Genomic DNA, 56,379 nt, shown 5'->3' with positions numbered 1-56,379 from the left:
AGAGCGAATACAGGCCCCAGGCCACGCCCGCAGCGATCATCCACAGCGCGGCGCCGAGCGGCGGCGCGGCGGCGCCGGGCAGCAGCAGCGCCAGCAGGCCGAGCGCGGCCAAGGCGAAGCCGGCCCATTGCGCGGCGGCCAGCCGTTCGCCCTGCCACAGGCCGATGAGGAGCATCGTGGCCTGCACGGCGCCGAAGAGCAGCAGCGCGCCGGTGGCCGCGCCGACATCGACATAGGCCAGCGAGAAGCCCGCGGCATAGGCGAACAGCGCGAACGCGCTGCGCCAGCCGCCACATCCTGCGGTGCCGGCATCACGGTTTGGCGCTTCTCGGCTTCGGCGGCGTGCCGCCATCAGGCCGGCCAGCACCAAGGCCCCCGCGCCGAGCCGGATCGCGGTGAAGCTCGCCGCATCGGTGCCGCCCTCGGCCAGCGCGAAACGGCACAGCAGGGAGTTCGCCGCGAAAGCCAGCAGCGCCAGCGCCGTCGTCGCGGCGAGCGCCGTGCGCGGCATCATCCCGCGCGGCCGAAGATGGCTTCCGCGCGGTTGAACAGGATCCAGCTCGTGGCGATGTACTTGTCGCCGCCCACCGGGCGGTTGCCGCGGTGCGTGTGCGTGAACGCGGTCGGCGCGATCAGCACGCTGCCGGTCTTCGGCACCACCTTGCGGCGCTGGTACAGGAACTCCGTCTCGCCCTCGTCGAACGCATCGTTGAGGTAGATCGTCCACAGCAGGGTGCGGTGCAGCGTTTCGCTGTTGGCGTCGCGCGGGTAGAGCTCGCAGTGCCAGTAGGGGTAACCGCCCTCGCCGGCGGTGTAGCGCTGCAGGTTGATGCTGCCCGGGCGCAACAGCTGCTGCACCAGGCCGAGCAGGCTGTTGTCGTCCATGGCGGCGAGATCCTCGGCGCCGAGCCGGCGCGCCGGGCCGCCATCGGCGGGCCGGTGCTCGAGCATCAGCGGCGCGACGATCGTGTGCGGGTAGGTGCGCAGGTACGCCATCAGCGCTTTCAGCACCGCGCCCATCAGCGTCGCGCTCACGTCGTTCCAATCGGCGCGGCCGGTGATCTCGAGATCGCGGCTCTTCTTCATGTCCGGGAAGACGCCGCCGCCCACGCGGCCGTCGACGTGGTTGGCCGCGTCGAAGCGACGGCAGAGCGCCGCGCACCAGGCCGGGTCGATCAGCCCCTCGTAGACCTCGATGAAATCGGGGTGCGCGCTTTCCATCGCTCAGCCCTCGCGCACGTAGCGCTCGTACTCCGCCACCTCGTTCTTCGAGCCGAGGATCACCGGCACCCGCTGGTGCAGGCCGGTGGGCGTCACGTCGAGCATGCGTTGCGTGCCGGTGGTGGCCGCGCCGCCGGCCTGCTCGACGAGGAAGGCCATGGGGTTCGCTTCGTACATCAGGCGCAGGCGGCCGCCCTTGTCGCGGCACTTGGCGTCTACCGGATACATAAAGGTGCCGCCGCGGGTCATGATGCGGTGCACGTCGGCCACCATCGACGCGATCCAGCGCGTGTTGAAGTCTTTGCCGCGCGGGCCGGTTTTTCCTGCGAGAAGATCATCGACGTAGCGCTTCACCGGCGCATCCCAGTGGCGCGCATTGCTGGCGTTGATCGCGTACTCCTGCGTGTCGGCCGGGATGCGGATATCGCGCTGGGTCAGGATGAAGCTGCCGGTCTCGCGGTCCAGCGTGAAGGCGTGCGTGCCGTGGCCGATCGTCAGCACCAGCAAGGTGCAGGGGCCGTACACCGTGTAACCCGCGCACACCTGCTCGGTGCCCGGCTGCAGGAAGTGCTCGGTCTGCGGTTCGGTGATGCCGTCCGGGCAGCGCAGCACGGAGAAGATGGTGCCCACGCTCACGTTCACGTCGATGTTCGAGCTGCCGTCGAGCGGATCGAACAGCAGCAGGAAGTTGCCCTTCGGGTAGGCGTCCGGGATCGGGTGCGGGTCGTCCATCTCCTCCGAGGCGATGCCGGCGAGGTGGCCGCCCCAGGCGTTCGCCTCGAGCAGGATCTCGTTGCTGAGCACGTCGAGCTTTTTCTGCGCTTCGCCCTGCACGTTGCCGGTGCCGGCATCGCCCAGCACGCCGCCCAGTGCGCCCTTGCTGATGGCGTAGCTGATCGACTTGCAGGCGCGCGACACCACTTCGATGAGCAGGCGCAGCTCGGGGTTGATCTGCCCGGCGCGCTCGGCCTCGATCAGGAAGCGGGTGAGGGGAGTGCGCTGCGACATCGAGGCGGTCCTTCCGGCGGGAGGCGCACAGTCTAACGGCCGCCGGTGGTGACAGAATCGCGGCATGACCCTCGACCCGACCTACGCCGGCTACCTCAGCGCCCTCGGCCTCGGCCTGTTGATCGGCGTGGTGCGCGAGCGCCAGCGCGACCATGGCGGCCACACACCGGCGGGCATGCGCACCCACACCATCGCCGCACTCGCCGGCGCCGTGGCTTGGACGCTCGGCTTGCCGGTGTTCCTCGTCGTGCTCGGTGCCGTCGGCCTTCTGGCCTATGGCAGCTATCGCCTCACCGATGCCTCCGATCCCGGCCAGACCGGCGAAGTGGCCTTGCTCACGACCGTTCTCCTGGGCGCCCTCGCGCAACAGTCGCCGGGGCTCGCGTCGGCATTGGCTGTCCTCGTCGCCCTGCTGCTGCAGGCGCGGGAGCGCCTGCATCGCCTGGGCCGCGACCTGATCAGCGAGCGGGAAGTGCGCGACGGCCTGTTGCTGCTGGCTGCCGCACTGCTCGTGCTGCCCCTGCTGCCGGACGAATCCATCGGCCCCGGCGGTGCGCTGAACCCGCAGAAGTTGTGGCGCCTTGTGGTGTTGGTGATGGCGGTGAGCGCCCTGGGCCATGTCGCGCTGCGCGTGATCGGTAGCGGCCGAGGCCTTGCGGTGGCGGGCTTCTTCGCCGGTTTCGTGTCCTCGACGGCGGCGATCGCCGGTTTCGGCCAGCGCGTTCGCGCGACGCCGGGCTTGCTGCGCCCCAGCGTGGGCGCGGCCATGTTCGCGGCGCTGGCCTCGCTGCTGCTGATGTTCCCGGTGCTGGCCACGGTGTCGGCCACGCTGCTGAAGGCGGTGATGCCGACGCTGCTGGCCTTCGGCCTCGTCCTCGCGATCGGCGGCGCGCTGGGCCTGCGCGGCGGGTCGGGCGACGAGCCCGCACCGACGCAGGATTCGCGGATGTTCCGCTTCACGCACGCGCTCTACTTCGCGGGCTTCATGGCCGGCGTGCTGGTCGTTTCGGCCCTGCTGCGCCAGGCCTTCGGCGAGGCGGGTGCGCTGGCCACGGCCTTCCTCGCCGCGATCGCCGAAGTGCATGCGGCCGTCGCCTCGATCGGTCAGATGGTGGGCCAGGGCCTGATGGGGGTCGAGACCGCCCGCCACGCGATCCTCGCGGTGCTCGCCGCGAGCGTGATCGCCCGCGGCGCCGTCGCCTGGGTGTCGGGCGGCGCAGCCTACGGCGTGCGCGTCAGCGCCGGGCTGGGTGGGGCCTGGGTCGCCGCCGCTGCGGCCACTTTCCTGCTGCCAGCCGGGCTGTGAGCTGCCCTTGCGGCAGCGGCCGCGCCGCCGATGCCTGCTGCGGGCGCTGGCACGCCGGCGCGCCGGCACCTACGGCCGAAGCCCTGATGCGCTCGCGCTACAGCGCCTATGTGTCCGGTGATGTGGCCTACCTGCTCGCCACTTGGCACGCGGACACGCGACCCGATGCGGCCTCGCTCACCCCCGATCCCGCCACGCGCTGGCTGGGCCTCGAGGTGAAGCGCGCGGTCGAGGACGGCGACACCGCCATCGTCGAGTTCGTCGCGCGCTTCAAGGTGGGCGGACAGCCCGCCGTGCGCCTGCACGAAACCAGCCGTTTCGTGCGGGAGGACGGGCGCTGGTTCTACGTGGACGGCGCGTTTTCCTGAGCCGCAGCCGGCATCGCGCCGACGCCGTCAGAGGCCTCCGCGAAATCTCCCGCCACGGCCTTGTAGAGCGCGGCGAGTGCCGTGGTGCGCGAGGTCTGCGCCTGCACCGCGGCGTCCTCGAGGTCGATGCGCGTCTGCTCGGTCTGCAGCAGGGCGAGCGCGTCGTCGGCACCGGCCTCGAAGCGCAGGCGCGACAGCCGCGAGGCTTCACCTGCGGCCTCCGCGGCGTTGCCCAGTTCGATCGCCGCGCGATTGCTGGCGCGATAGCCGGCGAGCGCGTTCTCGGTTTCCTCCAGCGCGCGAAGCACCGTCTCGCGGTAGGCCGCTACGCTGCCATCGGCGCGGGCTTCCGCGGCCTTGACGTTCTGGCGGACGCGACCGAAGTCGAGGAAACGCCAGGTGAGGCTCGGTCCCCACTGCCAGCGTTGGGCGCCGGAGTCCCCGAGCACATTGGCGACCTGGCCGGTCCAACCGAACGCACCGTCGAGGAACAGCTTCGGGAAGTACTGTGCGATCTCCTCGCCCACGTCGTTGCGCGACGCGGCGAGGCGACGTTCGGCCGCGATGATGTCGGGACGCCGCTGCAGCCACGCTTCGGGCGTGCCGGCGGTGACAAGGGTCGGCAGCTCGGGGAAGGTGCTGGCTTCACCCACCTGCTCGCGCACGGCCGCCACCGGCTGCGCGGTGAGCACGGCGAGGCGCTGCTCCTGTGCCACCAATTCGGCTTCGCGCTGCGGCAGGTTGGCCGCGAGGCTGCTGCGCTGCGCGCGGGCGCGGGCGAAGTCGACGCCGTTCTGGCGGCCGTTCTCGTACAGCAGCTCGATCACGCCGAGCACTTCGTCCGCCGCCGCGAGGTTCTCCTTCGCGAGGGCGAGGCGACGCTGCGCGCCGCGCAGGGCGAAATAGGTCTGCGCCGTTTCCGCCACCATGCTGATGCGCACGACGCGCAGCTCGGCGGCGTTGGCCTCGGTTCGCGTGCGGATCGCGCGGCTCCGGTTGCGCAGGCCGCCGAACAGGTCGAGCTCCCACGTGGCGTCGAAGCCCGCGCGGTAGGTCTCGATCGTGCCCAACCCCGGCGGCACGAAGGGGTCCTGGTTGCTGGCGCGGCTTCGGCCGGCGTCGGTGGCCGCCGTGACGGTGGGGAACAGCGAATAACGCGTGAGCCCGGAGAGCGCGCGGGTTTCGGCCAGACGCGCCTCGGCCTGCGCGATCGAGGTGTTCGCCACCAGCGTGCGTTCGATCAATCGGGCCAGCGCGGGATCGTCGAAGGCCTGCCACACGGCGGTGCCGGGCGCGGCGGCGGTCTGCTCGCTGCTGGCCTGGTCGAATTCGGTTGGCAGGCTCACGTCCGGCCGCGTGTGCGGCGGGCCGACGGTGCAGCCGGCGAGCAGGGCGACGGTGACGGCCAGCGCGAGGCCTCGTGCGTGCAACTTAGGCATGGGAGGACTCCTCGAGCTGTGCGACGGCGCGACGCGCCTTGCGGTTCTCCACCATCCGGCGGATCACCACGTAGAACACCGGGGTGAAGAACAGGCCGAAGAAGGTCACGCCGAGCATGCCGAAGAACACGGTCACGCCCATCACGTGGCGCACCTCGGCGCCGGCACCGCCCGCGAACACCAGCGGCAGCACGCCGGCAATGAAGGCGAAGCTGGTCATCAGGATCGGGCGCAGTCGCAAGCGGCAGGCCTCGATGGCGGCCTCGACGATGCCGCGGCCCTGCTTCTCCAGGTCGATGGCGAACTCGACGATCAGGATGGCGTTCTTGCAGGCCAGGCCCATCAGCACCACGAGCCCGATCTGGGTGAACACGTTCATGTCGATGATGGTCGGCGGTGCCGCCGTCATCGGATTGATCCATCCAAGGATGATCTGCGCCACGAACCACAGGCCGTTGATCTGGTTCAGCACCCAGATGCCGCCGAACGCCGACAGCATGCACATGGGCACGATGAGGATCACCGCCAGCGGCAGCGACCAGCTCTCATAGAGCGCCGCCAGCACCAGGTACACGAGCAGCACGCAGAGCGGGAACACGAGGAACTGCGCGATGCCCTGGTTGACCTGCTGGTAGGTGAGGCCGGTGAACTCCAGCGCCATGCCGCGCGGCAGCACCTGCCCGGCGGTATCGCGCGCAATGCGAACGGCGTCCGTGCTGCTCACCGAGGCGGGATCGAAGGGGCTGGCGCTGACGTCCGCCGCGGGATAGCCGTTGTAGCGCACCACCGGATCGGGGCCGAAGCTCGGCACCAGTTCGACCACGCTGCCGAGCGGAACCATCTCGCCCTGCGCGTTGCGCACCTGCAGGCGGGCGACATCGCCGACCTCGTCGCGGAACGGCGCATCCGCCTGCGCGTACACCGAGTAGGTGCGGCCGAACAGGTTGAAGTCGTTGACGTAGGCGCTGCCGAGGTAGACCTGCAGCGAGTCGTAGACGTCGGTCAGGGCGAGGCCGGATTCCTTGACCTTGTCGCGATCCACCACGGCATCAAGCTGCGGCACGTTGGCCTGGAAGGACGAGAACGAGGAGCCGGGTCCGAAGCCGGGCTGCTGGCTGATCGTGCCGGTCAGGGCCTGCGTCGCGGCGTTGAGTTCGCCGTAGCCGACGCGCTGGCGGTCCTGCACATAGGCTTCGACGCCGGCGGCGTTGCCGTAGCCGTTCACCGGCGGCGGCATGAAGGCGAAGGCCATGCCGTCCTGGATGGCGCCGAACTTGCCGGTCAGCTCGCCGGCGATCGCCGCGGCTGGCTTGGGCAGGTCGCCCGGCGCATCGAGGCCGATGAACATCACGCCGACATTCGGCGTGCTGACGAAGTGGATGGCGTTTAGGCCCGGGAACTGCACGACGTCCTTCACGCCCGGCGTGGCCAGCGCGATTTCGCCCATGCGCTTCATCGCCGCCTCGGTGCGTTCGAGCGTGGCGCCTTCCGGCAGCTGCACGCCGGCGAACAGGTACTGCTTGTCCTGCGTCGGGATGAAGCCCCCCGGGATCTGCGTGAACCCGAGCACGGTCACGCCGACGAGGCCCGCGTACACCACCAGCAGGCGCGTCGAGCGGCGGATGGTGCCGCCGATGCGCCCCGCATAGCGGTCCGAGCTGCGCTTGAAGCGGGCGTTGAACCAGCCGAAGAAGCGTCCCGCCACGCGGTCGATGCCGCGGGCCAGCGCGTCCTTCGGCGCGCCGTGCGGCTTCAGCAGCACGGCGGCCAGCGCCGGGCTCAGCGTCAGCGAGTTGAAGGCCGAGATCAGCACCGAGGCGGCGATGGTCACCGCGAACTGGCGGTAGAACTGGCCGGTCACGCCGTCGATGAAGGCGATCGGCACGAAGACCGCCGCCAGCACCAGGGAGATCGCAACGATCGGGCCCGAGACTTCGCTCATCGCCTTGTGCGCGGCGTCGAGCGGCGTCAGGCCTTCTTCGATGTGGCGCTCGACGTTCTCCACCACGACGATGGCGTCGTCGACCACGATGCCGATGGCCAGCACCAGGCCGAACAGCGTCAGCACGTTGATGGAATAGCCGAGCAGGAGCAGCACCGCGAAGGTGCCGACGATCGAGACCGGCACGGCCAGCAGCGGGATGATCGAAGCGCGCCAGGTCTGCAGGAACACCACCACGACGAGGACGACGAGCAGCACCGCCTCGAGCAGGGTGCTCACCACCGAGTCGACCGAGGCCCGCACGAACACCGTGGGGTCGTAGGCGATCGCGTAATCGACGCCTTCCGGGAAATCCTTCTTCAGCTCCGCCATCCTTTCGCGCACGGCGTCGGAGAGCGCGATGGAGTTCGCACCCGGCGCCTCGAAGATCACGATGGCCGCGGCTTCCTCGTTGTTGAGGTAGCTGTTGAGCGCATAGGTGTTCGAGCCGAGTTCGACGCGGGCGACGTCACGCAGGCGCGTCACCGCGCCGCCGGTGCCGGTCTTCAGCACGATGGCGCCGAACTCCTCGGGCGTTTCCAAGCGGCCGCGGGCGTTGACCAGCAGCTGCACCGAAGCGCCGGTGGGCTGCGGCGAAGCGCCGATGGCGCCGGCCGAGACCTGCACGTTCTGCTCGCGGATGGCGCCGACGATGTCGAGCGCCGTCAGACCGCGGGCCGCGGCCTGGTCGGGATCGATCCAGATGCGCATCGCGTACACGCCGGCGCCGAAGGCCTGTGCGTTGCCGACGCCGGGCAGGCGGGCGAGTTCGTCCTTGACGTTGAGGTTGGCGAAGTTCGACAGGTACAGGCCGTCGTAGCGGTTGTCTGGCGAAGTCAGGTGCACGACCATCGTGATGTTCGGCGACACCTTGGCGGTGGTGACGCCGAGCGCGCGCACCGAATCGGGCAGGCGCGGCAGGGCCTGCGCCACGCGGTTCTGCACTTGCATCGCCGCGAGGTCGACGTCCGTGCCCAGGCCGAAGGTGATCGACAGGACCAGCGTGCCGTCCGAGGACGCCGCCGACTTCATGTAGATCATGTTCTCGACGCCGTTGATCGTTTCCTCCAACGGCGCAGCGACCGTATCGGCAATCGTCTTCGGGTTGGCGCCCGGGTAGATCGCGGTGACCTGGATGGTCGGCGGCGCGACTTCCGGGTACTCCGTGATCGGCAGGTTGGGGATGGCGATCAGGCCGGCGACGAAGACGACGATCGAGAGGACCGCCGCGAGGATCGGGCGGTCGACGAAGACGCGCGAAAGATCGGTGTGTCCGGAGGCCATCGATCAGCCCTCGGCGTCGTCGGAGACGGTGCCGCCCGCCGCATCGGCGGGGCCGGGCGCGGTGGCGACCGTGTTCGGTGCGTCCATCGGCACCTCGACCGGCGCGATCGCGGCGCCCGGATAGAAGATCTTGCGCATACCGTTCACCACGACCTTGTCGTCGGCGTCGAGGCCCTTCTCGACGACCACGAGGCCGTCGATCGTCGGGCCCAGCTCGACGTCCTTGCGCACGGCGCCGAGGTGCGGCTCGCCGGTGCCGCCCATTTCCGGCGGCAGCGTGACCATGTCGGCCACGTAGACGTAGCGGCGGTCCTGGTCGGTGAGTACGGCCTGCGGGTGCACCAGCAGGGCGTCGCGCTGGCCAGAGCCGAGCAGCTGCACGCGGGCGAACAGGCCCGGGGTGAACACGCCGTCCGGGTTCGGCAGTTCGGCGCGGGCGAAGATGGTGCCGGTGGCCGGATCGACGACGTTGTCGACGAAGACCATGCGGCCGGTGTGCGGGAAGCCCTGCTCGTTAGCGAGGCCCACGCGCACCGGATTGGCGGCGTTGCGCGAGCTCGGGCGGCTGCCGTCGCGCGCCATGTCCTGGTAGCGCAGGTAGGCGCGTTCGTCGCCCTGGAAGCTGACGTACACCGGATCCAGCGAGACCACGGTGGTGAGCACCGGCTCGCCCGGCGACACAAGGTTGCCGGTGCGCATCCGCGCCACGCCGACGCGGCCGGCGATCGGTGCGGTGACGCGGCTGAAGCTCAGGTTGAGTTCGGCGGTCTCCAACCGCGCCTGCGCGGCGAGCAGGTCGGCGTCGGCCTGCTTCGCTTCGTTCTGGCGGCTTTCGAGTTCGCCGGCGCTGACGGCTTTGGCGGCGATGAGCGTCTCGCTGCGCTTCAGTTCGGTCGCAGCGAGGGCGCGACGTGCTTCGGCGCGGGCGACGTCGGCGCGGGCGCTGGCGACGGCGGCGCGGTACTCGCGGTCGTCGATGGTGAACAGCAGGTCGCCCTTCTCCACGAGGCCGCCCTCGTCGAAGTGCACGCCGACGATGGTGCCGCCGACGCGCGGCCGGATCTCGGCGCTTTCGATGGCTTCGATGCGGCCGGTGAACTCATCCCACTGCGCGACCGACTTCGCGACGACGGGCGCGACGTTCACTTCGGTGGGCGGCATCTGCATGCCGCCACCGCCGCCACCGCAGGCGGCAAGGGCGAGGGACAGGGCGCTCGCGAGGGCGAGGCGTGCCGCGAGGGCGGGACGGGGGGCGAAGCCGGCGTGGGGTGTCGGGGCCATGGGTCAGGTTCCAGAAGTGGAATTCGGGGATTCGGTAGGGGGTGGGGCGTCGGCGGCGAAGGCGCGCACCTTGGCTTCGATGAGGGCGGCGAGCCGCGGGCGCGCGGCCGGCGGCAGCGGGCTGACGTTGAACAGCTGGTTCCAGAACAGGCCGTCGGCCGCCAGAAGCAGCAGGTAGCGCTCGAGGTCGGCGTCGTCCCAGCGCCAGTCGGCGAATTCCTCGGCGAGGTGGGTGCGGACGGGGTCGAGCAGCTGCGGGTCGACCATCGCGGCGCTGATCATTCCGGTGACGAAGCGCTTGTGGGCGTCGTCCTCGTCGGCCAGCGACGAACGCACGTGGCCGATCATCCGGCAGGCCTTCGGGCAGGGCATGCCGGCGTCGCCGCCCAGCTGCTCCGCGGCGAGGTTCCAGTCGGCGATGTCGGATTCGATCAGGGCCTTGAGCAGGTCTTCCTTGGTCCGGAAGTGGTAGGTGATGCCGCCGCGGGTCACGCCGGACTCTTCGGCCAGCGTTTCGAAGGTGAGGTGGCCGGCGCCGCGGGTTTCGACGATCCGGCGAGCGGCGTCGAGCACTTTCTGGCGGGCTTTGGGTGGGCGGGTCATAGGGGCGCAACTTTACAGGACGTTTTGTACAGAAATGAGTCAAGGCGGCGTTCCGCCTATGGAACGCTGCTGCGACGGATTCGCAACGCCGGCGCCCCCGGCTCAGGCCGGTGCGATGGCGATATCGACGAGTTGCACCCGGTGTCGGCTGCCTTCGGGCCGCGGTTCGGCCCGGTAGCGGCCCCCGGCGGCCAGCGTGCGGTCGCGGATGGCTTCGATGGCCCAGCCCGGGGCCGACGAGGTCTGCGGATGGTCGAGGTCCAGCTGGACCTCGAGGTCGAGGCTGCCGGCGTTGACGGTCGCGACAAGCTGCAGCCGGCACTGCCGTGCCCCATGGCTGAGGCCGTGCTCGAGGCCCGCCTGTGCGATGCGGTAGACGACCCCCTTCCAGCGCTCCGGCAGGCGCTGCACCGGCCCGTCGAACTGCACCGACCAGTCGGCGCCCTGTTCCTGCGCCCATTCCCACAGCGGCCCATGGGCGAGAAGGGCGTACAGGTCGCCGCGGGCCAGCGAGGGCGGCTGAAGTCGGCGCAACGCGCGTTCGAGGCCGTCCTGCACCTGCCACGTGTGGCCGCGCAGGGATTCCATCATGCGCGCGTCGCGCTCGTCGCTGCTGCCGCGCCAGGCCATCGCGAGCAGGGTGCGAAGTTCCTGTAGGGGCGGCGCCACCTGCTCGTGCAGTGATTCGGCGACGTGGCGTTGGCCGTCGTCCTCGAGCGCGACGATCCGCCCGGCGAGTTCACGCTGTTCCAGCAGGGCCAGCCGCAGCGCCGCATGCTGGGCCTCCACGGTCTCGCGCTGTTCGCGAAGCTGGGTGGCAGCGGCACCCAGCAGCAGCGCGGCGCCACCGATCACGGCCGTCATGACCTGCAGGCGCATCGGATCCGGCCGGTCGCTGAACCCGAGGGCCAGCAGGCCACCGAGCCCGGCGAGCGACCAGGCCGCACCGCGCCAGCCGTGCCGGAACGCCAACACCACGGTCGGGAGGAAGACGATCAGCAGCAAATGCTCGTCGAGCGCGGGCCGCTGCCGGGCCAGGCTCATCACCCCCAAGGTGACGGCGGCCGCGAGCGCGGCCTCGAAGCCCCAACGCCGCGTGCGCCAAAGGGCGGTCGGGGCGGCCCGCAAGGTCAGCGCGGCCGGCACCACGACCAGCAGGCCGAAGAGGTCGCCGAACCCGAAAGCGAGCAGGGCGTCGAAGCCGCCGCCATGAAGGGCCAGCAAGGGCGCGACGCCGAAGGTGCACAGCGCGCACGCGGCCAGCAATCGCGACATCCCGCCCGGGGTGTCCGGCGCGGCGGGTTCGTCGGGGCCCCGCAGCGCGCGGACCATCGCGGCGTAGACCAGCACCGGGGCCAGCGCGAGCAGCCAGGCCTCCAGGGCGAACAACGGACCATCCCTCAGGAAATGCCGGGCCAGCACCCCCCCGGCGGCATCCACCGCCACCAGGGCCGGCCAGTAGCGCAAGGGCAGGAACCACAGCAGCAGGAAGCGCAGGGCCACCGGCCAGAAGGCCAGCGGCGTCGAGAGCGTGTCCAGCAGCATCCAGGCGGGCGCATAGGCGAGCAGCAGCAGCGTGGCCGCCCAGGGGCCGGGACCGGTCACGCGCGACGTCACGCCGCCACCCCACGCCGCGGCGCTTCGCGCCGGCGCAAGGGGCCGATATACTTCGTCGTCCTTTCGGCGGCCCAGCCCAACCAGGTATCCCCGTGCGCAATCACGATCTCGTCTTCCTGAAGCACTTCTCGCAGGTCATCGCGGTGCTGTTCGGCATCATGGTCGTGCTGATCCTGATCGGCCTCTACCTCAACGGCCGCAAGGCCCACGAGCCCAACCCGATCGCCGAAGCCCGCACGATCGAGCGCATCCAGCCCCTTGGCGGAGTGTATGCGGGTGAAACCGGTGCCGCTGCGGCCGCTGCCGCCGCGAAGGCCGCTGCCGAGGCTGCGGCCGCTGGCGGGGCACCCTACGGCGGCACGCTGGACGGCGCCGTGATCTACCAGAACCTCTGCTCGGCCTGCCACGCCAACGGCGCTGGCGGCGCCCCGGCCCCGACCGCCGAAGCCTGGGCGCCGCGCATCGCGCAGGGCCTCGACTTGCTGGTGAAGCACGCCACCGAAGGCTTCCAGGGCCAGGCGGGCATCATGCCGGCGCGCGGCGGCAACGCCCGCCTCACCGACGAGCAGGTCCGTGCCAGCGTCGAGTACATGGTCAACAAGTACCAGTAAGCTCGCGCCATCCCGTGTGTTTCCGACGCCGCCTCCGGGCGGCGTCGCCGTCTCTGGAGTCCCGATGACGCGTTTCCGTCCCACCCCGCTCGCCTTCGCCCTGGGCCTGGCCCTCCTTGCCACCGGATGCGGGGACCGCCCGGGCGCCGTTGCCGAGGAAGGCATCGCCGCCGTGCAGGGGACCGCCGAGCGGAGCGCTTTCGAAGGCCAGCGCGCCCGCATCGAAGGCGTCGTCACCCTGTTGATGGCTGATGGCGCGTTCGTGCAGAGCCTGCAGGCCGATACCGACGCCGCGTCTGCCGAAGGCCTCTTCGTGATGCTGGCCGAAGGCCAGCCGACGCTCGAAGTGGGCCAGCACGTCATCGCCGAAGGGCTCGTCGCTGAATCCGGCGACGGCGCGACGCTGACCACGCTGGCGGATGCACGCATCGACGTGCGCGGTTCGCTGCCGCTCCCCGAGCCGGTGGTGCTCGCGGCGCCGCCTGCCGATTGGGAGAGCGTCGAAGGCATGCGCCTGCGCATCGAGGCCCCGCTCACTGTCACCGGCAACGACGCGCTTCTCCGCTTCGGCGAGATCGACCTCGCCTTCGACGGCCGGCTCTACACGCCGACCGAGATCGCCGCACCCGGCGAGGCCGCCGTCGCGCAGCGCGCCGCCAACCGCCGCCGCCTGCTGGTGCTCGACGACGCCAGCACCGCCGAGAACCCCGGTTCCCTCGCATGGCTGTCGGCGCCGCTGTCCAACGACGCGCCGTTGCGCGCCGGCAGCACGCTCACCGGCGTGCAGGGCGTGCTCGACCAGCGCTGGGGCGGCTACCGCCTGCAAGCCGACGCGGTGGTGGGCGAGATCGAACAGGCGCCGCGGCCGGCCGCCCCGAGCGTCGAGGGCGCGATCCGCATCGCCGGCATGAACCTGCTGAACCTCTTCAACGGCGACGGCCAGGGCGGCGGTTTCCCGACCGAGCGCGGCGCCAAGGACCACGACGGCTACGCGCGCCAGATGGCGAAGCACGTCACCGTGATCACCGCGCTGGATCCCGCGATCATCGCCGCGCAGGAGCTGGAGAACGACGGCTTCGGCCCGGAATCGGCGGTGCAGGAACTCGCCGACGCGCTGAACGCGGCGCAGCCCGGTGCACGGTGGACGCCGGTGGCCAGCGAAGGCCGACCCGGCACGGACCAGATCACCGTCGGCCTGCTGTACCGCGCCGATCGCGCCGAGGCCGTGGGCGCGCCCGCCTTGGCCACCGAAGGCCCGTTCGAGTACGGCAGCCGGCCCGTGCTGGCGCAGAGCTTCCGCATTGGCGACAGCCCGGTGTTCACCGTCGCCAGCGTGCACTTCAAGAGCAAGGGCGGTTGCGAGGACGCGCAGGGTGCGGACCGCGACCAGGATGACGGCCAGGGCTGCTACAACGCCAAGCGCGTGGAAAGCGCGGAAGCCATGCACGCGTGGCTGGCGACCGACCCGACCGGCAGCGGCAGCGACCGCGTCGTGGCGATCGGCGACTACAACGCCTACGCGATGGAAGACCCGATCCGCGTGCTCCGCGAGCGTGGTTGGGTCGATGCACCGATGGCCACCGAGGACGGCCACACTCCGCACAGCTTCGTCTTCGACGGCCAGGCCGGACGCCTCGACCACGCGATGCTGAGCCCGTCGATGTCGGCGATGCTGCGCGGCGCGGTGAAGTGGCCGGTGAACAGCGACGAATCGATCGGCTTCGCCTACGACGGCGCGCTGGGTCGCGAGGCCGGCCCGTGGCGCAGCTCCGATCACGACCCGCTGCTGCTCGGCTTCGACGCCGCTTCCGCGCGCTGAAGTCGGCACGGCTAGACTCCATCACGCATGAGCATTGCGCCCACCTTCCCGACGGTTTCCGGCCCCCTGCGCCTCGCGGGCCCGGCCGGCGTGATCGAAGCCGCCGTCGAGTTGCCGAAGGCCGAGGACGTGCGCCGTGGCGTGGCGGTCATCGGTCATCCGCATCCGCCCGACGGCGGCACGATGAACAACAAGGTCGTGACGACGATCGCGCGCGCGCTGGCCGAATCGGGCATCGCCTCGGTGCGCTTCAATTTCCGCGGCGTGGGCCATTCCGAAGGCGTGTACGACCAGGGCCGCGGCGAAACGCTCGACTACCTCGCCGTCGCCCAGTGGCTGCAGGCGCAGCGTCCGAACGACGCGCTGTGGCTGGCCGGCTTCTCCTTCGGCAGCTGGGTGGCCCTGCGTGCCGCGCGCCAGCTTCCCGTCCAGCAGATGGTGTGCATCGCGCCGCCGGTGGGTTTCCGCGATTTCACCGGCGTGCCGCCGCCGACCTGCCCGTGGCTGGTGGTGCAGGGCGAGCAGGACGACGTGGTGGATCCGCAGAAGGTGTTCGACTGGGCCGCTGCCGCCGAGAACCCGCCGACCCTGGTGCGCATGGCCGAAGCCGGCCACTTCTTCCACGCCCGCCTCGTCGACCTGCGTGGCGCGATCCGCAACGGCGTGCGCAAGAACCTGCCGCCGCTGCAGCACCAGGCCTGATCCCGCGATGCCGAGCCGGCCTTCGAAGCGCTATCTGGACGGCGTGGCCGAAGGCCGCTGGACGCAGGACGCCGGCCAGCTCGCCGCGCTGGTCGAACTCGATCGCGTCGCCGTCGATCTGCTTGAACGCCAGCGCGCCGGGTTCCTGAAGAAACTGGGCTTCCGGCTTGCGGGCCACGCCGGCGTGCGCGGCCTTTACCTCTGGGGCGGCGTCGGCCGCGGCAAGACCCTGCTCTGCGACCTGTTGCTCGACGCCTGCGCCGAGCTGAAGCCGCAGCGCCTGCACTACCACCGATTCATGCAGGACGTGCACGCGCGCATGAAGGCGCTGCACGACACCGCCGACACGCTGAGCGTGGTCGCCGCGCAGTACGCCGCGATGTCGCCGCTGCTGGTGCTCGACGAGTTCTTCGTCAACGACATCGCCGACGCGATGATCCTCTCGCGGTTGCTTGAGCAGCTGTTCGACCGCGGCGTCACTCTCGTGACGACGTCGAACATCGCCCCGCCGGGCCTGTACGCCAACGGCCTGCAGCGCGCGCGCTTCCTGCCGGCGATCGCGCTGCTCGAGAAGGACTGCGTGGTGCACAAGCTGGGTAGCGAGACGGATTTCCGCCTGCGCCAGCTCACCCATGCCGACACCTGGCACGTGCCCATCGATGCGGCCGGCGAAACGCAGCTGGCCGAGCACTTCCGCGTGCTCAACGGAATCGGCGTGTGCCAGACCTGCCCGCTGTCGGTGAACGGCCGCGACATTCCCGCGAAGGCGCTCGGCGAAGGCGTGGCCTGGTTCGATTTCGAAGCCCTGTGCGAAGGTCCGCGCTCCGCGGCGGACTACATCGAGATCGCGAGCGAGCATCACACGCTACTGCTCAGCGGCGTGCCGACCTTCAGCGACGAGAGCACCGACGCACCGCGGCGCTTCATCCACCTCGTCGACGAGCTCTACGACCGCAACGTCAACCTCGTCGCCACCGCGGCCGCGCAGCCGCAGGGAATCTACAAGGGCTTTAGGTTGCGCGTCGAGTTCGAGCGCACGATCTCGCGGCTGGTCGAAATGCGCAGCGAGGAGTACCTCGCGCGGGCGCATCGGCCGTGAGGCGTGCGGTGGCGTGGCTGCCTTGGGGCGTCGCGGCGCTCGCGGCGGCCGCGCTGTTCACGCTGTTCGCGCCCGGCTGGTTCACCTTCGACACCGCCCACCAGTGGTGGATGGCGCGCACGGGTCAGCTCGATTCCACGCACCCCGCGGTGATGGTGCGGCTCTGGCAGGCGAGCCTCGCGCTGCTGCCCGATCCGCAGGGCTTCTTCGCCCTGCAGCTGCTCCTCGTCTGGAGTGGGCTGGCCTTCGTGTCCACCGCGCTGCCGCTGCGCACGCCGTGGCGGGTCGCCGTGCTGCTCGGCATCGGCCTGTGGCCGGCTTTCGTCGCGCTGCAGCCGCAGGTATGGAAGGACCTGTGGATGGTCGGCGCGCTGCTGTGGGCCGTGGGCGCGCTGCTGCGCGAGCAGGCCGAGCCAGCGTGGCGATGGCGCGGGCTGGCGCTGCTGATGCTGGCGTTGGCCACGGCCTTCCGCTTCAACGCGATCACCGGCGTGCTGCCGCTGTGGGCGTGGCTGGCGTGGCGCATCGCCCGCGTGCCGGTGGGGTCGGCCTCCGAAGCCGGGTCAACCCCACGCGCTGCGCGTTGGCGCATCGCGGCCGCCGCGCTCAGCCTGCCCCTGCTCCTCGGACTCGCCGCCGTGCCCGACCGGTTGGGGGCCGTGAAGCACGTCACCGTGTGGCCGGTCATGGCGCTGTGGGATCTCGCTGCCGTCTCGATCGAGACCGGGCGCATGGCCATCCCTGCGGCCTTCCTGAAGCCGGGCGCGACGGTCGACGACCTCGCCCGCGAATTCGATCCGGCCGTGAACGTGCCGAGCTTCACCACCGGCACCATCCATTTCAGCTACGAAATCGTGCTGCGCGCCGAGGACCTCGCCACGCTGCGCGAGGCCTGGCTCATGCTGCCGCTGCGCGAACCGCAGGCCTGGGCGCGGCATCGGCTGCGGCTGTCGGGCTACCTGTTCGGCTTGCGCAACGCCGAGCTCGCCGACACGCAGGTGCTGATGCCCGACCTCTTGCCGTTCAAGGACAACCCGCCGCTCACGATGGCGCCCTCGCGTCCGCGCGAGGTGCTGGTCGCCACGTGGCACCGATGGGTGGATGGGCCGTTTTTCATGGGCTGGCTCTACCTGCTGCTCGCAGCTGGCGTGCTCGCTGCCGCCGCATGGCGGCGTCGCACGGCCGCCGCAGCGCTGTCGGCCTCGGGGCTGGCCATGGTCGCGCCCCTGGTGCCGCTCGCGACCGCTGCCGATTTCCGCTACCTGCTGTGGCTGGTGGTGGCGAGCCTTGTGGCCTTCGTGCTGCTGGTTTCGCCCGCGCCCCGCGCGGGCCGCTGAGGCCCCGCATCGCGGCCGGGGATTCAGCGGTTCTTGCCCTCGCAGGCGCTATCCTCCGCCGCGATGACCAACACCCCCGAAACCTCGACGCTCGGCCAGAGCGTCGCCTTTCCGTCGTCCTATGACGCCGGCCTGCTGTTCCCGATCCCGCGCACGGAGGCCCGCTCGAAGCTGGGTCTCGACGAGGCGCTGCCCTTCGTCGGCGTCGACCTCTGGAACGCGTATGAACTCTCGTGGCTCGACCTGCGCGGCAAGCCGCAGGTGGCGCTGGCCGAGTTCCGCGTGCCTGCGACCTCGCCGAACCTCGTCGAATCCAAGAGTTTCAAGCTGTACCTGAACTCCTTCGCGCAGGAGCGGCTCGCCAACGCCGACGCCCTGCGCGCGACGCTGATCTCCGACCTCTCCGCCGCCGCTGGCGCGCCCGTGTCGGTGAGCCTGATCGCGCCGACCTCGCCGCAGGCCTTCCCGGTCAGCGTGCTGCCCGGTGAGCTGATCGACGGCGTCGCCATCACCATCGAGAACTACGGCCCGCCCGCGCCCGAGCTGCTGAAGTCCGACGCCCAGGAGACGGTGGAGGAGACCCTCGTCTCGCACCTGTTCCGTTCGAATTGCCCCGTCACCGGCCAGCCGGACTGGGCCAGCCTGCAGATCGCCTACACCGGCCCGCGCATCGATCGCGCGGCCTTGCTGCGCTACCTCGTCAGCTTCCGAACCCACAGCGATTTCCACGAAGCCTGCGTCGAGCGCATCTTCCTGGACCTGCGCGCGCGCTGCGCCCCGGTGAAGCTGTCGGTGTACGCGCGATTCACCCGTCGCGGTGGGCTGGACATCAACCCGTTCCGGGCCTTGCCGGGCGCCGCGATGCCGGACAATCTGCGCCTGTCGCGGCAGTAGCCGCTCCCCCCGCCGAGCCTCGCCATGCCCCGTCGCCGCGTTCGTCCGCTCGTGAATCGCCCGATCGCATTCGCTCTGGTCCTGCTGCTCGCCGGCTGCGGTGGTGAACCCGGGGCGCCGGCTGCCGACACCGCATCAACCGCCGCCGATGCTGGCAGCGTGGTGGCCGAGCCGATCGCACAGCTGCCGCAGGGCAGCCTTGAAGCCGTGGCGCTGGATGTCGGCGTGGCCTTGGATGCCGATGGCCGCGTCGCTGTGGTGACTGATCGCGTCCGCCCGGCGGATGCCGTGCACGCCAGCCTCGTCACCGTCGGAGAAAGCAAAGCCGCGATGCTCGCCATCGCCTGGCGCGACGCCAGCGGTGCCGAGATCGATGCCGACGAGCGCGCTATCACCGCCAACGGCCCCGCGGTGCACACGTTCACGCGCCAGCCTGAAGGTGGTTGGGCGCCCGGCCGTTACGAGGTCGAAGTGAGCGTGGACGGCGAGAGCGCCGGCGTGCGGAGCTTCGAGGTGCGCTGAGGCGCGCCTCGCACCTACTCGAAGCGCCGCTCGACGCCGACGAACACGCTGCGCCCCGCGCCGGGGAAACTGCGCTCCTCGCCGAAGGCGAAATCCACCCGCTCCGCATAGCGGCGATCGGCGAGGTTCATCAGCCGCAGGCTCAGGCGCCAATCGTCATCGAGCGCCGCGCCGAGCCGCGCATGCCACAGCCCATGGCCGCCGTAGCGGCGGGTGTTCGCCGCATCGATGGCGTAGGCGCCCTGCCACACGCCTTCGAGTTCCGCCTCGAAGCGCGCGCCGAAGCGCCGCCCCACGCGAACACCGCCCAGCCACTCCGGCGCGGTGTCGATGCGCGCGCCGCGGCGGATCGTCTCGCCGCCGGGCAGCAGACGGTCGAAGGCATAGCGCTGGTCGCTCCAGGCGAGCTGGGCTTCGACCCACGTCGCGTCGTCCGGCGTCCACGTTCCCGCCAGTTCGACGCCGCGATGCCGGGTGGCCGCGCCCGGCACGCTCAGGCCGGCGGCGTCGCGCAGCAGCACGTCGCGCTTGCGCATCGCGTAGGCCACGGCCTCGGCGCGCAGCGTGGGGCCGGTGAAGCGCAGCGTCCCTTCGAGACTGTCGGCGGTCTCGACGCCGATGCCCTCGACGGACTGGCCGCGCTGCAGGCGGTACAGCTCGGTGGCCTGCGGGAAGCGGAAGGCACGGGCCGCACGGGCGCCAGCCGACCAGCCGCCGTCGAGGCTGCGCATCCAGCCAAGCTGCGCGCTGCGCGCGGTGAACGCGTCCCTGCGATCGGCGGGGCGCAGGTACAGGCAGCCGCCGAAGCCGCAAGGCGTGCCGTCGTCGCGGAGGTTGCCGTTGGCGGCGCGGTTGTCGTGGCGGTAGCGCAGGTTTTCGATGCGCGCGCCGAGGGTGACCGCGTCGCGCTCGAATCGCCACTGCCGCTCGCCGAATAGCGCGACCTGCCGGGCGTCGATTGTGTAGTCGTAATGCGTGCCGGCCGGGCGCTGGGCGTTCTGCGCCGGCGTGCCGGTGGTCAGGGCGCGGGCCTGCGTCTGCCGCAGCTCGCCTTCGACGCCTTCGACATCGAGGCCCACGCGCAGCGATTCGTTGGACCACATGGTCTGCACGCCGAGGCTGCGGCTGCCGTTTTCCTCGAGCGGCTGGCCGAGGTTGAAGTGCTGAAGGAAGCGTTGCGACTCATCGCGCGCGTAAGGCCGCAGCAGCCACTCGCCGTCGCCGGCCGCGCGCACGTGGTGCAGCACGAGGCGCGCGCTGTCGGCTTCGCGGAAGGCTTCCGGATTGGCGTTTCCGAAACGTCGCGCGTCGCGCCACGCGCCCTCGCCGAAGGCGAAGCCCGCGGTCTCCTGGCGCAGCCGATGTGCGGCGAACGCCAGCCGGGTGTCGCCGTCCGACGCCGGTTGCCACTGCAGGTTGGCCTGCTGCTGCCGGTAGCCTTCGTCGGCGCGGAAGCTGCCGGCGTCGACGAGGTTGGCGTCGAGCCGTAAACGCGCGCCGCCATCAAGCGAGAGCAGCGCACGGCGATAGTCGCCGCTGCCGAACTCGACGCGCGCGCCACCGCCATCACCGGGAAGGCGCGGCCGCACCGCCACCACGCCGTGCAGCGCGTTGCTGCCGTGCACCGCGCTTCCGGGGCCGCGAAGCACCTCCACGCTCGCGGCCTGCGCGAGGTTCAATTCCGAGAGCTGGTTGACGTTGCAGAAACCCGCGGGGCGGATCGGCACGCCGTCGTCGAGCACGAGGAAGGCGCCGCAGGCGCCCGGCCCGGTGAGCACGGGCGAGCGAAGGGCGAGCAACTGCTCCTGCCCGCTGCCGCGGCTGGCCCACGCCCCGGGAACACGCGCGAGGGCTTCGTTCGCATGCGTGGGCGCGAGGCGCTCGAGCGCGGCGGCGTCGAGGCCTGCGATGGCTTCCGCGCGCACGCGGCGGTCCTCCGGGCGGCGCGTGGTGACCTGCACGGCGTCGAGGCGCGACAGCGCCACTCCGGACTCCGGGTTCGGTGCGGCGGACGCGGCGGCGGGGGTGGCAAGCGCCGGCAACATCGCCAGCCAAAGGGGCATCGAGCGTGGCACGTCGGACATCGAAGGGGAGCTGAGGTGTCGAAGTGTGGACGACCCCGGGTGCACATGCGGCGAAACGGGGCCTACGATGCCCCCCATTCCTATTCGTGACGGGGCCGCCATGCGCCTGAATGCCGACTTCGACCAGCGCGTGGTGCTGCTCCCCGACGAGGCGGCGTGGCAGCCGTCGCCGAGTCCCGGCGTCACGCGGCGGATGCTCGACCGCATCGGCTTCGAGGCCGCGCGCGCGACCAGCCTCGTGCGCTACGCGCCGGGGTCGACCTTCGCCGAGCACGATCATCCGGCGGGCGAGGAGATCTTCGTGCTCGAGGGCGTCTTCAGCGATGACACCGGCGACCACCCGGCGGGCAGCTACCTGCGCAACCCGGAAGGCTTCCGCCACGCACCGCGGAGCGCCACGGGCTGCACGCTGTTCGTGAAGCTGCGGCAGTTCGCGCCGGACGACAGCGAGACCGTCCGCATCGATTCCTCGCGGGAGTCGTGGCGGCCGGGCCTGGTCGAAGGCTTAAGCGTGCTGCCGCTGCACGCGCACGGCACCGAGCACACGGCGCTCGTGGATTGGGCGCCGGGCACGGTGTTCAAGCCGCACACGCACTGGGGTGGCGAGGAGATCCTCGTGCTGCGCGGCGTGTTCGAGGACGAGCACGGCCGCTATCCGGCCGGCTCCTGGCTGCGCAGCCCGCACGGCTCACGGCACACGCCCTTCAGCCGCGAAGGCACCACCCTGTACGTCAAGACCGGGCATCTCGACGCCGAGCGCCTGGCGCCGTGGTTGGGCACGGACGCCGACTGAATCAGCCTTCGACCGGCTTGCCGGCGTTCGTCCAACCCATGAATCCGCCGGCGAGCGAGACGGGTTCCGCGAACCCCAGCTCCTTCAGCGCAGCGGCCGCGAGCGCGCTGCGGGCGCCGCTTCGGCAGCTCAGGATCACGGGAGCGTTGCGGTGCGACAGCGCCGGGTCCTTGATGCCGTTCACGGCCGGATGGCCGTCGATCTCGAATTCCAGCACGCCGCGCGGGATGTTCACCGCGCCCGGGATGCGGCCTTGCGCGAACTCGCCGGGTTCGCGCACGTCGATCAGCGGTGCGCCCTTGGCGCGCATGGCGTCGAGCTCGGCGTGGTCGATCTCGCGGATTCGGCCTTTCGCGGCGGCCACCAGGTCCTGCACGGTTTTCATCGGGAGATCCTCGGGAAGGAATGCCGCACGACGCGGCAGGGTCAGGAAGTGAAGAGGGCGGGGAGTTCCCGCCCGACGATGTACAGCCCCATCACCACCAGCAGGGCGGCGAAGCTGCGACGCAGGAGCGCCTGCGGTAGGCGTGATGCGAGCTTCTGGCCGACGACGCTGCCGACGGCGCCCACGCCGGTGAATAGGCCGAGGAGTCGCCAGTCCAGCGCGAGGCCGGCCGCGTCGAGAACGAACAGGTGCTTGCCGAAGCCGCTGAACGCGTTCAGCGCGATGATCCACAGGCTGGTGGCGATCGCGCGATGCATCGGCAGGCCGCCGAGCAGCACGAGCGCAGGCACGATCAGGAAGCCGCCGCCAACGCCGACCAAGCCGGTGAGCAGACCCACGCCGAGGCCATCGACGACAACCCATGCGCGCGACCGCGATGCCGCGCCGGTGTCGGCCACGGGGGCGCTCTTCGCCATGCGCCACGCCGCGACGATCATCACGACCGCGAACAGCAGCAGTTGCACATCGCCGGCGATCCAGCGCGACAGGTGCGCCCCGAGCACGGTACCGGCCATGCCGGGCACGCCGAACCAGCCGACGCTCCGCCAATCGACGCCCCCGCGCAGGGCCGATGGGATCGCACCGGCAAGCGCGATGCCGCCGACGACCGCCAACGATCCGGCGATGGCGACCTTCTCCGGTTGCCCGACGACGTACACCAGCAGGGGAACCGTGAGGATCGAACCGCCCGAGCCCAGTAGGCCGAGGGAAAGGCCGACGATGACGGCGCCGAGCAGGGCGAGCCAGATCATTGGGATGCCGACGGCCGACGGAGGAGCGGTGACATGGCGGCAATGTATCTTAGAGCTTGCTAATATACAAGCGGCCCGCGACACTGTGGGCATGACAAACGACGTCGCCAACGAACAGCCCGGCGGTCCCGCGCCGGAGGTCCACGGCTTTTTCGATCGGGCCACGAACACCATCAGCTACGTGGTGCGCGAGCCCATGGGGCCGGCCTGCGCGATCGTCGATCCGGTGCTGGATTTCGAAGCCGCCTCCGGACGCATCGCCCACCGTTCGGCCGGTGCCGTGGTGGATTTCGTCCGCCGCGAGGGCCTGCGGGTCGAGTGGATCATCGAGACCCACGTCCACGCCGACCACCTTTCGGCCGCCCCGTGGGTGAAGCAGCAGGTGGGCGGCCGCATCGCGATCGGCCAGCGCATCGATGTCGTGCAGGACACTTTCGGCCGCATCTTCAACGAAGGGCCCGAATTCCGCCGCGACGGCAGCCAGTTCGACCATCTCTTCCGCGATGGCGAGCGCTACCGCATTGGCGCCCTCGACGCCGTGGCCTGGCACACGCCCGGCCACACGCCGGCGTGCATGACGCACGTGATCGGCGATGCCGCCTTCGTCGGCGACACGCTGTTCATGCCCGATGGCGGTTCGGCGCGCGCCGACTTCCCCGGCGGCGATGCGCGAATGCTCTACCGATCGATGCGACGCGTGCTCGCCCTGCCGCCGGAAACGCGCCTGTTCATGTGCCACGACTACGGCCCTGGCGGGCGCGAGATCCGCTGGGAGACCACGGTGGCCGAGCAGCGCGCCGCGAACATCCACGTGCGCGATGGGGTCGACGAGGAGGCCTACGTGGCGCTTCGCGAAGCGCGGGACGCCACGCTTTCGATGCCCGCCCTGATCCTGCCGTCGCTGCAGGTGAACATGAAGGCCGGTGCGCTGCCCGCGCCCGAATCGAACGGCACCCGCTACTTCAAGCTGCCGATCGACGCCCTCTGATCCCGCGAGCCGCGCTCAGCTCGGCGGCGTCATGCCGAGCAATCGCATCGTCCAGCGCCGGGCGATCGGCGCGCAGAAGAAGGCCGCGACGATGGCGATCGGCCAGGCGACGATGAAGGCGTGCAACCAGCGGCCGACGAAGCCTGCGTCGACGCCCGTGTTCACCGCAGTGAGCACCGCGCTCATCAGGAAGGCCATCAGCAAGGCCATGAGCACGGCGAACAGGCTGCGAAACTTGAGGCTGTCCATCACGAGGCGTTGCGGCGCGAGGCCGCCTTCGCGGCTTGGCGGGGCTTCGGCGCCGCGGCCTCGGGCGTCGGGCAATACAGGTCGTGAAGGGTTCCGAGCATGGCGCGCGCGGGGCCGTCAACCAAGGCGTAGAAGATGGTCTGCGCTTCCCGTCGCGTCTCGACGAGCCCCTGCTCGCGGAGCAGGGCGAGGTGCTGCGACAGCGCCGATTGCGACAGCGGCACGTGGGCGTTGATCTCGCCGACCGAATGCTCGCCTTCCACCAGGAGGCAAAGAATGCGCAGGCGCTGCGGGTTGCCCAGCGTCTTCAGCAGTTCGGCGGCGGCGTCGGCCTGCGCGGCCATGGCGGCGGCCATCGGCGGAAGGCGTTTCGTGGTCTTGGGCATAGGGCTTGGATTGTAGGTCGATGGCGTCGCCAGACGGCAAAGGGGGCGACGCCCGCACGACCGTCCATCGGGCGTCGCTTGACTTCACTTTAGCTGGTGCTAAATTAGAAAACAACGAAATCACTTCGGGGCGTGCCATGGCCAGGATCGTCGTTCTCGGGGCAGGACTGGGTGGCATGAGTGCCGCCTATGAAATCCGCGCCGCCATCGGCCGCGAACATGAGGTGACCGTCGTTGGCGAGGGCGGAAAGTTCAGCTTCACGCCCTCCAATCCATGGGTTGCCGTGGGTTGGCGCAAGGCCGCAGACATCCAGATCGACGTCGCGGGGCACCTCGCCAAGAAGCGAATCGCTTTCGATGGCGCGGGTGCCGAGCGCGTGGATCCTCCCAACAACCGCCTCGTGCTGAAGGACGGTCGCGAACTGGCCTATGACCACCTCGTGATCTGCACGGGGCCGCGCCTCGCCTTCGACGAAGTTCCGGGGCTCGGTCCGGATGCGCACAGCCATTCGATCTGCACCACCGAACATGCGGCCACCGCATGGGCCGCCTACGAGGATTTCCTCAAGAACCCCGGCCCGATCGTCATCGGTGCGGCGCCCGGCGTCAGCTGCTTCGGTCCGGCCTATGAGTTCGCGATGATCCTCGATGCCGACCTGCGCAAGCGCAAGCTGCGCGACCGCGTGCCGATGACCTACATCACGCCCGAGCCCTACATCGGCCACATGGGTCTTGGCGGCGTCGGCGACAGCAAGGGCCTGCTCGAGAGCGAGCTCCGTCAGCGCCACATCAAGTGGATCGCCAACGCGAAGATCACCGGCGTCACCGCGGACACGGTGAGCGCCACCGAGTTCGACGAGCGTGGCAACGTGGTGAAGGAGCACGCCGTCGCCCATCGCTTCGCCATGATCATGCCGCCCTTCACCGGCGTGGATGCCGTTCGCGGCGTCGAAGGGCTGGTCAATCCCCGCGGATTCGTGCTGATCGACCAGCACCAACGCCACCCGGCCTTCCCGAACGTCTGGTCGGCGGGCGTCTGCGTGGCGATCCCGCCGGTCGAGGTCACGACGGTGCCGACCGGCGCGCCCAAGACCGGCTTCATGATCGAATCCATGGTGACCGCGATCGCGCACAACCTTGCGGCGGTGCTCGCCGGGCGTGAGCCGGACGAGGTGCCGACGTGGAATGCCATTTGCCTCGCCGACATGGGCGACACCGGCGCCGCCTTCGTCGCCATCCCGCAGATCCCGCCGGGCAACGTCACGTGGGCGAAGGTCGGCAAGTGGGTGCATGTGGCGAAGGTGGCGTTCGAGAAGTACTTCCTCGCCAAGATGAAATCCGGCAACACGGAGCCGATTTACGAGAAGTACATCCTGAAGGCGCTGGGCATCGAGCGCCTGAAGTAAGCAGAGGCCAGCCCCGAGCGCCTGCCGTTCCCCCTATCCTTTCTCCGGAGTCCCACCATGAACATCGATCGTGCTGTCTTCGCCTTCGCCGGCGTCATGACCCTTCTTTCCATCGCCCTGACCCACTTCGTCTCGCCGTGGTTCGTCCTGTTCACGGTGTTCATCGGCCTCAATCTGCTGCAATCGGCGTTCTCCGGCTTCTGCCCGGCCGCCATCGTGTTCAAGAAGCTGGGCCTGTCGTCCGGCTGCGCGTTCCGCTGAAGGATTTCTCCATGGTTTTCCGCCGCCTGCCCCTCGCTGCCGCCCTCGTCGCCGCCATTGCGCTAACCGCCTGTTCGAGCAGCGAGGACGCGGCACCCACGTCGACTGATCCCGGCCTGCAGACGTTCGCCGTCGCACCGGCGACCGCCGCGCGCGAGCGCAGCTGGGATGGTGTGGTGCAGGCGGTGAACCAGGCGACCCTGGCTGCGCAGACGGCCGGCCGGGTCGTCGAACTGCCCTTCGACGTGAACGACGTGGTGAAGGCCGGCGATGTCGTCGTGCGCTTCACCGACGTCGAGCAGCGCAGCGGTCGCGCGCAGGCGGAAGCCGCGCTGCGTGCGGCGCGCGCGCAAGCCGCGGAAGCGGAAGCCGACCAGCGCCGCATCGCCGACCTGGCCGGGCGCCAGCTGGTGGCGCGCTCGCAGCTTGATCAGGCGACGGCGCGACGCGATGCCGCGCGTGCCGCCCTCGCCGCCGCCGAAGCGGGCGTGAAGCAAGCGGGCGAGCAGGTCGATTACACCGTAGTGCGCGCGCCGTACTCGGGGCTCGTCACGCAGCGTCATGTCGAGATCGGCGAGACGGTCGCGCCCGGCCAGCCGCTGGTCTCGGGCCTTTCGCTCGGCCAGCTGCGCGTGGAAGTGCAGGTGCCGCAGGCCGACATCGCCGCCATCCGTGAACACAAGGCCGCAACGATCCGCTTGGCCGACGGCCGCGACGTCGAGGCCCGCGAGGTGATCGTCTTCCCGACGGCGAACCCGCAGACCCACACCTTCACCGTCCGCGTCGAGCTGCCGGAAATGGAAACCGGCCTGCAGCCCGGCAACACCGTCAAGGTGCGCTTCAAGCTGGGCGAGGCCGAGCGCCTGCTGGTGCCCGCCACCGCCCTCGTTCGCCGCAGCGAGATCGCCGCCGTGTACGTGGTGTCGCCCGAAGGCCGCGTCGGCCTGCGCCAGATCCGCGTGGGCGAGGTGTTCGGCGATCGCGTGGAAGTGATCGCTGGCCTGGCGACGGGCGAGGCCGTCGCGCTCGATCCGGTTGCGGCGCTCGTGGCCCAGCGCGCCGCGCGGGAGGCCGCCGATGAGTGAGCCTCGACTTGGCGTATCCGGCCGCCTAGCGCGGGCCTTCCAGACCAATCCGCTGACGCCGGTGCTGGCGCTGGCGGCCCTGTTGCTCGGCCTCGTCGCGGTGATGATCACGCCGCGCGAGGAAGAGCCGCAGATCGACGTGACGATGGCGAACGTCTTCGTGCCTTTCGCGGGCTCGTCGGCGCACGATGTCGAATCGCTCGTTAGCGTGCCGCTGCAGCAGAAGCTCTCGGAAGTCGAAGGCGTGAAGCACGTCTACGCGATGAGCCGTCCCGGCATGGCCGTGGTCACCGTCGAGTTCGACGTGGGCATCCCGCGCAAGGACGCTCTCGTCCGCCTCTACAACCAGGTCTTCGCCAACGCCGATTTCGTGCCGCCGGGGCTGGGCGTGGGCCCGCCGCTGGTGCGCCCGATGGGCATCGACGACGTGCCGGTCATGGGCGTCACCCTGTGGACGGACGACCCGCAGCGCGGCGCGACCGAACTGGGCGCCGTCGCCCGCGCGCTGGAAACCGAACTCAAGCGTGTGCCCGGCACGCGTGACATCACCACCATCGGCGCGCCGGAGCGCGCGGTGGTCGTCGAACTCGACGCCACGCGACTCGCCGCGCACGGCATGACCGTGGGCGAACTGCAGCAGGCGCTGGCTGCGGCCAACGTGGTGCTGCAGGCCGGCGAGCGCGTCGACGCCAGCGGCACGCAGGTGCCGGTGACGGTGGGCACCTTCCTCGCCGATGCGAATGGCGTGGCCGATCTCGTGCTCGGCCTTCGTGAGGGCCAGCCGCTGCGCTTGGCCGACATCGCGACCATCCGCGAATCCGCCGACCGGCCGACGGCCTACGTGTGGCATGCAGCGGGTGCGGGCGCGCCGGCCGGTGAGGCCGCGCCGCTCGAATGGGCGCCGGCGGTCACGCTGGCCATCGCCAAGAAGCCGGGGGCCAATGCCGCCGACATCACCGCTGCGATCCGCGAGCGCCTCGTCGCCCTCGAGGGCGCGCTGATCCCCGACGGCGTGCAGGCCACGGTGACGCGCGACTACGGATTCACCGCCAACGAAAAAGCGCTCACGCTCATCAAGAAGCTGGTCTTCGCGACCATGGCCGTGGTGCTGCTGGTGCTGGTCGCGCTGGGCTGGCGCGAGGCGGTGGTGGTCGGCGCGGCGGTCATCCTGACGCTGGCCGTCACCCTGTTCGCCAGTTGGGCGATGGGCTTCACCATCAACCGCGTTTCACTGTTCGCGCTGATCTTCTCCATTGGCATCCTGGTGGATGACGCGATCGTCGTGGTCGAGAACATCCATCGCCACATGACGCTCGGCGGCAAGTCGTTGCGCGAGGCGCTGCCGGCGGCGGTGGACGAGATCGGCGGCCCGACCATCCTCGCGACCTTCACCGTCATCGCGGCGCTGCTGCCGATGGCCTTCGTCACCGGCTTGATGGGCCCGTACATGCGGCCTATCCCCATCAACGCCTCGGTGGGCATGCTGCTTTCGCTGCTGATCGCCCTCACCGTCACGCCTTGGCTCGCGGTGAAGTTGCTCTCGCGCCATTACGCGCGCCTCGGCGAGGCGGGTGGCCACGGGCACGGCGGCCTCGCCGCGCGCCTGCACGGCGTCTTCGACCGCCTGATGCGTCCCTTCCTCGACCCGGGCAAGGGCGGGTCGCGCCGCTTCAAGCTCTTTGCCGGTATCGGTGCGGCCGTCGCGCTCTCGGTGGGCCTCGTCGTGGTGCAGCTGGTCGTGTTGAAGATGCTGCCCTTCGACAACAAGTCGGAGCTGCAGATCGTCGTCGACCTGCCGGAGGGCACGCCGCTGGAGCGCACCAATGCGCTGCTGCTGGAGCTGGCCGCTGAACTCCGCGAGCGCCCTGAAGTGCTCGACGTGCAGGGCTACGCCGGTACCTCGGCGCCGGTGAACTTCAACGGGCTCGTGCGCCAGTACTACTTGCGCGAAGGCGCGGCGCTCGGCGACCTGCAGGTGAATCTGGTCGACAAGCACGACCGTGACGACAAGAGCCACGACCTCGCCCGCGCGTGGCGGCCGGCGCTGCAGGCTATCGCGGCGCGCTACGGCGCCGCGCTGAAAGTGGTCGAAGTGCCGCCCGGCCCGCCGGTGCTGGCGCCGCTGGTGGCCGAGGTCTATGGCCCGGATGCCGCCACGGTGCGCCGCATCGCCGAAGGCCTCGAAGGCCTGGCGCGCGAGACCGACGGCCTCGTCGACATCGACACCACGCTGGAAGCGAAAGCCTCGCGCGAGACGGTCGTGATCGACCGCGTGCGCGCGGCGCGCCTCGGCGTGAGCCAGCAGGCCATCGCCCAGACGCTCGCGCTCGCCGTGGGTGGCGTGGACGCCACCTACCTGCGCGACGGCGTGGCCAAGCACGCCATCCCGGTGCGCCTGCGCCTGCCGGCCGGCGACCAGGCCCGCATCGAAGAGCTGCTGGCACTGAAGGTGCGTGCGCAGGACGGGCGGATGATCCCGCTGGTCGAACTCGTCGAGGTCCGTCGCGAGCCGTGGGAGCCGATGCTGATGCAGAAGGACCTGCTGCCGGTCGCCTACGTGATGGCCGACGAAGCGGGTGATGTCGATTCCCCGCTGTACGGCATGTTCTCGCTGGTGGGCCGCGTCGATTCGCTCGACGTCGGCGTGCCGGTGGCGCAGCGCTTCTTCACCGCGCCGGACGACCCGTTGGCCTTCACCATCAAGTGGGACGGCGAGTGGCAGGTGACCTGGCAGACCTTCCGCGACATGGGCCTCGCCTATGCCGCCGGCCTCGTGCTGATCTACCTGCTGATCGTCGCGCAGTTCCGCAGCTATGTCGTGCCGCTGGTGATCATGGCGCCGATCCCGCTGACGGTGATCGGCGTGATGCCCGGCCATGCGCTGCTCGGCGCGCAGTTCACCGCCACCAGCATGATCGGAATGATTGCGCTCGCCGGGATCATTGTTCGCAACTCGATCCTGTTGGTGGACTTCATCAACCACGAGATCGCGAACGGCCGTGAGCTCGCCGATGCCGTCATCGAGGCCTGCGCGGTGCGCGCTCAGCCCATCGGGCTCACCGCGCTGGCGGCGATGCTCGGCGCGCTGTTCATCCTCGACGACCCGATCTTCAACGGCCTCGCCATCAGCCTGATCTTCGGCATCGCCGTCTCCACCCTGCTGACGCTTGTCGTGATCCCGCTGCTTTACTTCGCCTGGCTGCGCAGGCGTCCTCGCCCGGCCTGAGGGCCGCTCGATGGCGCTGTATGCGTCGCCGCACCCGCCGATTGCGTGAAGCGCGGCGGATCGAGCAGGCGGACCAGTTCCGACTGCAGTGCCGCGGCCTCTGGCGCCATCCGCGCGTTGGTGTCCTGCACCATGAACACGCCGGCGATGCCGGCGGTGCCATCGACCCAGCCCTGGAAGCCGAAGGCCCCGGGGCTGCTTTCCAGCATCGGCCCGCCCGCGCGCCCCGTGGGCAAAAGCCAGAATCCGAAGCCGTAACCCCAACCGTCCACCGATTGCGGCACGTCCGGCACGTCGACCTTCGCCGTGCCGGTAGCAAGATCGCGCTGCATGGCACGGATCGTCGCCGGCGCGAGGTAGCGCTGCCCCGTCTGGGCGCCGTCGCGGATGACGCCATCCGCCTGCCACATCGCCATCAGGCGGCGGTAGTCGTCGAGCGTCGTGCGAACGCCCCCGGGCACGCGGGGGTTGGTCATCGGCACATTGCCGGGCGCCGTGCTGGTGAAGCCGTAGTCGGTGGCGGAAAGCTCGAGCGGACGCCGCACCTCGGCATCGAACAGCGCATCCCAGTTCCGCCCTGTCGCGCGCTCGGCCATGGCCCCGGCCACCTGCATCGACAGGCCGCCGTAGGCGAACGCCGAGCCCGGCGCGGCGATCATCGGCCCTGCGAGGATCTGCCCGGCACAGGCCTGTAGCGTCGTCAGCGGGTTGCCCAAGCAGCCGCTTTCGTCGCCGGGCAGGCCGCTGGTGTGCGAGAACAGCTGGGCCAGGGTGATGGCGCGCTTGTCGGCCGGTGCGGTGGGCCACCATTCGCCCACCGTCGAATCCCATCGCAGGGTGCCGCGCTCCACCAGCCGCGCGAGCACGAGGGCCGAGACCCATTTGCTGGCCGAGGCGATGGGGATGCGCGTGGTTGGGCCGTAGCCGCCGTAGTGGCGGGTGAGCACCGGTTGGCCGTTCTTCGACACCCACAGCGAGGCACCGTCGAGCCGGTAGCGCGCCACGATCGACTGCATGCGGGCATCCACCGCCGACAAATCGACTTTGGCCGGCGTCTGTGCCGCGGTGGGCAGGGCCAGCAGCAGGGGGGCGAGGAGGGCAAGGAGAGGGCGCATGGGGCGGGTAACGCGGCGGGGGCGGGATGGTTGACCGGGGCCCGCCGCGGCGACCGTTCCGCCGCTACGCTGTGCCCCAACCTCCTGCGTCATCCGACCATGACCCACACCATCGAAGGCCCCTTCCACGTCCAGATGACGCCCGAGCCGTTGGCGCATGCGGATGCTCCGCCTCACCTCGGCCGCTTCCGGCTCGACAAGCGCTACGAAGGCCTGCTCGATGCGGTTGGCCGCGGCGAGATGCTTTCCGCACGCACCTTCGTGGAAGGCTCGGCCGGCTATGTCGCCATCGAGCGCGTGGTCGGGATGCTGGACGGGAAGCTGGGCAGCTTCGTGCTCCAGCACAGCGGGGTGATGGAGCGCGGCATGAAGCGCCTGTTCCTCGAGGTGGTGCCGGATTCGGGCACCGGGCAGCTCATCGGTCTTTCCGGGCGGATGGGCATCGACATCGCCGGTGGCGACCACTTCTACCGCTTCGAGTACACCTTGCCGGAGGCGGAGTGATGCGCGCGCTGCTGGCATCCGCCCTTCTGTCGCTCGCGCCTTGGGCCGTGGCCGCAGCGCCCGCCGACGCGGTGCGCGAATCCACCGTCGCCGCGCCCTCGCGCTTCGAGACCTTCACCGTCGCGCTGCCCACCCTCGGTGTCGAGCGCACCGTGCGCGTCTACCTGCCGCGCGGTTACACGAACTGCGAGGGTTGCCGCTATCCGGTCGTCTATTTCATGGATGGCCAGAACGTTTTCGATGCCGCCACCAGTTACGTCGGCGAATGGGGTGCGGACGAGACGCTCGACGATCTGCTGGCGAAGCACGACCTCGCGGTGATCGCGGTCGGCGTCGACCACGGTGGCGAGGCGCGGATGAACGAGCTCAGCGTGTGGGAGAACCTGGAGTTCAAGCCTGCCCGTGGCGAGGCCTTCCTCGCCGATCTCGTCAGTGCGGTGAAGCCCGCCATCGACACGCGTTACCGCACGCGGCCCGCGGCGGCCTCGACCACCATCGTCGGCAGTTCAATGGGCGGGCTGATGGCCCACGCCGCGCTGCTGCGACGGCCCGATGTCTTTGGCGGCGCGATCATCTTCTCGCCGAGCTACTGGTTCTCGCCGGCCATTGCCCCGGAGACCGCGCGCACGCCGCTGCGCCCCGGCCAGCGCGTCTACGTGTATGCCGGTGGCCAGGAGAGTGAATCCATGGTGCCGGACGCGAAGGCGATGTTCCGACGCTTCGAGGCCTCGGGCGGGGGCGTGCTGGACAAGGTCTTCGTCGAGATTCCCGAAGGCGGGCACAACGAGGCGTCCTGGCGTGCCGTGCTTCCCGCCGCCCTGTGCTGGCGCTTCGCACCGATCTGCGAGCCGCGCTGAGGGCGCTTCAGGCGGGCTCGCCTACAATGCGTGCCGCTTCTTCCCCGGAATTCCCATGGCGCTCAAGGCCACCGTCCACCGCGCGACGCTGCAGGTCTCCGACCTCGATCGCCACTACTACGCCACGCACACGCTGACCCTGGCGCAGCACCCGTCGGAGACAGACGCGCGCCTGATGGTGCGCCTGCTCGCTTTCGGCCTGTTCGCCGAGGAGCGCCTGGAGTTCGGCCGCGGCATCAGCAGCGAGGGCGAGCCCGACGTGTGGCTGCGCTCGCTCACCGGCGACATCGAGCACTGGATCGAACTCGGCCAGCCCGAGGAAGCCGACGTGCGCCGCGCCTGCGGGCGCTCGCGTCGCGTCACGGTGGTCGGCTACAGCGGTCGCGGCTTCGGCCTGTGGTGGGAAAAGAACGCCGCCGGCTTGGCGCGTTGCGCGAACCTCGACGTCGTCGAATTGCCGGCCGGCACGGCCGAAGCACTCGCGCCGCTGCTGGCTCGCGGCATGGACCTGCAGTGCCTCGTGCAGGACGGCGAGGTGCAGCTGATGGGCGAGGGCGGCTCGGTGGCCGTCACGCCGGTCTGGCACCAGCGCGCGGCCTGAGTCTGCGACGACGATGAGTGCGCCTCGCCCCAAGGCCGATAGGGTCGACGTCGTCGTGATCGGCGGCGGCGCGGCCGGGCTGATGACGGCCTTCACCGCCGGCCGTCGTGGCCGGCGCGTGCGCGTGATCGAGCATGCCAACCGCTGCGGCAAGAAGATCCTGATGTCGGGCGGCGGGCGCTGCAATTTCACCAATACCGGCACTACGCCGGCGAACTTCCTTTCGGCCAACCCGCACTTCTGCAAATCGGCACTCGCCCGCTACACGCCGGCGCACTTCATCGCGATGGTCGACCGCCACGGCATCGCGTACCACGAGAAAGAGCTGGGCCAGCTGTTCTGCGACGACAGCAGCAAGCAGATCGTGGCGATGCTGCTGAAGGAATGCGAAGACGCCGGCGTCGATGTGCGCACCTCGTGCGCGGTCGAGTCGGTGGAGGTGCTGGCCGTGCCCGATGAAGGCGCGGCCGAGGGCGCGCCGCGCTTCCGCGTCACCACATCGCAGGGCGTGGTCGAGGCGGAATCGCTGGTGGTCGCCACCGGCGGCTTGTCGATCCCGAGCATGGGCGCCACCGGTTTCGGCTATGCACTGGCGAAGCAGTTCGGCCACGCGCTGCTGCCCACCCGCGCCGGCCTCGTGCCGCTCACGCAGAGCGGCAAGCCGGCGGAGCAGATGGCGGAGCTCGCGGGCGTGGCCCTGCCCGTCTCCGCGCGGGCCGGCAAGACGAGTTTCAGCAACGCGATGCTGGTCACGCACCGCGGCATCAGCGGCCCGTCCATCCTGCAGATCTCCAACTACTGGCAGCCGGGCGAGGCGCTCGAACTCGATCTGCTGCCCGGGCAGGACGCGCTCGAAACCCTCACGGCCCTGCGCGCCGCGCGGCCCGACGCCCAGCTGCGCACGGTCCTCGCTGAGCTGCTGCCCAAGCGCTTCGCCGAGCGCCTGTGCGAGACGGTGTTCGAGAGCCGACCGATGAAGCAGCTCGACCCGAAGCCGCTGCAGCGCATCGCCGAGATGCTCGCCCGCTTCCCGCTGGTCTGCAGCGGCACCGAGGGCTACCGCACCGCCGAGGTCACGCTGGGCGGCGTCGACACCAAGGAAGTCTCGTCCAGCACGATGGAAAGCCGTCGCGTGCCGGGCCTTTACTTCGTCGGCGAAGTGCTCGACGTCACCGGCTGGCTCGGTGGCTACAACTTCCAATGGGCCTGGGCTTCCGGCCATGCCGCCGGACAACACGCATGAACCCCTACCGCACCACGTTCCCGCACCCGCTCGTCGACATCGGCGCCAACCTGACGCACGAGAGCTTCGGCCATGATTTCGACGCCGTGCTCGAACGCGCGGCCGAGGCCAGCGTCCACCAGCTCGTCGTCACCGGCGCCTCGCGCGAGGGCTCGCGCCACGCACTCGATCTCGCCCGCGCGCACCCGGGCCGGCTGTTCGCCACCGCCGGCGTGCACCCGCACCACGCGATCGAGGTGACGGATGAAGCCGTCGCCGATCTGCGCGAACTGCTCACCCACCCGGAAGTGGTGGCGGTGGGCGAGACCGGCCTCGACTACTTCCGCGATTTCGCCCCGCGCCACGCCCAGCAGCGCGCCTTCGAACGCCAGCTGGAGCTCGCCGTCGAATGCGGCAAGCCGCTGTTCCTGCACCAGCGCGACGCCCACGACGATTTCCTCGCCATCCTCAAGCCCTTCCTGCCGCGTTGCGGCCCGGCGGTGGTGCACTGCTTCACCGGTGATGAGCGTGCGCTGATGGAATCGCTGGACGCCGGCTGCTACATCGGCATCACTGGCTGGCTCTGCGACGAACGCCGCGGCCAACACCTCCGCGAGCTGGTGAAGCGCATCCCGGCCGACCGCCTGATGGTCGAGACCGACTGCCCCTACCTGCTGCCGCGCACGTTGAAGCCCACGCCGAAGGACCGTCGCAACGAGCCGGCCTTCCTGCCGCACATCGTCCACGAGCTCGCGAAGGACCGCGGCGAGGACGTGGCGGCGACCGCGGCGAGCACGACGGCGACGGCTCGGGCGTTCTTCCGGCTACCGGAGGCCTGAGGCTGGCAGGCGTCGGAGTGTGACGCGCGACTGCACTTGACCGGCTGTGACTTTGCGCGGCGCGTCGCATCGCCGCGGACGCGACGCGGTCGACGGAATGGGCCCGATCGGGGGCGTAAACCGGCAAAGAAGCGAGGAGGGCGTGCCATGCGGATCGCAACCATCAGCCGTGTTTCCCTGTCGATCGTCGTGACGCTCTGTGGCGTGGCCATCGCCGCCCTGTTGCTTCATCGCGCGGGTTCGGAGGGCGAACGCGAGCTCGCCCGCCAACAGGAACTCTCGGAGGCGTTTGTTGACGACCTGCGCGACCTCGCTTTCGATCATTCGCATGCCGTAAGCCGTGCTGCCCTCGGTCCCGGACTGGTCGACGACATTAAGGCCGACCTGGCCGACGTCGACGAGACCACGGCGCGCGTCGAGGCGCAGTTCGACGCCCTGGAAGCCTCCGGTGCGGGCGTTGCCCTGCTGTCTCCGCTGGAGCGCTCCCTCGATGCCTGGAAGCAGCTTCGCACCTACGAACGCTCGGCCCTGCAGCCCTTCCCCGGCGGTGGTCCGCGCGCTGTCCTCCTGAGTCGCCGCCACGAGGCCCTCCGTGGTGGCTTCGTGGAGAGTCTTTCGGGTGCGACGGAGGCGATACGCACCCAATTCAAGGCGCAGATCGAGACCCGCGAGCAGGCGGGTGACCGCAAAGACCGCGTGGCCCTGGCGGCCATGGTGTTCTGCTTCCTCGGGGGGCTGGCACTGCTGCAGGTCTTCGCGCGGCGACACCTCACCCGGACCTTCGCGGCGCTGGGCCGAGGCGTCCGGCGGCGAACGATCATCCCGCGCGTTCCGGCCCGGGCTGGCCATTGATCGGCAGCACCCCATCCGCGTCGATGCCTTTGCTCGCTGCGCCGCCATTCGGCGCACTGTGTCGATCCTCGCCGACCATCCCGGCGGCTGGTTTGGTCGAAGTTATGAAGATTATCGTTTCTTTGTAATTGGCCGAAGATCGGCCTAGGCTGGGGCCATGGACCCCATCGCCAACCCCTATGCCCCCGGTGCCGGGGCGCCGCCGCCGGAACTCGCCGGCCGTGACGCCCTGATCGAACAGGTGCGGATCGCCACCGCGCGCATCCGCGCCGGGCGTCAGGCAAAGAGCGTGCTGCTGGTCGGCCTGCGCGGCGTCGGCAAGACCGTGCTGCTCGACCGCATGCGGCAGGACGCCGAGGCCGCCGGGATGGAGACCATCCGCATCGAAGCGCCGGAAGGCCGCTCGCTGCCGGCCATGCTGGCGCCGCAGCTGCGCCTGGCCCTGCTGCGCCTCTCGCGACGCGACAAGGCCAAGGACCTCGCGAGTCGCGGCTTGCGCGCGCTGGCCGGGTTCGCGAAATCGCTGAAGCTGAAGTACGCCGACCTCGAAGTGGGCATCGACCTCGATCCCGAGCCCGGCCTCGCCGACAACGGCGACCTCGAGAGCGATCTGCTGGCCTTGCTGGAAGCCGCGGCCCGCGCCGCGCAGGCTGACGGTACCGCCCTCGTGCTTTTCATCGACGAGCTGCAGTACGTGCCGGAAGAGCAGTTGGCCTCGCTGGTGACGGCCCTGCACCGCTGCGCGCAGCAGCAGGTGCCGGTGGTGCTGGTGGGTGCGGGCCTGCCCTCGCTGCCCGGCCAGATGGGCCGCGCGAAGTCCTATGCCGAGCGGCTGTTCGCCTTTCCCTTCATTGGGCCGCTCGACGCCACGGCGGCGCGCGATGCCATCGAGGTGCCGGCCGCAGCACTCGGCGTGCGCTTCGAGCCCGCCGCCACCGAGGCGATCCTCAAAGCCACCGAGGGTTACCCGTATTTCCTGCAGGAGTGGGGCAAGCATGCCTGGGACGTTGCGAAGGGCTCGCCGATCACGGTCGCCGACGTCGAACGCGCCGCGCGCGAAGCGGTGGCGGCCCTCGACGAGAGCTTCTTCCGCGTCCGCTTCGATCGCCTCACGTTGGCCGAGAAGCGCTACTTGCGCGCGATGGCGGCGCTGGGGCCGGGCCCGCACCGTTCCGGTGACATCGCCGACACCCTTGGTCGCAAGGTCACCGCGATGGGGCCGATCCGCGCGCAGTTGATCGACAAGGGCATGGTGTGGAGCCCGAACCACGGCGATACCGCGTTCACCGTGCCGATGTTCGACGCCTACCTGCGGCGCATCCTGCCCGGCGAGGACTGGCGCGAGGGCTGAGCGTCAGTGGGTGCCGGGCGGCGCGTCCGCCCAGCGCGTGCAGTGCCGGCCGGCGCGCTTCGCGAGGTACAGCGCTTCGTCGGCGCGCTTGAGCAGCAGGGCGAGGTCGTTGCGATGGCGTTGGCCGCCGAGCATCGCCACGCCGATGCTCACCGTCAGCGTCTGGGCACCTTCGGGAAGCGGCACGGCCGCCATCTTGGCGTGCACGGTTTCCGCCACGCGAGCGGCGGCTTCGGGGTTCGCGTCGGGAAGCCACAACGCGAACTCTTCGCCGCCGAGGCGCACGACGGTGTCGCTTCGCCGTAGGCAGGTGCGGAGGACGCCTGCCATCGCCACCAGTACGGTGTCGCCGACGTCATGGCCCCAGCGGTCGTTGATGGCCTTGAAGTGGTCGGCATCGACCATCAACAACGCGCTGTCGGTCGAGGGCGTGCCGTCCTGCGGCACAGCCGGCCGGGCCACGAATGCGGCATCGAGGGCGCGCCGGTTGCCGAGGCCCGTGAGCGGGTCGGTGCGGGCGAGCTGGTCAAGCTCGTCGTTGCGCGTGCGGATGGCTTCGGACTGCGCCTCGAGGCGTCGATTGGCCTCGGCCAGCTCGCGCGCGAGACCCTGCGCGGATTGACGCGCGGCCACCAGCTCGGCTTCGAAGCGGGCGCGCTCTCGCGCCGGGAAGAACAGCCAGAGCAACCGCGCGCCGTCGTCGAGGCGACGTGCGCTGACGAGGCAGGGCCATGGGGTGCCGCCCGGCGACTGCAGCAGCACGTGGCATTCATCGAAACGCCCGTCGCGACGCAGCAGCGGCCAGAGGTGGGTCTCAAGAAAAATGGCCGAAGCGCGGCCGAACAGCGTGCCGATGTAGTCGAGCGCGCCGGCTTCGATGCCCAACTCCTCGACGACGTCGCCAGTGATCGTCTGCAGGCCCCCGCTCGCATCGGTGACGACCACCAGTGCCGGCAGGCGCGGCAGCAGCTCGGCCATCGATGAGCGCTCAGCGGGCAAGCCGCCTCCGCAGCGCGTCGACCACCAGCGCCGGGTGGCTCATGTGGGCGCAATGGCCGGCGACGTCGAGCACCTCCAGCGTGGCCTGCGGGAGGCGCGCCTTCAGCCAGCGTCCGACGTCCAGCGGGGCGAGCGCGTCATGGCGGTGCTGCAGCAGCAGCGCAGGCGTGCGGACGCGCTCGATGTCGGCGCGGTTGTCCGAGAAGAAGGTGGCCGCGGCGAACTGGCGCGCCACCTCGGGGTCGGTCGAGCAGAAGCTTTCGGAAAGTCGCCCTGTCACTTCGGCACCGCCGCCTTCGCCGGCGACCACCGGGGCCAGCGTCTGCGCCCAGCCCAGGTAGTTCTGGTCCATCAGGGTGAGCAGGCCTTCGAGGTCGGCGCGCTGGAAGCCCCCGATGTAGTCGGGCGGATGGTCGATGAAGCAGGGATTCGGGCCGAGCAGCACGAGGTCGCGGAAGAGGGCGGGCTCGCGCGCGGCGGCGAGCATGCCGATGCTGCAGCTCACCGAGTGGGCCACGAGGGTGAGGCCTTCGGGCGGCGCGACGCTGCGCGCGATCGCGAGCAGGTCGTCGGCGTAGCCTTCGAGCGAGGCATGGCGCTTCGGATCGTACGCGGCACGATCGGACCGGCCTGATCCGGCGTAATCGAACGCGACTTGGCGATGGGTCCCGGCGAACGCCGGCAGGATCGCCTCCCACATGGCTTGGCTGCAGCCGAAGCCGTGCGCGTAGAGCAGGGTGGGGCCGGTCCCCTCCACCCGCACGCGGTGGCGCCGGTGGAGATCGAGCGTGGCAGCGTCGTCCATCACGTTCTCCCGCGCCCAAAGTTGGTCGCGTGGAGCATAGCGCCCGCCCGAATCGGGCGGGGGTTCCTCAGCTCCGCAGGCCGACGCCGCGCTGCAGCAGCCACAGGCCGAGCCAGGTCAGCGCGATGACGGCGCCCAGCATCACCGCATACGCGCTCCACAGCGGCACGTCGGTGGCGCCGGTGCCGAGCAGGCCGTAGCGGAAGGCATTGACCATGTAGAAGATCGGGTTGGCATGCGTGGCCGCTTCGGCCCAGTCCGGCAGCAGCTTCACCGAATAGAACACGCCGCCGAGGTAGGTGAGCGGCGTCAGGATGAAGGTGGGGATGATCGCGATGTCGTCGAACTTCTTTGCGTACACCGCGTTGACGAAACCGGCGAGCGAGAAGATCACCGCGCCCAACAGGACGGTGCTCACCGTCACCGCCCAATCGTGCACGCGCACTTTCGTGAACAGCATCGCCACCGCCAGCACGATGGCGCCGACCATGAAGCCGCGGAGCACCGCGCCGCCGACGTAGCCGCCGAGGATCACCCAGTTCGGCAGCGGCGCCACCAGCAGCTCCTCGATGTGGCGGCCGAACTTCGCGCCGAAGAAGCTGGAGCTGATGTTGCCGTAGGCGTTCTGGATCACCGACATCATCACCAGGCCCGGCACGATGAAGTCCATGTAGCTGAAACCGCCCATGTCGCCGATCTTGCTGCCGATCAGCTTGCCGAAGATCAGGAAGTACAGCGTCATCGTGATCGCCGGCGGCACCAGGGTCTGGCCCCAGATGCGGACGATGCGCGCGACTTCGCGGCGGATGATGGTGCGGAACGCCGTCCAGTTGGGGTTGGGGGTGGCGGCGCTCATGCGGCGTCCTTGTTGGTCAGGCGGACGAAGAGCTCCTCGAGGCGGTTCACCTCGTTGCGCATCGAGCGCACGGTGATGCCGGCCTCCTGGAAGGCGGCGAAGACGCGGTTGAGGTCCATCTCGCGCGGCATCTCGAGCTTCAGCGTCTGGGGGTTCTCGGCGTGCAGCTTGACGCCCTCGATCGCCGGCAGCGTGGCCGGCAGCGTGCCCTCGATGTCGAACACGAAGCCCTCGACGTCGAGCTTGGCCAGCAAGTCGCGCATCGGACCCTGCTCGACGATGCGGCCCTTGTCGATGATGGCGAGGTTGCGGCAGAGGTTCTCCGCCTCCTCGAGGTAATGCGTGGTGAGGATGATGGTGGTGCCCTGCGCGTTGATCTCGCGCAGCAGCTTCCACATGCCGCGGCGGATCTCGATGTCGACGCCGGCGGTGGGCTCGTCGAGGATCAGCAGCCGCGGGTTCGTCATCATCGCGCGGGCGATCATCAGCCGGCGCTTCATGCCGCCCGAGAGCGTGCGGCTCATCACCTGCGCCTTCTCCCAGAGCTGCGCGAGCTTCAGCTGCTCCTCGGCGCGGCGCTCGGCCTCGGCGCGCGGCACGCCATAGAAGCCGGCGTAGTTCACGAGGATGTCGAAGGGCTTCTCGAACATGTTGAAGTTGATCTCCTGCGGCACGAGGCCGAGGAGCCGCATCGCGTCTTCGCGGTGGGCGAAGCGGTCGACGCCGAAGATCGACACTGTGCCCGCGCTGGCATTGACCAGCGAACTGACGATGCCGATCAGGGTGCTCTTGCCGGCGCCGTTGGGGCCGAGCAGGGCGAAGAAATCGCCGGGCTGCACGCTGAGCGAGACGCCCTTCAGGGCCTCGGTCTTGTTGTCGTAGGTCTTGCGGAGGTCGGTGACGCAGAGCGCGGGGACGGCGGCCATGGGCCTTCAGGCGGCGGGCGGGAGTGCAGGGCGTGAAGTATAGGTCGCCGTGCTACCAGAGCCCCCGCTGCAGGCTGATCCGGTCGCCATCCATGGCCACGCCTTCGAGCTCCAACAGCTTCTGCTTCCGGCGCAGGCCGCCGCCGTAGCCGGTGAGCCGCCCGTCCTGGCCGACCACGCGATGGCAGGGCACGAGGATCGCCACGCGATTGCGTCCGTTCGCCGCGCCTACCGCGCGGGCGGCACCGGGCCGGCCAAGTGCCCGCGCGAGTTCGGCATAGCTGCGGGTCTCGCCGCTCGGGATGTCGCGCAGGGCCGACCACGTGGCGCACTCGAAGGCCGAGCCCGGCAAGTGCAGCGGCACGTCGAACTCGCGGCGATCCCCGGCGAAATACGCGGCCAGCTGCGGACGCAGGCTCGCAATGTGCGGATGCTCCCCCGGTGACGCGAGGTAGTTGTGCTGGTCGCGCAGTTCCTCCAACTCCTTGGTCAGGGCAGGGCGATCAAGGAACTCCAGCAGCACCAGCCCGCGGTCTTCGGCGGCAGCGATCATCGTGCCCAGCGGGGTCTCGATCGAGGCATGGCGCAGGGGGATTCCGCTGCGGGCCCGGCCCGGCGTGGTGGCGAACTGGCGGGCGAACGCCGCGCGGAACCCGCTGACCGACGCGAAGCCATGGTCGAAACCGCCCGCATCCACGCTGCTGCTGCCCGCCAGCGCCCCCAAGGCATCCCCAAGACGGTGGGCCCGCCACCAGCGTTGGAAGCTGAGGCCGTGGCGTTCCTTGAACCATCGGCGCACCCGCAGCGGATCGAGCCCGAGCGCGACCAGATCGGCATCGCCCCAGTGACGGTCGGGGCGGGCCTGCAGCGCGGCGTGCAGCGCCGGCATCCAGTCCGGTGCGTCGTCGGGCTGCGCCAGCGGCCGGCAGCGCTTGCACGGTCGGAAGCCGGCCGCCATCGCCGCCTCCGCTGTCGGGTGGAAGACGACGTTCTCCGGTTTCGGCTTGCGCGCCGGGCAGGTCGGGCGGCAGAAGATGCCCGTGGTTTTCACCGAGGTGAAAAACACGCCCTCGTAGGCGGCGTCACTGGCCTGCATGGCAGCGAGCATCTCGTCGCGGCCGAGGGCATGGAAAAGGCGTTTCGACATGGCGGAATGCTAGGTCGGGAGCCGCTCCGCCGATACCGCAGTTTGGACATCGAATCTCCCCAAACACCGCGCTGCCGACGGTCAGGGGCGGGTGGCCCGCTCCGTCGCCAGCAGGGCGCGCTTGCGTTCCAGCCCCCAGCGATAGCCCCCCAGCGCGCCATCGCCGCGCAGCACGCGGTGGCAGGGCACCAGCACCGCCACCCGGTTGGCGCCGCAGGCCGTGCCGACCGCACGGGTCGCCTTCGGAGCGCCAATGCCGGCAGCGACGTCGGCATAGGAGCGCGTTTCGCCCAGCGGGATGCCCTGAAGGAAGCGCCACACCCGCATCTGGAACGCGGTGCCGCGCAGGTCGAGCGGCAGGTCGGGCGCGGGGGCCGAACGCGAGAGGTGGGCTTCGAGGGCATCGATCCAGGCATCGAGCGGCACGTCGGCCTCGCTAGCGAGGATCGCGGCCTTCGGGAATTCGCGGCCGAGTTCGGCGCGGAGCGAATCGGCGCTATCGCCGAACTGCGCGAAGCACACGCCGCGCGCGGTGGCGGCCATCGCCAGCCACCCGAGCCGCGTTTGCCGCGCCGCCCAGTGGATCGTCTCGCCCGGTGCGCCGTCGCGGTAGGCCGAGAGGGTCATGCCGAGGTCGCGCGGCGCTTCGCCGTAAACCCGGCTGGTCGAACCGAAGCCGGCCTCGAGGATCGCGTCGGTGACCGTGGAGCCCGCCTTCAAGGCCGACTTCAGGCGGCCCAGCCGCGCCGCGTCCTGCAGGGCCTTGGGCGACAGCCCGACGAGCGAGGTGAAGCGGCGCTGGAAGGCCGAGGGCGAGAGGCCGAATTCGGCGGCGAGATCCGCCAGCGGCCAGGATTCGTCGGCGCGGGCGACGATCGCCCGGGCGAGGCCCACCAGGGCGCTGTCTGTCGCAACCCGAGGGCGGCCCTTCGATGCGTTGTCAGGCCCAAGGCTGGAGCGAACTGCCGGCGGGCGAGGGGCGGGAGACATCGCAATCCTAGAAGAGGGGCAGGCCGGAGGGAGGGTGCCGGGAGCGACGTCACGCGGCACTCCGCTTATTGCCTTGCTTTCGCTACTGATGCTTTCCGATCAATCGCGTCCAGTCTCTGAATTCGCGCCATCTTGCCGCAGTGATCATCTGGCATCATCGGGCGAGGTATGAATCACGGACGATGACATGGTTTCGCGCTTGATTTTGGCTGCTGCCGTTCTCTTTTCGTTTGCGGCACCGGCCTTCGCGTTTCGGACTGATGGGCCAACGCCTACCGCCGAGTTCGCGCAACTGGAAAGCGGGGAATCCAGGCCGCGTCCGGTCATCCGACCCTCAACGGATGGTCGCGTGCGAATGGCGGCGACCATGCATGATCTTGAGGCGTCGATCGGACTCAACGGTGTCAGCGTCAACTCGATCGACGAGGCGGGTGAGGCGCGATTCGACTGGGCCCTCCGCGGGATCGGCCGCACTGACGGCATCACGCCAATGCTCTGGGCGGGTGACTTGCGGATCGCCGACGACACCGCGATCGTCGATCGCGGCGTGGTGGTCGAGGAGTTCGGAGCAAGCGCGGACGGACTTCTCCACGACATCGTGGTGTCGGACCGCCCCGGCGGACATGGTGAGCTGACGATCGAGTTCGTCGCCTCCGGTGCGCGCTTGGGTCGAGCGGTAGGCCCCGCCAGCGGGGGCGTCGACCTGGTGATGGCGGACGGTCGGGTGCTGGCCTTGGAGTATCTGACGGCGACAGACGCTGACGGGGCTGTATTGCCGGTCAGGATGGAGCTCGACGGCAGGCGCACCCTTCACGTCAACATCGCAGATGCCGGCGCTGCCTACCCGGTGACCGTCGCCGGGAAGATTTCAGATGCGGACTGGTCGAGCTTGACGTCGGCCAGTTTCGACGGCTCCGTCCATGCGATGACGGTTGTCGACTCCGGGGTTTTCGTGGGCGGCGCCTTTACCCTTGCGAACGGCGGCGTCAAGGCACGCAACATCGCTTACTGGAATGGCAGCACTTGGTCGCCCGTAGGCAGCGGCACGAACCTCGCGGTGACCTCCCTGGCCTGGGACAGCGCTTCTCGACGCCTGTATGCGGGGGGGCGATTCACGGAGGCGGGAAGTGCAGCGGCACGCGGCGTGGCCGTCTGGGACGGCCAGGCATGGTCAGAGCTCGGAGCGGGTGTTGCTGGCGTCGTCCATGCGCTTGTTTGGGACAGCACAAGCAGGCGGCTATTCGCCGGTGGCGAGTTCCCGACGGCCGGTGCGGTCTCCGCCCGCAATGTGGCGGAGTGGGATGGCACTCGATGGCTTCCCCTCGGTGCCGGCGTGGATGGCGCCGTCATGGCCATGGCTTGGGATGCGGCGCGCGGCCACCTCTATGCGGGCGGCAACTTCTGGCTGGCGGGTAGCGTCGTTGGAAACGGCGTGGCGGTGTGGAAAGACGGCAATTGGTCTGCCTTGGCGGGGGGCACTGGGAGTGGTGTGCTTGCTCTCGCATGGGATGCCCGATTCAACCGCCTTTTCGCTGGCGGCAGCTTCGTCGCATTGACCCAAGCGGGAAACGCCAACCGAGTCGCCGTATGGGAAGAGGGGCGTTGGACGGCCTTGGGCCTCGGCGTCAACAATCGCGTGATGTCCTTGGCATGGGACGCCACGAATCTTCGACTCTACGCGGGGGGAGAGTTCTCAACGGCCAACGGGAACGCGGCTCGTGCCATTGCGATGTGGGCTGATTTCCGATGGACTGCCCTCGGCAGTGGCGCAAACCGCGCTGTGACCGCGTTGGCCTGGGACGCCGCTAGCGCTCGACTCTACGCCGGTGGTGCCTTCAGCACGGCGGGTGGCGGCGCCGCCAATCGCGTCGCGACTTGGGACGGCGCTGCCTGGAGCGCCCTCGGCACCGGGGCGAATGGGCAGGTTCAGACGGTGCTGTGGGATGACGCCCGTGGCCGGCTCTACGCCGCAGGTGACTTCACGACGATTGGCCGAGTTGCGGCGAACGGTATCGCGGTTTGGAACGGTGACAGCTGGGCGGGGCTTGGCGCGGGGACCAGTGGGCCGGTGACGGCGATCGCGTTGGACGGCTCGACGGGCCGCATCTTCGTCGGTGGCGGGTTCACGACCGCTGGCGGCGTCACCGCGAACAACGTCGCGTCTTGGGACGGAACGAGCTGGTCAGCGCTGGGGTCGGGTGTCGGCGGCCAAGTGAATGCGCTGGCGTGGGACGCAGCGAATCGTCGACTGTTCGCAGGCGGTGTGTTTGCAACGGCGGGCGGTGTTGGCGCGAGCCATGTTGCTCGCTGGGACTCGACGAGTTGGAGCCCCCTTGGTGTGGGCACGAATGGTGTGGTCAACGCCTTGGCGTGGGACTCCGCCAATGCCCGGTTGTTCGTGGCGGGCGCATTCACGAGCGCCGGCGGGGGTTCGGCGAACCGGACGGCCGTTTGGCGGGATGGCGCGTGGTCTGCACTGGGCTCCGGGATGGGCTTCGCCTCCGTGTATGCGTTGGCATGGGATTCCGCGAGCAGCCGGCTGTATGCCGGCGGGGACTTCATCACCGCTGGCGGGGTCGATGCGCGCAACATTGCGATGTGGACCGGAAGCGGCTGGTTGCCGTTGGGCCCGGGTGTCGAAGGTGGCGTGTACGAGCTGGCCTGGGATCCGGCGGCTGGCCGGCTTTTCGCCACATCGTCATCCCGTCTCTCAAGCTGGAACGGGTCGAACTGGGAAAGCGTCAGCGCGTTCTCCCTGGACGACCCCAGTGCCGCATGGTTTGGACTGTCTTGGGATGCGACCAACCAACGACTGTTCGCTTCCGGCGTATTCACGTCGGCGAACGGCACCGTAAGCCGGATCATCCAGGGCCGTTTCTCCAGCGATCCCGGCCGCGTCCCGCAGTCCATTTCCTTTGCAAGTCCCGGCCCTCAGATCTTCGGAACGACGTTGCGTTTGGTCGCTAGCGCCAGCTCCGGCCTCACCGTCAGCTTCCAATCAGCGACGCCAAGCGTTTGCAGCGTGACTCCGTCTGGTGAACTCACGGCCGTCAGCGCCGGCGGGTGCACGATTCTCGCGGACCAGGCCGGTGACGCGAGATTCCTGCCGGCGCCAAGGGTGAGCCAGACCTTCGCAGTCAACGCCGCGGTGCCGGCGCCGCCCGGCATTGGCCTCGCGTCGGCGGGTGACCGGCAAGCATCGGTTCGCTTCACTGCGCCCACCAACACCGGCGGTTCGACCATCACGAGCTACACCGCGACGTCGAGCCCCCAGGGCATTTCGGCGTCGTCGACATCGAGCCCGATCACCGTTCCTGGGTTGACCAACGGCGTCGCCTACACCTTCACCGTGACTGCCACCAATAGTGCGGGTACCAGCGTTCCCTCCACGCCAAGCAACAGCGTTACGCCCAACAGTGGATCGCAGTCTTCGTCATCGATCGCGAGACCGGATCGCTTCGTCATTGGCGAGAACAGCGGCGAGGTCCGGATCGACGTGCTCGCCAACGACAGCTTCACCCCTGAACTGCTCGGCGCGGGCGTACTGTCCATCACCGATGCCCCGGTGCGCGGCACGGCCGCGGTGATCGCGCTCGGGACGCCTGGCCTAGCCGACGACGTCATCGCCTACACGCCGACACGCGATGGTTCGGGTGCCGACAGGTTGCGATACCGCATTTGCTTCGGTGGCGCGATACCTTGCGTGGACAGCACGGTGTCGATCGAGATCCGCCCCTTGGGCTCGGCCGGCATCCAACTCACCACCGATAGCGACCGTGGCCACCGCGATGTCGAGTTCTCTGGACTTCGCGCGCTTCCCGGCGCCCGCTTCGAAGCACATGGCTTCGTCGTGCCGTCCGTGCTGCTGCCCTCCTTGCCGAGCGATGCAACACCGGAGAATCCTCTGGATGCCGGCGGCTCATGGGTCGCGTTTCGCACCCTCTTTGCCGGCGCTACGGTTCGCCGCTGGCAGATTCTCGTCGACGCCCGCTCTTCGTCGGGGGGTGACGTTGATGTCTACCTCGGTATTGACGCCAACAACAACTGGCAGGCAGACAGTGACGAGTTGGCATGCGTAGCGGCGATGTCGCCGGTGTCAGAGCGGTGCGAACTGGCTGTTGCGCAGGCGCCGAATGCCAATGTTCGCTACTGGGTCCTGCTGCATTCGCGCACTGGTGCGCAGACCGCTCGAGCGGAGGTTTTCGAGGTTCCCATCGAGACGGCAACGGGCAAGCGCTCCCTCGTCGCGACGGGTCCTGGAGCGCTGACCGCCGCAGCGAGGTTTTCCACTCGCCTCGTCTGGAATGACGCCACGATGGCGCCGGGCGAGGTGCGCGGTGGCTGGCTGGAAGTGAAGTCCGATGAGAACACCTCCTTGGGCGGTGTGCCGGTACGGATTGAGAGGAGAGCGGGTGCACCGGTGCCATTTGCGCTTCAGAGTGGCGCTGATCATCGGATGGCGTTGGCGGCGTCAAGCGCGCATGAGGGGCTATACATCGATGTCCCGCCCGGAGTGGCTCGACTCGAAGTGATGGCGCTTAGCACCCTGAACATCGATCTTTACCTTTCGCGCGCTGACGCGCCGGCGGCGAGCGGGGCTACGCCGACGGTCCCGTTGGCGCCGGCACGCAGCGCGGCCCTGGTCAGCGCCACATCGCCGAACCCGAACGAAAGCCTGTTGGTGAACAGTCCGGCCCCAGGGCGCTGGTACGTGACGCCGGTGAACGCCTCGACGACCACGGCCAACCTGACCGTCCGTGCCACGATCATCGGCGCGGGCCCGCAGCTGCGCCCGGGTGGCTTCTTCAATCCCGAGCGCTCGGGCAACGGGCTGTTCTTGTATCCGGCGGGCAACCAGTGGGCGGGCCTCTGGTACACCTATCTGCAGGACGGCACGACCACCTGGTACTACCTACAGGGCGCGGAGCCGGGTTCCACCGGCATCTGGCGCGGCACGATCTACCGCAGCGCGTGGAACGGCAGCAGCAATTTCCTCACCCCCGTGGGCGAAGCGACGGTGACGCCGCGCTCGACGAGTGCCTTCACCTTCAGCTACACGCTGGACGGCGAGACGGGCAGCGAGGCCTACGAGAACTTCGGCGGCGGTTGCCCGACGTTTGAAGGCGCGCCCTTGAACGCCAGCGGCCACTGGTTCGATCCGGCGCGCGCGGGTTCGGGCTACAGCGTGCAACTGTTCCCCAACTACGAGTTCTACACGGTGTTCGGTTACGACGCACAGGGCGTGCCGCGTTACCTGATCGCGGAGCGGAGTGGTATCGGCGCGGCGACGGAGACGCTGACGCTGGCGCAGAACACCGGTGCTTGCCCGCTGTGCACCCGCACGGGCAACCCGGTGCGCAGCACGGCGGGCACGCTGACGCGCACGTTCGGGTCCGGCACGCTGCAGCGGATCCAGCTCAGCGGCACGTTCACTTCTGGCGTGCCCGGCACGTGGGCGGCGAACGATGCGGTGACGCCGCTCGGCAGCTTGCAGGGCTGCGCGGCCAACTGACCGTCAAGATCGACGGGCGCGGCAGCCATGCCGCGCCCTTACGAGACGGCGCTGGCGTAGCGATCGGGCATGGCGGCATTCTGGCCGCCCCGGGCCGCGCCCGCACTCCGCTTCTTGCCGTCATGCCTGATCGTGTCCTCGGCCTTATCGGCGGAATCAGCTGGGAAAGCACCGCCCACTACTACCGCGCCCTCAACGAGGGCGTGCGCGATGCACGCGGCGCGCCGCATGCCGCCGAGCTGCGCCTGCATTCCTTCGATTTCGCGACGATCAGCGCGTTGCAGCACGCAGGGCGCTGGGATGAGCTGGCGGTGCTGATGGCCGACGCGGCGCGCGGCCTCGCGGCGGCGGGTGCCGGCGCGGTGATGATCTGCGCGAACACTATGCACAAGCTCGTCGACTCCGTCGAAGCGGGCGGCGGCCTGCCTGTCCTGCATATCGCCACGCCGACGGCCGCGGCGGCGCGTGCGGCCGGCTGCCGCCGCCTGCTCTTCCTCGGCACGGCGTTCGCGATGGAACAACCCTTCCTGCTCGACCGACTGCGCGCCGAGGGGCTCGAGGTGTTCGTGCCCGAGGCCGCCGACCGCGCCGAGGTGCATCGCGTCATCTTCGAGGAGCTGGTCGCCGGTCGGGTGCTCGATACTTCGCGCGAGCAGCTTCGAGCGGTGATCGCGCGCGGCGTGGCGGCCGACGCCGACGGTGTGATCCTCGGCTGCACCGAACTGATGATGATCGTGCGCGACGAAGACAGCGCCGTTCCGCTGTTCGACACCATGGCGCTCCACGCCGCGGCCGGCGTGGCCTGGTTGCTGGACGAGGCCTGAGCGCGGCGTGCTTCAGGCCGCCTGCGCGGCCTTCGGCGCCTATGCCACCACGCGCTCGGCCCACACCACCTTCGCGCCGCTGGCCAGCCAGCGTTCGAAATGCGGGCCGTACGTGGCATCAACGCCGGCGCGCTTCACCTTCATCGTCGGGGTGATCAGGCCGTTGTCGACCGTCCATTCCTCGCCAACGACGATCAGCGCGTCGAGGTGCAGGTAGCTGTCGAGCGTCGCGTTCACCGCGTCGAGGTGCTTGGCCAGCGTCGCCTCGATCTCGGCCTTGCCCGCCGTCGTCGCGGCCTTGGCGCGCGCCGCTTCGCCGAGCATCACCAGGCCCACTGGCTGCGGCAGGCTGGCGCCGGCTACGCAGCAGGCTTCGAAGAGCGGCAGTGCGGAAAGCTTCTCTTCGATGGGGCCGGGTTCGACGTACTTCGCCTTGCTGGTCTTGAAGGCGTCCTTGACGCGACCGGTGATCTTCAGCGTGCCGTCGGCGGCGATCGCTCCTTTGTCGCCGGTCTTCAGGAAGCCATCGTCGGTGAACGCAGCGGCCGTCGCCGCGTCGTCGCGGTAGTAACCCTGCATGTTCCAGGCGCAGCGCACCTGCACTTCCTGCGTGCTCGGGTCGAGCCGCACCTCGGCGCCCGGGTAGGGCGGGCCGACGGTGCCGATCTGCTGGTGGCCCTTCACGTTGGTGTGGGTGACGCCGCAGTTCTCGGTCATGCCGTAGGCCTCGAGGATCTCGAGGCCGAGACGCTTGTACCACTCGAGCATCGCCGGCGGCATCGGCGCGGCGCCACCGCCGGCGTAGATGCATTGGTCGAGGCCGAGGCCCTTCAGCACCTTGCGCTTCACCAGCCAGCCGATCACCGGCAGCTTCAGCAACCGATCCAGCTTCGCGGCCGGCACCTTCGCCAACACGCCCTGCTGGAACTTCAGGTACAGCCGCGGCACCGAGGCGAAGCGGGTGGGGCGCGCGCGCTGCAGGTCGGCGATGAAGGTGTCGAGGCTCTCGGCGAAATACACCTCGTAGCCCGTGGCCAGCAGCGTGTGTTCGAGGAAGGTGCGTTCGACGATGTGCGACAGCGGCAGGTAGGAGAGCAGGCGGTCGCCGGGGTGGAACGGCACGCGCGCCAGCACGGCGGCGGTGGCGGCGGCGAAGTTGCCGAAAGCGTGCATCACGCCCTTGGCCATGCCGGTGGTGCCCGAGGTGTAGATGATCGTGGCGAGCTCGTCGGCCGCGCGCGTCGGCGTGCCGGCCAGCGGGCCTTGGGCGGCGCAAGCCGCGTCCCAGCCGGTGAAGCGCCGCTTCGCGCCTTCGGGCGCCAGCGGGAAGGCGATGCAGGGCAGTTCGTCGGGAATGCCCGGTTCGATCGAGGCCCAGTCGTCGAGCTTGCCGACGAACAGCAGCGAGGCCCCGCTGTGGGCCAGCAGCTCGCGCACCGAGGTGCCCGTCAGCGTCGGGTAAAGCGGCACCGACACGTGCCCCGCCATCCAGATCGCCCAGTCGGCCATCAGCCAGTGCGCGCAGTTCTTCGAGATCAGCGCGATCCGCGAGCCGGGCGGCAGGCCGAGCGACTGCAGGTGCGCGGCCATGCGCCGGGTCTCGACCAGCGCCTCGCTCCATGTCCAGTGGCGAATGTCGCCGGGCCCGTAGGGCTGCACGAACACGCGCTTGGCCGGGGACTGCCGCTCCCAGTGGTAGAGGCGCTGCAGGGCGAGGGTTTCGGCGTCCGGAGCGGCGATCGGGGGCATGGTGGGTTCGAGAGGGCAGGTGTCGCCAGAGTTGGCTGATGTGCGTGCACGCCGCGTGGTGGCCCCGCCACGCCCCGCCCACGCGCTGACGGGCCATAATCCGCCGTCCTTCGGAGCACCCCCTTGATTCCCCAATTCCCCATGAAGCTGGTGGCCAAGCGCATGCTGGCCCCCGCCGTCGCCCATTTGAGCTTCCAGCGCGCCGACGGGCAGGCGCTCGACTACATCCCCGGCCAGTTCATCCAGATCCACCTGATCGGGCGGGACGGCGAGCCGACCAAGCGCAGCTACTCGCTGGCCACCATCCACGACCATGCGATGGGCCCCGGCGAGGCGGTGGATATCGCGGCGTCATTCGTGCCGGGCGGCACCGCCACCGCGCTCTTCGAAGGCCTGAAGGAGGGCGACGAAGTCACGGCCAGCGGCCCGTTCGGGCGCTTCTGCCTGCTGCCGAACGACGCCAACCGCCGCTACCTGCTGATCGCCACCGGCACCGGCGTCACGCCCTACCGCTCCATGCTGCCGCTGCTGGAAAAGGCCATCGTCGAGCGCGGCGTGCACGTGGTGGTGCTGTTCGGCGCGCGCAGCGAGGCCGAGCTGATCTACGCCGACGACTTCCGCGCCATGGCCGCGAAGCACCCGTCGCACTTCCGCTTCGTGCCCTGCTATTCGCGCGAGTTCAACGAGGCGGCCGGCCCGGACGCGCGCCGCGGCTACGTCACCGAGCAGATCGCCGCCCTCGAACCGCAGGCCGAGGGCGACATCGCCTACCTGTGCGGCAACCCGAACATGGTCGATGCCGCGTTCGAGGCGCTGAAGGCCGCGGGCCTGCCGGTGCCGCAGATCCGCCGCGAGAAGTACGTCAGCGGGAAGTAGCTAGGGCGTGGCCGGGGCCGCGCTCATCGCGGCCCTCATCGCGTCACGTCGCTGGATCGCCTTCGCCGTACGGTCGTTGCCCGGACCAAGGGCCTTGTCGAGCAGCGCGACGCCCTCAGCGAACAACTTTTCCGACTCCTGGGTGCGGCCGAGGTAGCCGAGCGCTACGGCGTAGGCGGAGCGGGTGGCGCCCATGAACATGTGCTCGGCGCCGAATACCGGTTCGCCGAGCGCCATGGTCTCCTGCTCCAGCGCGGCGGCTTCGGCGTAGCGCTTCAGGTCCATCAGCGCGAGCGCGAGGTTGTGGTGGCAAATCAGGGTGTCGGGGCTCGACGGCCCCGAAGCCGCCTTCTCGGCCGCGCAGCCCTGCGCGAGGTACTGGTGCTGCCGCACCGGATCGCCCATTTCGCCGTAAAGCACCCCTAGGTTGTTGAGCAGAGTGCGGTAGTCGGCCGAGTCCTTGCCGTATTCGGCGCCGCGGACTTCCAGCGTGGAGAGCATCAGTGCTTCGGCGCCCGGGTAGTCCTTCAGGTCCTGCTTCACCAGCGCGAGGTCCGAGAGGGAATTCAAGGTGCGGTCGTGGCGCGGCCCGTTCAGTTCGACCGACAGTTTCGACGCGGACTCGAGGACCGGCAACGCCTCGGCCAAGGCGCCTGAGAGATACAGGGCGCCGCCGAGCGAGCGCATCGCCTCCAGCGTCGCGACGTGGCCTTTGCCGTGCTGAGCCTCCTGGCCGGCCAACGCCTGGCGGTACAAGACGATCGCCTCCTTGTACTGACCCAACTGGCGATGGGCACTGGCCAGGTAGCTCAGCGTGGTCAGGGCTTCGGTCGAAGTGGGGCCCAGCAAGGTCTCCACGCGAGGGCGGACCTCGCGCAGGCGCGCCAAAGCCGACTTGAAGTCACCTTCCGCCATCAACGCGAAGGCCGTCGCGATCTCACCTCGGACCCGCACCGCCGGATCGGCATGCGCGAGCAGCGGGGCCAGCACGTCGCGTGCCTTTGCATACTCGCTCCGCCGCGTGTGCAGTGCCCCCAGGTCGACACGGGCATTGACTGCGATCGTGTCGGCCTCGCCGCTCGCTTCGGCGAGGCGCAGCGCCGATTCGAGTTCCGGCTGCGCCGGGGTGAACTGGCCGAGGCCAAGGTAGGCGTTGCCTAGCGCAGCTCGCACCGAGGCTTCAGCGACCGGCCGGCCCGAGAAGCGCGCGCCGACGTTCTTCACCGCTGCGTCGAGCAGGTCGCGAACGCGGACATCGCTGCGGCCGGACACCAGCGGGTTGGCCTGCCCGAGCAGGTCCTGCGTGAGGAACTGGTTGACTGCCGCGGCGATCTCGGCGTCGTTGCGTGCTCGCTGCTCGGCATGGCGCACCTGCCAGAGCAGCACGCTCACCACACACAGCACCGCGGCCAGCGCGGCACTGGCGATGCCCCACTGGCGTCGGCGTTTTCGCGTGCCTTCCAGCAACTCGCGAAGCCGCTGCGCTTCGTCCCGCGCGGCCTGTTCAGCCGCGCGCTCGCTCCGTCGCGCCTCCAGCGAACGCAGGCGTTGGGCCAGCAGCGAGGCATCGCCCAGTCGCTGCGTGGCATCGCCGGCCGCGGCGGCAGCGATGTCCTCGCGCAGCAGCGGGTCGTCGACATCGCTTTCCCAGCCCGGTGCCAAGGGCTTGCGCGTGTCGCCGGCGACGCACTGGTAGAGCATCACGCCGAGGGCGTAGATGTCCGAGCGCGCGGTGGGGGCCTGCCCGGCCAACACCTCGGGGGCGAGGTAGAAGGGCGTGCCGCCGGAATCCGCCCCCACCTGGGTGGCGGTGAAGCCGAGGCGGGTGATCTCCAAGGCCTCCAGTCGGGCAAGGTCGACCAGGCGCCCGCTGCCGAAGTCGGCCAGCTTCACCTGCGGGGAGTCGCGGTCGCCGGCGACCAGCACGTTGCTGGGCTTCAGGTCCTTGTGCAGCACGCCCACCGAGTGGGCCGCCGACAGGGCCTCCGCGACCTGGGCCATCAGTTCCAGTCGCTGCGTCAGCGCGATCTGGCCCCAACCGCCCTGGGCGTCGGCCCAATCCAGCAGCGACCCGTGCTCGACATACTCGGACTCGAGGTAGAACGGCACCTCGTCGAGGTTCCAGTCGAGCAGACGAACGAGGTCCGGGCGCGGCCCGAGGCTGTCGTGCAGGACGCGGTAGAGGGTGATCTCGCGCTTCAGCGAGGTGAGGCTGCCGGCGTCGAGCCCGAACTTGAACACACGCTTCTCGCCGGTCTTCCCGTGCTGGGCCAGCCAGGCTTCGCCCATCGCGCCGCTGCCGAGCCGTCGCACCAGCGCCCACTGTGGACGCAGGGGCGGGGCGTCGCCCGGGTTCAGCTCAGGGATCTGGGGCAGGCTGGGCGCCGCGCTGGTTTCTACCTGTACGGCGGCGACCAGGCGGTAGCCATAGCCGTGGACGGTCTTGATGATCGCCTGCGATTCGTCGCCCAAGCCCTGGCGGAGGCGGGCGATGCACTTGGTCAGCACGGCATCGCTGAGGATGCGCCCGGCCCAGACCTCGTCGAGCAGCTCCTGCTTGGTGACCACCTCGCCGGCGTGCTGCAGCAAATAGAACAGCACTTCGAGCTGTTTCCGTTCCAGCTTGACCACCGTCCCGCCGACGGTGAGGCCCAGGGAGCGGCCATCGAAGACGCAGTCGTTGAAGCGGAAGCGCAATTCTCGACGGAGGGAATCCGTCGGGCGGCGGGGGGAGGGGGTTTGCATGTGCCTGATTCTACAGGCGGATTATTGCCGGGATGAAAGGTAGGAAAAAGGCTCGGAATCCGTCAGGACCGGCCCGGGGGGCGTCGGCGAGCCTTCGCGGGAGCCAGCGAACGGACGACCCCCACCATGCATTTTCCACCGCTTTCCCGCCCCGCCCACACGGCCCCGAGGGCCGCGACGCCCCCCGGCTTCCTGAGGTCGCTGCTCCGGCATCCACGACGATTCGTGTCGGGCGTGGCCGCCTTGGGGATGGTCGCACTGGCGCTGGGGTCGGGAGGCGCGATGGCGCAGTCGCTGCCCAGCCTCGCCAATATCGAGGCGATTGCGGCCAGCGACGAAAACACCTGTGCGCTGACGACGGCCGGGCAGGTGCGCTGCTGGGGCGACGGCCTACAAACGGGAGAAGGTGCTTTCACCACTCGGCTGAGCCCCGGGCTGGTGAAGGGGTTAACGGGGGTGACGGCCATCGCGGCCGGCGGCGTCCACTTCTGCGCACTGACCAGCGGCGGTCAGGTCTTTTGCTGGGGAGAGAATGGTCAAGGCCAGCTCGGCAATGGCACCACTGCGTCGTCCTTCAGCCCGGTGCTCGTCGATGGCCTGGTGGGCGTGACGGCCATCGCCGCGGGGGCCGCGCACACCTGCGCGGTGATTTCCGGCGGCAACGTGCGTTGCTGGGGTGGAAACGCCAACGGCCAGTTGGGCGATGGTTCCACGCTGGTGCGCGCGGCGCCGGTGGCGGTCAGCGGCCTCAATGCCGTGGCGGCGCTCGCCGCGGGGGATGCCTTCACTTGCGCGCGAACCACCAGCGGCGCATTGCGCTGCTGGGGGCTGAACCAGAGAGG

The 56,379-nt window shown here is 69.8% G+C and carries 48 protein-coding genes (1 of these 48 only partly in view); 26 read left to right on the top strand and 22 right to left on the bottom strand.

Annotated elements, in window-relative coordinates; all coding sequences use genetic code 11:
- The 3 genes in view from ACIQ6S_RS05400 to ACIQ6S_RS05390 are tightly spaced (at most 3 nt apart) and all read right to left on the bottom strand, a layout consistent with a single transcriptional unit that may run on beyond the window.
- A protein-coding gene (locus tag ACIQ6S_RS05400; protein ID WP_397607461.1) for a DMT family transporter crosses the window boundary here: on the bottom strand, positions 1–514 show its 5' portion. 401 nt of this gene lie to the left of the window's left edge; the window shows 514 of its 915 coding nt (coding positions 1–514); the start codon lies at positions 512–514; its stop codon lies beyond the left edge, outside the window.
- Entirely contained in the window at positions 511–1,221 is a 711-nt protein-coding gene (locus ACIQ6S_RS05395; protein WP_397596533.1) for a 2OG-Fe(II) oxygenase, read from the bottom strand. Before ACIQ6S_RS05395 ends, ACIQ6S_RS05400 begins: the two co-directional genes overlap by 4 nt.
- Positions 1,222–1,224: 3 nt before the next feature.
- A complete protein-coding gene (locus ACIQ6S_RS05390) occupies positions 1,225–2,229 on the bottom strand; it encodes a class 1 fructose-bisphosphatase (protein WP_397607460.1) in 1,005 nt (334 codons plus the stop codon).
- Between the two features lie 64 nt (positions 2,230–2,293).
- Between ACIQ6S_RS05390 and ACIQ6S_RS05385 the strand changes: the two genes are divergently transcribed.
- Complete coding sequence (locus ACIQ6S_RS05385; protein ID WP_397607459.1) at positions 2,294–3,535, top strand: MgtC/SapB family protein; 1,242 nt, start codon at positions 2,294–2,296, stop codon at positions 3,533–3,535.
- Positions 3,532–3,903 (top strand): YchJ family protein, encoded by a 372-nt coding sequence (locus tag ACIQ6S_RS05380; RefSeq protein ID WP_397607458.1) that lies wholly within the window; start codon positions 3,532–3,534, stop codon positions 3,901–3,903. The genes ACIQ6S_RS05385 and ACIQ6S_RS05380 overlap by 4 nt, the downstream gene beginning before the upstream one ends.
- On the opposite strand, the gene ACIQ6S_RS05375 is transcribed toward ACIQ6S_RS05380, so the two are convergent.
- The 5 genes from ACIQ6S_RS05375 to ACIQ6S_RS05355 all read right to left on the bottom strand — a co-directional run bounded on the left by ACIQ6S_RS05375 (position 3,879) and on the right by ACIQ6S_RS05355 (position 12,096).
- On the bottom strand, positions 3,879–5,342 hold the full coding sequence (locus tag ACIQ6S_RS05375; protein ID WP_397607457.1) for an efflux transporter outer membrane subunit: 1,464 nt from the start codon (positions 5,340–5,342) through the stop codon (positions 3,879–3,881). The two genes, ACIQ6S_RS05380 and ACIQ6S_RS05375, sit on opposite strands and share 25 nt — an antisense overlap.
- Positions 5,335–8,607 (bottom strand): efflux RND transporter permease subunit, encoded by a 3,273-nt coding sequence (locus tag ACIQ6S_RS05370; protein ID WP_397607456.1) that lies wholly within the window; start codon positions 8,605–8,607, stop codon positions 5,335–5,337. Before ACIQ6S_RS05370 ends, ACIQ6S_RS05375 begins: the two co-directional genes overlap by 8 nt.
- 3 nt (positions 8,608–8,610) lie before the next feature.
- Complete coding sequence (locus ACIQ6S_RS05365; RefSeq protein WP_397607455.1) at positions 8,611–9,888, bottom strand: efflux RND transporter periplasmic adaptor subunit; 1,278 nt, start codon at positions 9,886–9,888, stop codon at positions 8,611–8,613.
- A gap of 3 nt (positions 9,889–9,891) precedes the next feature.
- Positions 9,892–10,491: a TetR/AcrR family transcriptional regulator gene (locus tag ACIQ6S_RS05360; RefSeq protein WP_397607454.1), complete on the bottom strand. Its 600-nt coding sequence runs from the start codon at positions 10,489–10,491 to the stop codon at positions 9,892–9,894.
- Between the two features lie 102 nt (positions 10,492–10,593).
- Complete coding sequence (locus ACIQ6S_RS05355; RefSeq protein WP_397607453.1) at positions 10,594–12,096, bottom strand: MASE1 domain-containing protein; 1,503 nt, start codon at positions 12,094–12,096, stop codon at positions 10,594–10,596.
- Between the two features lie 104 nt (positions 12,097–12,200).
- On the opposite strand from ACIQ6S_RS05355, the gene ACIQ6S_RS05350 reads away from it, so the two are divergent.
- The 7 genes from ACIQ6S_RS05350 to ACIQ6S_RS05320 all read left to right on the top strand — a co-directional run bounded on the left by ACIQ6S_RS05350 (position 12,201) and on the right by ACIQ6S_RS05320 (position 19,092).
- On the top strand, positions 12,201–12,719 hold the full coding sequence (locus tag ACIQ6S_RS05350) for a c-type cytochrome (RefSeq protein WP_397607452.1): 519 nt from the start codon (positions 12,201–12,203) through the stop codon (positions 12,717–12,719).
- Positions 12,720–12,783: 64 nt separating this feature from the next.
- A complete protein-coding gene (locus ACIQ6S_RS05345; RefSeq protein ID WP_397607451.1) occupies positions 12,784–14,538 on the top strand; it encodes an ExeM/NucH family extracellular endonuclease in 1,755 nt (584 codons plus the stop codon).
- Positions 14,539–14,565: 27 nt separating this feature from the next.
- The gene (locus ACIQ6S_RS05340) at positions 14,566–15,240 is read left to right on the top strand and encodes an alpha/beta hydrolase (protein ID WP_397607450.1); all 675 of its coding nucleotides are present in this window, start codon (positions 14,566–14,568) and stop codon (positions 15,238–15,240) included.
- A gap of 7 nt (positions 15,241–15,247) precedes the next feature.
- Positions 15,248–16,339: a cell division protein ZapE gene (gene zapE / locus ACIQ6S_RS05335; protein ID WP_397607449.1), complete on the top strand. Its 1,092-nt coding sequence runs from the start codon at positions 15,248–15,250 to the stop codon at positions 16,337–16,339.
- 8 nt (positions 16,340–16,347) lie between these two features.
- On the top strand, positions 16,348–17,676 hold the full coding sequence (locus ACIQ6S_RS05330; protein WP_397607448.1) for a hypothetical protein: 1,329 nt from the start codon (positions 16,348–16,350) through the stop codon (positions 17,674–17,676).
- Between the two features lie 63 nt (positions 17,677–17,739).
- Positions 17,740–18,570 (top strand): NADPH-dependent 7-cyano-7-deazaguanine reductase QueF, encoded by an 831-nt coding sequence (gene queF, locus ACIQ6S_RS05325; protein WP_397607447.1) that lies wholly within the window; start codon positions 17,740–17,742, stop codon positions 18,568–18,570.
- Between the two features lie 24 nt (positions 18,571–18,594).
- Positions 18,595–19,092, top strand: coding sequence for a hypothetical protein (locus ACIQ6S_RS05320; protein ID WP_397607446.1), 498 nt, complete (start codon positions 18,595–18,597; stop codon positions 19,090–19,092).
- A gap of 14 nt (positions 19,093–19,106) precedes the next feature.
- Here ACIQ6S_RS05320 and ACIQ6S_RS05315 read toward each other — a convergent pair whose 3' ends face one another.
- On the bottom strand, positions 19,107–21,077 hold the full coding sequence (locus ACIQ6S_RS05315) for a TonB-dependent receptor (RefSeq protein WP_397607445.1): 1,971 nt from the start codon (positions 21,075–21,077) through the stop codon (positions 19,107–19,109).
- Between the two features lie 199 nt (positions 21,078–21,276).
- Between ACIQ6S_RS05315 and ACIQ6S_RS05310 the strand changes: the two genes are divergently transcribed.
- Complete coding sequence (locus tag ACIQ6S_RS05310; protein ID WP_397607444.1) at positions 21,277–21,969, top strand: cupin domain-containing protein; 693 nt, start codon at positions 21,277–21,279, stop codon at positions 21,967–21,969.
- Position 21,970: 1 nt separating this feature from the next.
- On the opposite strand, the gene ACIQ6S_RS05305 is transcribed toward ACIQ6S_RS05310, so the two are convergent.
- Both ACIQ6S_RS05305 and ACIQ6S_RS05300 read right to left on the bottom strand, forming a co-directional pair.
- The gene (locus ACIQ6S_RS05305; protein WP_397607443.1) at positions 21,971–22,354 is read right to left on the bottom strand and encodes a rhodanese-like domain-containing protein; all 384 of its coding nucleotides are present in this window, start codon (positions 22,352–22,354) and stop codon (positions 21,971–21,973) included.
- A 41-nt stretch (positions 22,355–22,395) separates the two neighbouring features.
- A complete protein-coding gene (locus ACIQ6S_RS05300) occupies positions 22,396–23,166 on the bottom strand; it encodes a sulfite exporter TauE/SafE family protein (RefSeq protein ID WP_397607442.1) in 771 nt (256 codons plus the stop codon).
- Between the two features lie 91 nt (positions 23,167–23,257).
- On the opposite strand from ACIQ6S_RS05300, the gene ACIQ6S_RS05295 reads away from it, so the two are divergent.
- Positions 23,258–24,154, top strand: coding sequence for an MBL fold metallo-hydrolase (locus ACIQ6S_RS05295; protein WP_397607441.1), 897 nt, complete (start codon positions 23,258–23,260; stop codon positions 24,152–24,154).
- A gap of 15 nt (positions 24,155–24,169) precedes the next feature.
- Here ACIQ6S_RS05295 and ACIQ6S_RS05290 read toward each other — a convergent pair whose 3' ends face one another.
- Entirely contained in the window at positions 24,170–24,403 is a 234-nt protein-coding gene (locus tag ACIQ6S_RS05290; protein ID WP_397607440.1) for a DUF2798 domain-containing protein, read from the bottom strand.
- Positions 24,403–24,759 carry an ArsR/SmtB family transcription factor gene (locus tag ACIQ6S_RS05285; protein ID WP_397607538.1) on the bottom strand — a complete coding sequence of 119 codons (357 nt, stop codon included), beginning with the start codon at positions 24,757–24,759 and terminating at the stop codon, positions 24,403–24,405. Before ACIQ6S_RS05285 ends, ACIQ6S_RS05290 begins: the two co-directional genes overlap by 1 nt.
- A 206-nt stretch (positions 24,760–24,965) precedes the next feature.
- On the opposite strand from ACIQ6S_RS05285, the gene ACIQ6S_RS05280 reads away from it, so the two are divergent.
- Genes ACIQ6S_RS05280 through ACIQ6S_RS05265 form a run of 4 tightly spaced genes read left to right on the top strand, consistent with a single transcriptional unit; the run spans position 24,966 to position 30,767 of the window.
- The gene (locus ACIQ6S_RS05280) at positions 24,966–26,195 is read left to right on the top strand and encodes an NAD(P)/FAD-dependent oxidoreductase (protein WP_397607439.1); all 1,230 of its coding nucleotides are present in this window, start codon (positions 24,966–24,968) and stop codon (positions 26,193–26,195) included.
- A 57-nt stretch (positions 26,196–26,252) separates the two neighbouring features.
- The gene (locus ACIQ6S_RS05275) at positions 26,253–26,456 is read left to right on the top strand and encodes a DUF2892 domain-containing protein (protein WP_397607438.1); all 204 of its coding nucleotides are present in this window, start codon (positions 26,253–26,255) and stop codon (positions 26,454–26,456) included.
- Positions 26,457–26,467: 11 nt separating this feature from the next.
- The gene (locus ACIQ6S_RS05270; RefSeq protein WP_397607437.1) at positions 26,468–27,541 is read left to right on the top strand and encodes an efflux RND transporter periplasmic adaptor subunit; all 1,074 of its coding nucleotides are present in this window, start codon (positions 26,468–26,470) and stop codon (positions 27,539–27,541) included.
- Positions 27,534–30,767, top strand: coding sequence for an efflux RND transporter permease subunit (locus tag ACIQ6S_RS05265; RefSeq protein ID WP_397607436.1), 3,234 nt, complete (start codon positions 27,534–27,536; stop codon positions 30,765–30,767). The genes ACIQ6S_RS05270 and ACIQ6S_RS05265 overlap by 8 nt, the downstream gene beginning before the upstream one ends.
- Here the strand turns inward: ACIQ6S_RS05265 and ACIQ6S_RS05260 are convergent.
- Positions 30,728–31,882: a serine hydrolase domain-containing protein gene (locus tag ACIQ6S_RS05260; RefSeq protein WP_397573638.1), complete on the bottom strand. Its 1,155-nt coding sequence runs from the start codon at positions 31,880–31,882 to the stop codon at positions 30,728–30,730. The two genes, ACIQ6S_RS05265 and ACIQ6S_RS05260, sit on opposite strands and share 40 nt — an antisense overlap.
- 99 nt (positions 31,883–31,981) lie before the next feature.
- Here ACIQ6S_RS05260 and ACIQ6S_RS05255 point away from each other — a divergent pair, with 99 nt between their 5' ends.
- The 7 genes from ACIQ6S_RS05255 to ACIQ6S_RS05225 all read left to right on the top strand — a co-directional run bounded on the left by ACIQ6S_RS05255 (position 31,982) and on the right by ACIQ6S_RS05225 (position 38,108).
- On the top strand, positions 31,982–32,386 hold the full coding sequence (locus ACIQ6S_RS05255) for a DUF3224 domain-containing protein (RefSeq protein WP_397607435.1): 405 nt from the start codon (positions 31,982–31,984) through the stop codon (positions 32,384–32,386).
- Entirely contained in the window at positions 32,386–33,243 is an 858-nt protein-coding gene (locus ACIQ6S_RS05250; protein WP_397607434.1) for an alpha/beta hydrolase, read from the top strand. The genes ACIQ6S_RS05255 and ACIQ6S_RS05250 overlap by 1 nt, the downstream gene beginning before the upstream one ends.
- A gap of 55 nt (positions 33,244–33,298) precedes the next feature.
- On the top strand, positions 33,299–33,844 hold the full coding sequence (locus tag ACIQ6S_RS05245; RefSeq protein WP_397607433.1) for a YaeQ family protein: 546 nt from the start codon (positions 33,299–33,301) through the stop codon (positions 33,842–33,844).
- Positions 33,845–33,857: 13 nt separating this feature from the next.
- Positions 33,858–35,087, top strand: a complete 1,230-nt coding sequence (locus ACIQ6S_RS05240; RefSeq protein ID WP_397607432.1) for an NAD(P)/FAD-dependent oxidoreductase — start codon at positions 33,858–33,860, stop codon at positions 35,085–35,087.
- On the top strand, positions 35,084–35,905 hold the full coding sequence (locus ACIQ6S_RS05235) for a TatD family hydrolase (protein ID WP_397607431.1): 822 nt from the start codon (positions 35,084–35,086) through the stop codon (positions 35,903–35,905). Before ACIQ6S_RS05240 ends, ACIQ6S_RS05235 begins: the two co-directional genes overlap by 4 nt.
- Before the next feature lie 147 nt (positions 35,906–36,052).
- Complete coding sequence (locus ACIQ6S_RS05230; RefSeq protein ID WP_397607430.1) at positions 36,053–36,757, top strand: hypothetical protein; 705 nt, start codon at positions 36,053–36,055, stop codon at positions 36,755–36,757.
- Positions 36,758–36,914: 157 nt separating this feature from the next.
- Positions 36,915–38,108, top strand: coding sequence for an AAA family ATPase (locus ACIQ6S_RS05225; protein ID WP_397607429.1), 1,194 nt, complete (start codon positions 36,915–36,917; stop codon positions 38,106–38,108).
- Between the two features lie 3 nt (positions 38,109–38,111).
- On the opposite strand, the gene ACIQ6S_RS05220 is transcribed toward ACIQ6S_RS05225, so the two are convergent.
- The 6 genes from ACIQ6S_RS05220 to ACIQ6S_RS05195 form a co-directional block, all read right to left on the bottom strand.
- Entirely contained in the window at positions 38,112–39,107 is a 996-nt protein-coding gene (locus tag ACIQ6S_RS05220; protein WP_397607428.1) for a GGDEF domain-containing protein, read from the bottom strand.
- Complete coding sequence (locus ACIQ6S_RS05215) at positions 39,097–39,912, bottom strand: alpha/beta fold hydrolase (RefSeq protein ID WP_397607427.1); 816 nt, start codon at positions 39,910–39,912, stop codon at positions 39,097–39,099. Before ACIQ6S_RS05215 ends, ACIQ6S_RS05220 begins: the two co-directional genes overlap by 11 nt.
- Before the next feature lie 67 nt (positions 39,913–39,979).
- Positions 39,980–40,768 (bottom strand): ABC transporter permease, encoded by a 789-nt coding sequence (locus ACIQ6S_RS05210; RefSeq protein WP_297865451.1) that lies wholly within the window; start codon positions 40,766–40,768, stop codon positions 39,980–39,982.
- Positions 40,765–41,694 carry an ABC transporter ATP-binding protein gene (locus ACIQ6S_RS05205; protein WP_397607426.1) on the bottom strand — a complete coding sequence of 310 codons (930 nt, stop codon included), beginning with the start codon at positions 41,692–41,694 and terminating at the stop codon, positions 40,765–40,767. The genes ACIQ6S_RS05210 and ACIQ6S_RS05205 overlap by 4 nt, the downstream gene beginning before the upstream one ends.
- A gap of 52 nt (positions 41,695–41,746) precedes the next feature.
- Complete coding sequence (locus ACIQ6S_RS05200) at positions 41,747–42,841, bottom strand: bifunctional transcriptional activator/DNA repair enzyme AdaA (RefSeq protein WP_397607425.1); 1,095 nt, start codon at positions 42,839–42,841, stop codon at positions 41,747–41,749.
- 81 nt (positions 42,842–42,922) lie between these two features.
- Positions 42,923–43,735: a methylated-DNA--[protein]-cysteine S-methyltransferase gene (locus ACIQ6S_RS05195; RefSeq protein ID WP_397607424.1), complete on the bottom strand. Its 813-nt coding sequence runs from the start codon at positions 43,733–43,735 to the stop codon at positions 42,923–42,925.
- Positions 43,736–44,018: 283 nt separating this feature from the next.
- On the opposite strand from ACIQ6S_RS05195, the gene ACIQ6S_RS05190 reads away from it, so the two are divergent.
- Together ACIQ6S_RS05190 and ACIQ6S_RS05185 are read left to right on the top strand one after the other, a co-directional pair.
- Positions 44,019–49,343: a fibronectin type III domain-containing protein gene (locus ACIQ6S_RS05190; protein ID WP_397607423.1), complete on the top strand. Its 5,325-nt coding sequence runs from the start codon at positions 44,019–44,021 to the stop codon at positions 49,341–49,343.
- Between the two features lie 122 nt (positions 49,344–49,465).
- Positions 49,466–50,167, top strand: a complete 702-nt coding sequence (locus tag ACIQ6S_RS05185) for an aspartate/glutamate racemase family protein (protein WP_397607422.1) — start codon at positions 49,466–49,468, stop codon at positions 50,165–50,167.
- A 39-nt stretch (positions 50,168–50,206) separates the two neighbouring features.
- Here ACIQ6S_RS05185 and ACIQ6S_RS05180 read toward each other — a convergent pair whose 3' ends face one another.
- The gene (locus tag ACIQ6S_RS05180) at positions 50,207–51,916 is read right to left on the bottom strand and encodes an AMP-binding protein (protein WP_397607421.1); all 1,710 of its coding nucleotides are present in this window, start codon (positions 51,914–51,916) and stop codon (positions 50,207–50,209) included.
- Positions 51,917–52,057: 141 nt separating this feature from the next.
- Here ACIQ6S_RS05180 and ACIQ6S_RS05175 point away from each other — a divergent pair, with 141 nt between their 5' ends.
- Positions 52,058–52,792 carry a ferredoxin--NADP reductase gene (locus ACIQ6S_RS05175; RefSeq protein WP_397607537.1) on the top strand — a complete coding sequence of 245 codons (735 nt, stop codon included), beginning with the start codon at positions 52,058–52,060 and terminating at the stop codon, positions 52,790–52,792.
- Here ACIQ6S_RS05175 and ACIQ6S_RS05170 read toward each other — a convergent pair whose 3' ends face one another.
- A complete protein-coding gene (locus tag ACIQ6S_RS05170; protein ID WP_397607420.1) occupies positions 52,793–55,537 on the bottom strand; it encodes a tetratricopeptide repeat protein in 2,745 nt (914 codons plus the stop codon).
- A gap of 282 nt (positions 55,538–55,819) precedes the next feature.
- Here ACIQ6S_RS05170 and ACIQ6S_RS05165 point away from each other — a divergent pair.
- Positions 55,820–56,379: RCC1 domain-containing protein (locus ACIQ6S_RS05165; RefSeq protein ID WP_397607419.1), on the top strand; the 560-nt coding region annotated here is incomplete at its 3' end.

Source organism: Silanimonas sp. (assembly GCF_044377035.1).
Classification (GTDB): Bacteria; Pseudomonadota; Gammaproteobacteria; order Xanthomonadales; family Xanthomonadaceae; genus Silanimonas.
The sequence above is the reverse complement of the archived record's forward strand: the minus strand, read 5'-3'. Positions and strand labels throughout refer to the sequence as shown.

Coding starts and splice junctions, on each gene's coding strand:
- ACIQ6S_RS05215 (WP_397607427.1), bottom strand. CDS start 39,912: ATGGACGACGCTGCCACGCTCGATCTCCACCGGCGCCACCGCGTGCGG.
- ACIQ6S_RS05370 (WP_397607456.1), bottom strand. CDS start 8,607: ATGGCCTCCGGACACACCGATCTTTCGCGCGTCTTCGTCGACCGCCCG.
- ACIQ6S_RS05395 (WP_397596533.1), bottom strand. CDS start 1,221: ATGGAAAGCGCGCACCCCGATTTCATCGAGGTCTACGAGGGGCTGATC.
- ACIQ6S_RS05255 (WP_397607435.1), top strand. CDS start 31,982: ATGACCCACACCATCGAAGGCCCCTTCCACGTCCAGATGACGCCCGAG.
- ACIQ6S_RS05230 (WP_397607430.1), top strand. CDS start 36,053: ATGCGGATCGCAACCATCAGCCGTGTTTCCCTGTCGATCGTCGTGACG.
- ACIQ6S_RS05205 (WP_397607426.1), bottom strand. CDS start 41,694: ATGGCCGCCGTCCCCGCGCTCTGCGTCACCGACCTCCGCAAGACCTAC.
- ACIQ6S_RS05305 (WP_397607443.1), bottom strand. CDS start 22,354: ATGAAAACCGTGCAGGACCTGGTGGCCGCCGCGAAAGGCCGAATCCGC.
- ACIQ6S_RS05240 (WP_397607432.1), top strand. CDS start 33,858: ATGAGTGCGCCTCGCCCCAAGGCCGATAGGGTCGACGTCGTCGTGATC.
- ACIQ6S_RS05340 (WP_397607450.1), top strand. CDS start 14,566: ATGAGCATTGCGCCCACCTTCCCGACGGTTTCCGGCCCCCTGCGCCTC.
- ACIQ6S_RS05185 (WP_397607422.1), top strand. CDS start 49,466: ATGCCTGATCGTGTCCTCGGCCTTATCGGCGGAATCAGCTGGGAAAGC.
- ACIQ6S_RS05375 (WP_397607457.1), bottom strand. CDS start 5,342: ATGCCTAAGTTGCACGCACGAGGCCTCGCGCTGGCCGTCACCGTCGCC.
- ACIQ6S_RS05390 (WP_397607460.1), bottom strand. CDS start 2,229: ATGTCGCAGCGCACTCCCCTCACCCGCTTCCTGATCGAGGCCGAGCGC.
- ACIQ6S_RS05250 (WP_397607434.1), top strand. CDS start 32,386: ATGCGCGCGCTGCTGGCATCCGCCCTTCTGTCGCTCGCGCCTTGGGCC.
- ACIQ6S_RS05190 (WP_397607423.1), top strand. CDS start 44,019: ATGGTTTCGCGCTTGATTTTGGCTGCTGCCGTTCTCTTTTCGTTTGCG.
- ACIQ6S_RS05320 (WP_397607446.1), top strand. CDS start 18,595: ATGCCCCGTCGCCGCGTTCGTCCGCTCGTGAATCGCCCGATCGCATTC.
- ACIQ6S_RS05285 (WP_397607538.1), bottom strand. CDS start 24,759: ATGGCCGCCGCCATGGCCGCGCAGGCCGACGCCGCCGCCGAACTGCTG.
- ACIQ6S_RS05300 (WP_397607442.1), bottom strand. CDS start 23,166: ATGATCTGGCTCGCCCTGCTCGGCGCCGTCATCGTCGGCCTTTCCCTC.
- ACIQ6S_RS05265 (WP_397607436.1), top strand. CDS start 27,534: ATGAGTGAGCCTCGACTTGGCGTATCCGGCCGCCTAGCGCGGGCCTTC.
- ACIQ6S_RS05245 (WP_397607433.1), top strand. CDS start 33,299: ATGGCGCTCAAGGCCACCGTCCACCGCGCGACGCTGCAGGTCTCCGAC.
- ACIQ6S_RS05235 (WP_397607431.1), top strand. CDS start 35,084: ATGAACCCCTACCGCACCACGTTCCCGCACCCGCTCGTCGACATCGGC.
- ACIQ6S_RS05310 (WP_397607444.1), top strand. CDS start 21,277: ATGCGCCTGAATGCCGACTTCGACCAGCGCGTGGTGCTGCTCCCCGAC.
- ACIQ6S_RS05175 (WP_397607537.1), top strand. CDS start 52,058: ATGAAGCTGGTGGCCAAGCGCATGCTGGCCCCCGCCGTCGCCCATTTG.
- ACIQ6S_RS05295 (WP_397607441.1), top strand. CDS start 23,258: ATGACAAACGACGTCGCCAACGAACAGCCCGGCGGTCCCGCGCCGGAG.
- ACIQ6S_RS05180 (WP_397607421.1), bottom strand. CDS start 51,916: ATGCCCCCGATCGCCGCTCCGGACGCCGAAACCCTCGCCCTGCAGCGC.
- ACIQ6S_RS05360 (WP_397607454.1), bottom strand. CDS start 10,491: ATGACCCGCCCACCCAAAGCCCGCCAGAAAGTGCTCGACGCCGCTCGC.
- ACIQ6S_RS05200 (WP_397607425.1), bottom strand. CDS start 42,841: ATGTCGAAACGCCTTTTCCATGCCCTCGGCCGCGACGAGATGCTCGCT.
- ACIQ6S_RS05170 (WP_397607420.1), bottom strand. CDS start 55,537: ATGCAAACCCCCTCCCCCCGCCGCCCGACGGATTCCCTCCGTCGAGAA.
- ACIQ6S_RS05290 (WP_397607440.1), bottom strand. CDS start 24,403: ATGGACAGCCTCAAGTTTCGCAGCCTGTTCGCCGTGCTCATGGCCTTG.
- ACIQ6S_RS05365 (WP_397607455.1), bottom strand. CDS start 9,888: ATGGCCCCGACACCCCACGCCGGCTTCGCCCCCCGTCCCGCCCTCGCG.
- ACIQ6S_RS05210 (WP_297865451.1), bottom strand. CDS start 40,768: ATGAGCGCCGCCACCCCCAACCCCAACTGGACGGCGTTCCGCACCATC.
- ACIQ6S_RS05260 (WP_397573638.1), bottom strand. CDS start 31,882: ATGCGCCCTCTCCTTGCCCTCCTCGCCCCCCTGCTGCTGGCCCTGCCC.
- zapE (WP_397607449.1), top strand. CDS start 15,248: ATGCCGAGCCGGCCTTCGAAGCGCTATCTGGACGGCGTGGCCGAAGGC.
- ACIQ6S_RS05270 (WP_397607437.1), top strand. CDS start 26,468: ATGGTTTTCCGCCGCCTGCCCCTCGCTGCCGCCCTCGTCGCCGCCATT.
- ACIQ6S_RS05345 (WP_397607451.1), top strand. CDS start 12,784: ATGACGCGTTTCCGTCCCACCCCGCTCGCCTTCGCCCTGGGCCTGGCC.
- ACIQ6S_RS05225 (WP_397607429.1), top strand. CDS start 36,915: ATGGACCCCATCGCCAACCCCTATGCCCCCGGTGCCGGGGCGCCGCCG.
- ACIQ6S_RS05385 (WP_397607459.1), top strand. CDS start 2,294: ATGACCCTCGACCCGACCTACGCCGGCTACCTCAGCGCCCTCGGCCTC.
- queF (WP_397607447.1), top strand. CDS start 17,740: ATGACCAACACCCCCGAAACCTCGACGCTCGGCCAGAGCGTCGCCTTT.
- ACIQ6S_RS05275 (WP_397607438.1), top strand. CDS start 26,253: ATGAACATCGATCGTGCTGTCTTCGCCTTCGCCGGCGTCATGACCCTT.
- ACIQ6S_RS05280 (WP_397607439.1), top strand. CDS start 24,966: ATGAGTGCCGCCTATGAAATCCGCGCCGCCATCGGCCGCGAACATGAG.